Consider the following 57,671-nt stretch of genomic DNA (forward strand, 5'->3'; position numbering starts at 1 on the left):
CAGCTCAATGCGGTATCCCGGCGGCAGGGGCAGTGCCGCCACCTGCGGCGCCAACCGTTCGACGATGGACGTCGCCGTCAACGACGGGTTGTGACCGACCACGGTGATGGCGCGTTCCTGATTGCGCCGCATCAGGGTGGAGGGTTCGCTCGACGCAACGATGCGGACAACGGCCGCCAACGGCAAGGGGGGCGAGCCGTCGGCCGGGTAAAGCAGGATGCCGCGCAGATCGGGGGAGGCATCGGTTGTCGTCGAAGGCTCGCGCACCACCAGCGGGACCCGGGTCTGGTTGTCCTGCAATGACGACACCTGGAGGCCGCCGAAGTGCAGTTGCAGGGCCTGGGCAATGGCTTGGGTGTCGACACCGGCGCGCCGCGCACTGTGCTGATTGACCTCGACGGTATAACGCGTCAGGTGGTTGCCCCAGTCATCGCGCACATCCAGGGTGCCCGGCAAGGCACGCAGGGCTTTTTCGATCTGGCCGGCCAGGCTACGCAATACCTGTTCGTCCGGGCCCAGCACGCGATAGATCGCGACACCGGCCTCGGTGGTACCCAGGGAAAAACGCTTGGGTTCGGCGCGCAGTTCCGGATGTTGCTTGAGCAAATAGCTGCGCGTGTTGGCAATGACGGCATCGATATCCGTACCGGCCTTGACGCTGACGGTGAAGTACGCAGTTTCCGGTGCCGGCAAAGGCGGGTTGAGGCCCAGCACGATACGCGGCCCGCCATCGCCCACGTAGCCGATGCTGTCGGCCACCTGGGGGTCCTTGCTCAGCCACAGGCTGATGTCACGCACGCTTTGCAAGGTCTTGCGCGAACCGCTGCCAGGCTCCAGGGTGATGGGTACCTGGAACTGCAAGCGGTCGGACTGAGGCAGAAAATCATAAGGCACGCGCATCAGTTCGAAGATCGCGGCGGCGAGTAGCACCAGCATGGCCATCACAAACAGCGCTTTGTGCTGCAGCACCCGACGGATAACGGCCCGATAGCCACGGTAAAAACCGCTGTCATAACCGTCCTCTGGCGCGTCCTGGGGGGCAGCCTTGGCGAAATACAGGCACAGCAGCGGCGTAACGGTGATGCTCAGCAACCACGAGCCGAGCAGGGTCAGGGCCAGCACGACGGCCAATGATCGCAGGTATTCATTGGTGCTGGTCTGCCCCAGGAAGAACGGCGAGAAGGCCAGCACGATCACGAGTGACGAGGTCAATAGTGGAACCGCCAGGGTGCGCCCGGCGTCTTCGCAGGCCTGGCGCCGATCCTCACCGGCATGCAGTCGGCGCTCGATGTCCTCGGCAATCACAATGCCGTTGTCCACCAGCAGGCCCAGGGCGAGGATAATCGCGGCGATGGACACGGTTTGCAGCTCGACCCCCAGCATGCGCATGGCGATCAACGTGCCTAGGATGGTCAGCGGCACAATGGCGCCGACCACCAGCCCGGTTCGCCAGCCGAGGAATAGCATGACCACGGCCATGACGATGACCACCGTCTCGATCATTACGTGCTTCATCTTGGCCATCTGCTGATCGACCACATCGGCTTGGAACGTCACCACATGGGCGGTAAAGCCCAGCGGAAGTTGCTGTTCCAACTGTGCCAAACGAGCGCGCAGGGCTGTGCCGAACTGATGGATGTTCTGTCCCGCAGCCATGGACACAGCCAGCACCACCGCGTCCTGGCCTTGATACACCGCAGCGGTCTGGGGAGGGTCGGCAGCCATCACCGAGATCTGCGCGATGGCGCCGAGTGCTACCGATTGCGTGGTGCCGTCTACACCGGGCAGTTGGATCGGCAGCTGGCGCAGTTGCTCCACGCTGAGCACTTCACCGGTTACGGTCAGGGTGGTGATCTGCCCGCCAATGTTGGCGATACCGCCGGGGGCCAACACATTCTGTTGCTGCAATTGCTGGAACAGTTGCTGGGGAGATAAGCCCAGCCCCGCCAGGCGCTGCGGGTTGAAGTCGATCGACAACTGCTGGTCCTGCATGCCGTGCAGCGTCACTTGCCCGATGCCGGGTAGCCCGCCCAACTGGTCGCGCAGGCGCTTCAGCGGCCCGCGCATCTCGCTCATGCTGTAGCCGGGCGCGGTAATCGCGATGGATGCGACGGCGACGCGCCCGAAATTATCGTCGACAAACGGCCCTTGGGTGCCCGGTGGAAAGCCGGCGCCGGCTTCGGCGACCTTGTTGCGCACTTGTTGCCACAGCACCCCCAGGTCCTTGATTTCGTCGCGCGCCGTCACCTGGATAACCACGCTGCCGGGGTGAACGGTGGTCACGATATTTTTGATCTGCGACAGCTCGCGAAGTTTTTCTTCCGTTGGTCGCGCCAGCAGCTCTTCGGCACGTTCGCTGGGCAGACCGGGGAACTGGATGCTCACCAGCGCATCGCGGATGGTCACCGAGGGTTCTTCCTGGGTCGGGAAACTCAGGAACGTTGCCACGCCTGCGATCAGGATCAACAGCGCGGTGAATAGCGTCAGGCGGCTTGCGCCCAAGGCGTGTCGGGTCAGGTTGATCATTCGGTTGTGCTCAAGCGACTGGAAGGCGCTAGCAGGTTGACGGGCTGACCGTCACTGAGAAACGCGACGCCGGTGACGACCACTTGCTCGCCGTCCTTGAGGCCGTTGTCGATGGCGACACGGCCCTGGTCGATCAGGCCGATCGTAATGTCACGCAGGGCTACCTTGCCCTGGGTCGGGTCATAGACAAATACCTGCACCTGGCTGGCGTCGCCGCCCATGCGAAGGGCCTGGGTTGGAATCGACAACGCGGGCGCGGCAGGGGCCGCCAATCGCACGTTGAGGTTTACGCCGCTGGGGAGTGCGAGGTCGCGGGCGTTCAGGCGGAAACGCGCGCTTTGCAACAGGCCGTTCTGCGCCCGCGCCGACAAGCCTTCGAGCACCAACGGCAGGGTTGAGCCGGGTGCTGCCGGGTCGGCTGCGACGGCGTGGTCCCCAGGCTTGAGGCCCGCGGCCTGTTCCACCGGGATTTGCACGATGACCTGCAACGCGCCGCCGGCCTCCAGCTCCATCACCACTTGGCCGGGCGACAACTCGCTGTACAACTGCGCGGGTCTTGCCACGACGCGGCCGTCAAACGGCGCAATCAGTTGGCCCTGGCGCTGATCGCGCCGTACCAGGTCCAGCGCCGCTTCATCGGCGGTCTGCTGCGCGACGGCCGCTTGCCACGCCGCTTCAGCTTGCTCCACAGCGCTGGCCGCGACACTGCCCTGGGTAAACAGCTGTTGCTGGCGGACCTTGTTGCGCTTGCGCTCGCCGGTTTGCGCCACGCTGGCGAACAAGGCCGCCTGCGCTTGTTTCAGACGCAACCGCACGGCTGCAGTGTCCAGGCTTGCCAGCACCTGGCCTTTTTTTACGGTATCGCCGACGTCGACGTTCAACGTCACCAATCGGCCCGCGCCTTCGAAGGCCAGGGCTGCGCGTTGGCGTTGGCGTACCACACCGGTCAACGGCGCAGCGTCAACCTCTGTGGCGTGCACGGTGGTGACTTTGACGGACCTGATTGCAGGCTCCGGCACCGGTTCCTCGCGCGAACAGGCGGCCACCATGAGGCAGGCTATGCCGAGCATCAGGGGACGCGCCCAGGGACGAAACAACTGAGGAAAACCATGCATGCCCAGGATCTCGTTATCAGAAGGTGTAGTTGATGGCGAACATGCCCAGGCCGGCGCATTCACGTCGGACCAGCGGGCTGTTACGGGCCTGGTCGGCGTACTGGGTCAGCGTCAGGCTGACCAGCGTCGACCAGTGCGCGTCCAGGCCGTGCTGCCAGTTCAAGGCGGCGGAGTAGGCATAGATCCCGGCATCGGCGCTGTATTTTCCATAGAGCGAACGCTGGCTTTGCGCCTGGGTGACGCCGAAGAAGGTCTGGTTGTAGCGGCCATCACCGGCATGGGCGTCGATGTCCAGAGCCAGGGTGTCGCTGTCGGAGTGGAACAGGATGCCTTCCAGGCCGAATCGGTAGCGGTTACCGCGATGCTCGCCGGCCATGCGCAGTTCGGCTTCGCCACTGACCGACAGCCAGTCAAGCAGTTGCTGGCTGAGGGTGAAGTCGGCGACGGTGGCACCGCTGACATCACCCATGCCGTTCAGCTCGCGGTCGCCGGGGCGGCTGGTGCTGTCCTTTTCCTTACGGCCCAGGTCGTAGTTGATCGCCGCGCTGGCACCCAAGCCGCTGTCGGATTGAAATTGCAGGCCGACACCGCGGGTGGTGTCGGCGAACAGCACGCCGCGCTGGATGCTGAACATCGGCAGCACGAGCGCGCGGTAGCGGTTGGCACCCATGTAGCGCGGCGTGACACCCATGCCAAGGCCCAAGGTGGCGGTGGCTTTGTCGGCTGCGGGGTTGGCGTCTGCCGCCTGTGCTGGGGTCGCGAGCGTGCAGGCCACCAAGGCGGCGCCCCACAGCACGGTGCGGGTAGGGGGAGTGGTCAAGTTCATGGTGAAACCCTTTCAGCGGAGGAAAATAGCGGTGCGCCGGACAGCGCGCGATACAGCGCCAGGCGGTTGAACAGCAACTGGTAGGTGGCCTTGCGTAATTCGATGGCGGATTCAGCCAGACGAATTGAGGCGGCCGGGTGTTCTGAGCGTGCAGCCGCACCGGAGGCAATCTGTTGGTCCAGACGCTTGGCCTTCAATGCGGTCAATGCCGCCAGATCAATTTGCGTGGTGGCGTTGGCCAACGCTTGCTGACGTTGAGTCAACAGGTCGGCGATTTCGCGGAAGGCGTCCTGCACGGTCTTTTCGTATTGGGCGACGGCTGATTGTTGGCGAGCGGTCGCGAGATCCAGGTCGGCCTGGTTGCGGCCACCGTCGAACAGCGGAAGGTTCAGTTGCGGGGTGAACAGCCAGGCGCCGCTGCCGGATGAAAACAAGTTGCTCAAGCGCGGGCTGGCGATGCCCGCGCCGGTGCTCAAGGTGATCGAGGGGAAGAACGCTGCTCGCGCGGCGCCGATGTTGGCGTTCGCGGCGCGCAGGGTTTCCTCGCATTGGCGCACATCGAAGCGCTGCAAAAGCCGCTGTGACGGCAGATCGACCAGCCATGACGGTGGGTTGAGATCGATGACTGGGCTTTGTGCCGCCGCTGCCAGAGGGGCGACTTGATACCCTGTGACCCACGACAACGCCTGTTGCGCACGCGCATGTTCAGCGCTCGCATCCTCAAGTTGCAGCGCGGAACGACGGACCTGCATGCGCTGAGTGTCAACCGTGTCCTGCGCCACTAGACCTGCTTTTTGCTGACCGTCGAGCACGCTCAGCAGCTGGTTCTGGTTGTCGAGAATGGACTGGGTTTCGGCCCTAACGTCGGCCTGCAAGCGTTCCTGCAAATATAGCCGCGCCACTTCGACGATCAGCGCCTTACGAGCGGCCTGGGTACCGTAGCGCGTGGCCAGGTAATCATGTCGCGCCGCTTCGGACAGGCTGCGCACGCGTCCGAAAAAATCCAGCTCAAAGTCCGAAATACCCACGGACGCCACCGCGATGTCCTGCCCATAGCGTTCGTCGGCGGCCTTGTCGTGCAAGTGCTGGCGGTTGCGTTGCAGCCCTAAGGCCACGGTGGGCAGGCGATCGGCGCGGGAAATACCGAACTGGGCGCGGGCTTGCTCGACACGCAGCAACGCCAGGCGCAGATCACGGTTGTAGTCCAGGGCCTGTTCAACCAGGTGCGGCAACTGCGCCGATGAGTCCAAGCTGCCCAGCAGCTGTTTCTCTTCTTCGCTGAGCGCTTCTACATCGTTGATCATGGAGGAGGGGGCATCCGCTACCCGTGTGCCTTGCAGGTTGTCCGGTACCGGCAACGCAGGCGTGTGATAGGTCGGCGCCAGTGAACAGCCGGCCAGCATGCCGACCAGCAGCAAAGCCGCGCCGAGGCGTTCAGGCAGCTTGATAGGCTTGGACAGCGGTGCAGTGGTCGGCATAGGATCGGTTCGCGAAAGTCGGGCGTAGGGCAATACTGGCAGCGGACTTTCAATAAACCGTTCGTGAATTATCAAGGTTTCATCAAGAGGCTTCTTTGTGTCAGGAAAACGTATCCTCATTGTCGAAGACGATGCCGACAGCGCCAATATTCTCGAAGCCTATCTGCGCCGGGATGGCTTTGAGGTGGCCTTGGCCGAAGACGGTCAGCGTGGTCTGGACCTGCACAAAAGCTGGCAGCCCGACCTGATCCTGCTGGACGTGATGCTGCCCCGCTTGAGTGGCACTGAAGTGTTGTCCGCCGTGCGCCGCAGCAGTGATACGCCGGTGATCATGGTCACGGCCATGGGCGATGAGCCGGAAAAACTCGGCGCCTTGCGTTATGGCGCGGATGACTACGTGGTCAAACCCTACAGCTCGCGGGAAGTGGTGGCGCGGGTGCATGCGGTATTGCGACGTACCCTGGGCAGCCAACCGGTTGAGCAACTGCTGCGCCATGAAAACCTGCGCGTTGACCTCACTGCCTTCACGGCGGCCATTGAGCACCGCGGTGCGCCAACGCAGTTGCTGGACCTGACGCCGACGGAGTTCAAGCTGCTGGTCACGTTGCTCAAGACACCGTCCAAGGCGTTCACCCGTGATGAGTTACTGGAAATCTGCCTACCGGAGAGCGAAGCCCTGGCCCGGGTCGTTGACGCCCATATTCACAACCTGCGACGCAAGTTGGAAACCCATGGCATCGCCGGGGTACTGGTGACCGTACGCTCCATTGGCTATCGGTTCAGGTAACCCGCATGTTTGAGAAATCTCGGGTCAACGACAAACCGCTGTGGCGCTGGGTCGGTATGCGCATGAGCCTATTGGCGATCGGCGCCGTGGTGGTGATTGCCCTGTGCATGTGGGTCAACTTCAAGCTTTCGGACTGGTATTTCTTGCAGCGCCTGCCGCCGCAAGCGCGTGAGGAATTGCTGCACCTGCGCGCCGAGCCGCAACTCAACGAGACACGCTTGCGCCAACTGGTAGCCGAATACTACCCAGTGGAATTTTTCCAGCCGGATATCGCCAATCGCGACTGGCTGATCCTGGCATGCCTGGTGTTGGCGGCCATCCCGATTATCATCGTCTGTGGCTTGTGGTTTTCGCGCCCCTTGTCCAGCCAGTTCTCGGCGATAGCCCAAGGGGCACGGCAGGTTGCCGGTGGAGACTTCTTCACGCGCCTGCCGATTCACCGACACACGCCCGACGAACTGCAACGCCTGATCAGCGACTTCAACAGCATGACCACGCAACTGGAGCGTTACGAGCGGGATGTGCGCGAGTCAAGCGCGGTCATCGCCCATGAACTGCGCACGCCCCTGAATGCCGCCATGGGACGCGTGCAGGGCATGCTCGATGAGGTGTTTCCCAGCGATGTAGCACAATTGGGCATGGTCAAGCGTCAGCTCGATCAACTCAGAAAGTTGGTGGATGACTTGCACCTGTTGTCGATGGCCAGGGCGGGTCGGTTGGTGCTGGAACGCAGCGACTTTTCCCTCGCGGCCCTGGTGAGCGAACGATTGGCCTGGTTCCAGCCGCAATTGGGTGACGCCTGTGTGCGTACGCACGTGAGTATTGCCGATGGGTTTCGTATCCACGCTGATCGCGATCGCTTGGGCCAGGTGCTGAATATCCTGATTGATAACCTGCTGCGCTACGCGGCAGGAGGCGGCGAGCTGAGCATCATGGCGCGGCAGGTCGAAGATCGTGTGGTGATTGAGATCGGGGACCGCGGCCCCGGTATCGAGGCGCAGCACTTGGACAGCGTATTTGATCGCTTCTGGCGTGCGGAGCGTTCCAGGGCGCGTTACTCGGGCGGCAGCGGATTAGGTCTCTCCATCGCCCGTGCGATTTGCCAGGCCCATGGTGGCGCTATTACCGCCAGCAATCGTGGCCAGGGTGGCACCATGATCAGCGCGGTATTTCCGTTTTAACCGTGGACCCATATACCTATACAGATAGCTATGTAAATCATGCCCTCAAATATGCCCCCAATGTAGCAATCCACTGGAAGTGAATGGAGCTCCATGGTTTGTGGAAAGGCAGAAATGATCAGCCGAACAGCCTATCCGGCGGCGCCTAGAGACTCTCAGGGTCGCCAAAAAACATTTTTACAAGGCTCTAGAACGTGAGTTTCGTGCCATTAAAAATTAATAATGCCCCCATTTTTGCCCCCAACGACACTGGATGCACCCGCGATCGTGAACAGCGTTATCCCGTAAGCTACGAGAGCCTTCACGTTATGTAGAGGCACGTGTTCACTAGCTGATCAATCTGGCATTGCGGCAGTACTCAAATAGCTCGGCATCAGACGTGATCCCCAACTTGCCTTTAGCTGAAATTTTGGTCCAACTGATGGTTTTTATACTACGTGATAGTTTGTCCGCAATTTCGCTGGGGGTATAGCCCGCGGCTAGCAGACGGATGACTTCGATTTCTTTAGGGGCCAGCTTTATGGTGGTTTTTTCCGGGCTAATAATGCATTCATCAGCCAGTGCTTTGCGGAAAAAGTCGCTCAGGAATATTTTGTTATTCATGACGTGTTTTATAGCGAGCGACAGCTCTGCCGGGTCTGCGTTTTTTTCAATCACCCCGTTCACGTTTAAATTCAAGATGCTCAACACCAAGCTGGAATTTTGCAGCGAGGTGAGAACGATGATTTTCAACGTCGGGTGAAGCTGTCTCAGGCGTCTGAGCATTGCAAGCCCATCCCGCTGGCTACCCGGCATGGCGAAATCCGTCACCAACAGATCACAAGGTGTCTTGCTCAACACGACTTCGAGTTCTTCAGGGCTTTTGGCTTGGCCGCTAACGATGCCGCAACCATTTTTTTCCAACAACAGTTGTGTGCCTAGCAGGACGATCGGGTGATCATCGGCGATGACAATGCGAAGGTTCACGGTGATCTCCCTGGTGTTGTCAGACTTTTCAGTTAATGAAGGGTGGAGCCTGCGTTTTTGGCGTATGCCCAACAGGTACCTGCGGCACTGCGCGCAACGTCATGTAAATACGTAGACATCGCAAGACGCAGAGGGTTACGGACTATCAACGTTTTGTCCTGCCAACGGTCAGTGCAGCGTTGCGCGCCCTGAACGAATACGGCCCGTGTCGTCGATCAAATCATAGTTCAATTGCACCGTTTCCTGGCTTTTTAGCAGGCTTTGGTCAACGTGGTAGCGACGTTCACTGTAAGGGCTACTAAGCAGATCGGTGTCAGTCACGCGGGCAACGCCATGCCCATCCCGGATTAAACCCAGCGACGCAAATGAAGCATGATAGGGGCTGTCGTTGCGACAGACCAAAGTAACGCCCTGGGTGGTTTTTTCGAGGCGAAAATGCAGTGAATCCGTGAGCTGCTCTGGCGAGGAGGGCAGACCTCTAGGACGATAGAAAATTTTCAATTGTGTGTTCATGGCTAGGGTCACGCGAGTCGCATCCGTCGCGCTCGCATCGTTACGGGGTGGAATCTCGTACAGGTTGAGCCAGAACAGCGACTCTCGGTCTTTGGGTAACGCTGGATCGGTTAAGATTATCTGAAGATTTTGCAGTGCAGAAGGTTGCAGGCGGAACACCGCTGGCATAGCAATAAAGGCTGACACGATATTCTGCGGCAGTTTGTCGCCCTGGCCTTTGTCTATCCAGGTCTGCACTACCACCGGGTAGCCATTGGTATTCGCGAGCGTGAGCGTTTGTCGTGCTTGCCCTTCCTGAAAAATCAGGCGAGTGCGGTCCGCCATTACCCCCGCCGAACAGGATGTACTGATTAATCCCAGCAGTGCGGCCAAGAGCCATAGAGCAAGTTGCTGACTGACACGGTTCATTGGATTTTTACCAGCACATAAGCAGTCGCATCGACTCGACCTGCAGTGGGTTGCAGCCGTGGCAGCTTTTCCAGAACGGCAGTGATTACCTTTGTGTATCGAGTATAGCCAGCTGCACTTTCGCCCTGAGACGTGGCTTGATCCAATACCGGGTACCAGCCGGCCAGCTTGCCGGTAGGGTTGTTCGCACCCGTATTGCCAGGCCAACCAACGAAGTTCATCGGGTTGCCGGCGGCGCTGTCGCGCAGGCTGATCCCAACCCCGGTGGCCACGCCAGGGTCGATGCCATAGCCATTGGAAAGCAGATAATCGACGCCACCATAGCTGTTGACGAAGCCCAGTTCCTGAGCTTTGGCGAAGGCGGGTTGCGAGACCTGAATACCGAGCGCGGTCTGACTCGATTGAACCCCGGAAGTTGCGCTGTTGCTGCACTCAAGTTCGACCGTGAATTGAGCCTCGCGACTTTCTCCGCTGCTCAGTTGCTGAACGCTGATGGTCGGAAAGGTTACGACGGGAGTGACATTGCGCGCCACACAAGTCGACGTCGCGCTCAAGGTCGAGGCATTACGTAAACCGTAGGCGATGCCGTTGCCGGGCCCCCAAAATCGATAGTTGGTGTTGCTGTCAGATCCCACCGGATCGTAAGCAAGCCCGGGCGCCTTGAACGTTACATAGGCGTTAGGCTGCGTGCAGGAGTAATTATAGCTGGCTTGCGAGTTGACGACTTGTGCCTGCGCGCCACAATAGTTGCTCCCGCTGCCGCCTTCGGGCGGGGTAGCGGAAACCTTGATCAATTCTGCCTTTAGTGCGCTCAAATGCTTGGGTTTGACTTGCAGCTTGTTGCCGACCACGTCATAACGGGTGATCTTGCTTTCCTGCCAGTAGCGCGAAAAAACCTTACCTGAATCCAGGTGCGTTATCTTTATACCCACATAGGGGAAGTACGTGGCATAGACACCCGGCAGCCCATCGTTGATAGCGGTGCCTGCGCCGTTGCCAATTTCCCAGTATCCGCCCAGGCGGTCGTCGCCATTGGTCGCGAACAATTCGTAGAGACTATCCTTATCGGCCAAGTCGCATTCAAACAACACCGTATCCGCTCCCAACCAATCGTTAGGCGAGGTAATGGTGGTGGCCAGGGGAGTACCCGCCGGCTGCAGGTAGCTTGAGCTGAGGTTGATGCGTCCGGCCTTGATTTGTACAGAGTTGCCATCCCAATTGGCCCAGCCGTTGTATTTTTGTTGGCAGTTGGCATGCGCAGAAGTACTCACAAATAGCCCGAGGCTAAACACAAGAGCAAGACGTAGTCGGGTTGATTCAAACATGAAATGTCTCAATAAGGACTGTGGCGGAGTCATTGGTTCACGGGCAAGCGGCATTCGCTGTCCAGTTGGATCAAGGGTGACGAGGCGGCTTGTGCATTGACTGCGTAGTCCAGCACACAACGCTCGCCTGGGCCTTCACCCCAACGCAGGGTCAAGCGGCCTTCCCGGGTTTCGCTGCGTACATAAGCCTGGCCGCCTTGCCCAACCATACCGATAACACGATCTTGTGCATCGAGCACGTCGGCACCCAGCGGTACTTGCTTACCATTGTCCAGATGCGTGCGAATGAGCAGGGCATCACCGTGTCGAGTCTTGAAGGTGACCTTTAACGTTGCCCCGGCGTAGGGCGCTACACGGCGCTGGGCATCCTCCAACTCGGTTTTATCGTTCATGCCCTCCGGGCTCAGACCAATGTTGTTGTAACGGTAAGGCAATAGTGAGGGCAGCAGGGCGTAGCCACGCCCGTCGATACTCGCCCCCTGAGCGTTCATCAATGCTGCACCGCGCGCGCCTTGGGCTTCGACCAAGGCAAAGCTGTCGCCCAGATAAGGCCCCAACGTCAGGCCACCACTGTGCAGTGCTGCCGCACCGCGCGCGTTGGCCGACATCTGCCAATAATCCTCGCCTTGGGAAACGCTGCCGCCGATGCTGGCATAGGCGGTTTGCTGTTGCAGGCCTGCACCCAGTGTAGTCGTGCGTGCAGCGCTGTCACGCGAGGTATCCACGCTGTAGCTCAGTGGGCGCTGCTCGCCGAGCGTACCGGATAATGAGGCCTGGGTAAGGGTGGTCTGAGCGCTTTGGCTGATGGAAGTGCTCACGTAGGGCGTGCTGGATTTCCCCGACGAACCCAACGGGAAGGATACTGAGAGCAGGCTCAAGGTTTGGCGGGTGCCGTCAATGGTAAGCCCTGCGGTATCGCCCTGACGGCTCAGATCGTCGGGCTCGATGTATGGGTTGCCGCGATCACTAAGGTAGCTGCCGACACGTTGGCGGCCCACCGACAGGCTCACGCTGAGGCCGTTGCCGAAGGTTTTCGAATAGCCGAATTGCAGTTGTGTGTCGCTTTCGCGCTGCCCGCGATAGTCCTGTCTAGCACCGGATAGAAACAGGTTGCCCCATTTATCCAGACTCTGATTGACCGATACTTCCAGGCGCGACCGTTGCTGGTAGGTGTTCGAGCGCCACGTCTTGCCCTGTGCATCAGCAGCGCGCAGGCCCAATACGTCATTCAGGTCGCGGTAGCCTGTCGTTGAGTACTGGTAGGCGGTTAGTGCAAAGCTGGTGCGGGTCGGCTCGAATGTTCGGCTGTAGCCTAAGCGCAGCATCCAGCCTTCTTGGGTGCCTTCACCGGGCAGTTCGGCTCTGGAAAATGTGCTGTCCAGGCCGAATGCTCCGAGCCAGTTGCCGTAGACGCCGCCAATGGCCAGTGCCTGGTAGCCCTGGGCGATACGCAGGCCGGTGTTGGCGGTGAGGCTGTTGTCCAGGCCACGCTGATAGGTAAATTCGCTGAACGGCGCGGCGCTGCCGGTATCGCGACTTTTACCTAAAGCAAAGCTGTAGCGTGAGTCGCCAGGACGCAAACTCTCGGGCATCGCCGAATTGGGTACGCTGAAGCTGCTGACGGTACCGTCGGCTTCTTTAACGATGACTTCCAGATCGCCGCTGTAGCCGCTGGTGGTCAGGTCGTTGATTTCAAACGGGCCAGGGGCGACGGAGGTCTGGTATAGCTCGCTGCCGTTCTGGCGGATCACTACTTGGGCGTGGGTTTTGGCGATTCCTCGGACTGTCGGCGCATAGCCGCGTAGCGAGTCCGGACGCATGCGCGGATCGCTGGTCAGTTCCATGCCGAGGTAGTTCATGCTGGAAAAAAAACGCCCGGAAGTGAAGCCCTCGCCCGCGGTCAGTTCACTGTCCAGCGCAGGCAATGCGCGCTGAAGGTAGGTGCGGGTGATGTCCCAGCGGCCACCTTGCAGATTGTCATAGTGGAGTTGGGATTGTTGGCGCAGGCGCCATAGACCGAAGTTGATGCCTTCGTTGAGCGCCAGATAGCTTGAGTCGGTTCGATTGGCGTAAGTGCCCGAGTAGCTGGCGTGATATTGGCTTGCGCTGTAGTTGACGAAACCAATGGTCGTGCCGGAGTCAAGATTTTCGGTTGCTACGAAACCGCGTGGGCGCTGTTTGGTCATGATCTGCGGTACGCTCAAGTCCAAGCGCAGTTGTGCCGGATCGAAGCTGCTCGAAGCGCCATCAACAAGATGCTCCAAGGTATCGCAGCCGCCTTTGTCTGGGGTGCGAATGGCGCTGTCGAGTACTTCCAGGCGCAAGAGTAAATCGCGCTGCAGGCACGCTTTCACACCACCATCGGGTTGCGCAGTGAAGTTAATGCTCACGCGATCAATAAAGCGCTTGTTCATGTACAGCTCGACTTGATATTCACCTGGATCAATAGCATCGACACGATTGAAGCGTGCCAGCGAACCCATTCCCGGTATGCCGCCAGGCAGTAGGCTGTCGTCGAATCGGTAGCCGTCACTTGACTCCGGCTCTGCGCCGTAGCCTGCGAGCGTGTAGCAGCCTGTGCACAGCGCAGCTAGTACCCATTGGCGCCAGCAGGCAGCTCGAAGGCGACGCAACACGGCAAGTGGTCTGTCACGGTTCAAGCGTCAACTCGTGGGTGACATCTGCACCGTAATCATTCACTAGCGTCAGCGTGATGTGACTGCCAACCGACAGCTTTTGCGCCTGCGCAGGAAGTGGCCATGACTGGACGGAGTACGGGGCAAGTATTACCGCCTCGGCCAGTGCTGCAGTGTGCGCATCCTGGCTAAGGCGTGCCTCGCGGATAACCGCAAAATAGCCCGTGGGATTCTCGACGCGCAGTTGGTTTTTGCCGTCCTTGAGTTCACGTTTGAACGTTAAGTGCTCGCCAACTTTTTCGGGACTTCCTTGCAGGTTTTCGGGGCGATAAAACACCTTCAGTCGACTTACCGTTGTTATGAGTAATCGGTTGGCCTGCTCTGAGCTCGCCTGCAGTGCAGGAATTTGCAAAAAATTAAGATAGAACAGCGACTCTCGGTCGGTCGGCAAATCTGCGGCGGTTTTGATCAGTCGCACAGACTGGCCGCCGTTGGCGTTAATCCGGAACACGGGTGGAGTCGCCACAAACGGGGCGTCGGCAGTAGCGGCGGTGGAGTTCGCATTGCCTTTGTCCAGCCAGACCTGCACGGCGTAAGGCACTTGCCCCTCGTTGCTGAACTGCAGGGTTTTTTCGTTGGCTGAGGCAGGGAAAATAACCCGAGTTCCGTTCAGCACTACACTGGCGCTGGCGGAGCTGGCTACTGTCATGGCCATGACGAAGGTAATTGAAAGTGCTTCGCGCCAATGTCTGAACATTCTGGTATGCCTGGGGGGTGAAGTGCGCTGAACGCAGAAAAGGAAAGCCTGCCGCAGACGCAGCGGCAGGCGACTGGACGCTTACAGGTAGCTGAATGAGTACTGCACTTGAGCGCCGACCGAGCCGGTGGTCGCCGAACCTGCTTCGCTGATGTAGCGAACCGCGTAGTCATGACTAGTCGACGTCTGGTTCAGTGCCAACGTCAGCCCATCAACGGTCGTAGTACCGGTGCTGCTCAGGACGACAGGAGTGGCGCTGCCTGGAGCGGGGAGCAACTGCAACGCAACGTTCTTGGCGTCACCGGAGGTATTGGCCAGGTTGCCAGCAGAAGTGACGTTGTTCGTGCCAAACATGACGTTGATCTTTTGCGCATCTGTGGTGGGTGCTGTGCAGTCTCTCAGCGCAATAGTGAACGTGGTTTCGCCAGCAGTACTGCCTTTGGCAGACAGTGCCGAAGACGACACAGTTGGCAGCAGAATCAAAGGGTTGGCCTGGTCGCCGTTAACCGACACTTTGCAGGTCTGGCTGGAAACTTGACCTTTAAAGGTGATGGTGTTGGTGCCGGCGGCAAAGCTGAGGCTTGGCAACGCGCTGATGGCCAGTAATAGTGCGGTACGCTTCATGGATACTTCCTTACATAACATGTCATTGATCTGGGCAATGACACCCTTAGGGAGGTCGTTCCCCCTGCATTAAGGCCGTGGTGCTTCGGATGACTCAGCGGCTGTGGTGTAATTATTCCGAGGGGTGGCGTTGGATAAACCCGGAATATTCTGGTAATTGCCAAAAGTGGACGGGAGAACTCAAAATACGTGTGAACTTGTTGGCTCATTGATCCATTGCTATGACGATTCAACGCTTCACGGTAATCTCACCTATCCTTACCCGGTGACTGAGTTTATGAGACCTGAACCAAGACGCTTCGGAACACGTGCGTTGTTATCCGCCTGCTCGCTCATCACGTTATGTTCTGTATTTTTTACATCGCCTGCTGTTGCCAATGAGCCGGGCTACAGCACGCTTGAGCAAGCGTTTCTTCAGCGCAGTCCGGAATGGATCGTGGGGATGGTTGACAGCAGTCAGGCTAAAGAGCAGTCGATGTATTCCCCCAACTATGGGGCTGAATTTTTGACGATGATTGCTCACCAGTTGAACGTGTCTCTGGTCTTCAGAAGGTACCCGTCTGTTACCGAGTTGGACGCTGCACTGTGTCAAAAAAGTATTGATATTGCAGTTGATGTTCCTATGAGTAGTGATCGTTCGTCATGTGCGACTTTTTCAGCACCTTACTTCAAGACGCCCGCTATGTTGATTGCACCGGAAAGCCTCACCAACGGTGCATCGATAGACAGTTTGCTGGCATTGAGAGTGGTTATTGTTGACGGCGATTCGACAGCGGACTGGATTAACATACTGCATCCCAATACTCGACTCCTCAGCGTAAACAACCTGTCTCAAGCGCTGAAACAGCTGGAACTGGGCAAGGCTGACGTGTTGATAAATGACGGTGCGGATACCTATCCTAATATGGGCGAACTTGTAGATCGCCAACTCGGTGCTCTTCCGCTGCCTGACGTTCAAACCTCCTTGCGTTTCGCGGTACCCAAGGACGACCCGTTGCGCAGTTCGCTGATCGCGAAGGCGATGAATCAAATTACTGATTTACAGTATTCGCAGTTGCAATCGCGCTGGCTGAATCGAGAGCACGCTTCATCAGCGCTGTTTCTCAGCGATGATGAACGCCATTATTTGAACAGCCTTCCTGCGTTGAGAGTTGCCTATGACCCGGGTTGGTACCCCGTGTCGTTTATTAACGCTCAGGGCCAGATGGACGGGCTAACCAATGAGTATTTTAAAAATATTGTTGATCGGCTTGGACTAAAAACAGTAACGGTTACTTCCAAAAAATGGAAGCAAACCTTGTTCAGTATGGCGTCGGGTAACGCAGACATTATCCTGCCGGTTACCTACGCTGAAAGCAGTCACGGGACAGTGCTTTATACTCGCCCGCTGGTGTTTTTCAGTAATGTTATTGTGACTTCAGGTCTGCGTGTTTCGCGCCTCGCCGAGCTGAATGGAAAGCCTATTGTGGTCAGTGACCCCTTGTACCTGCGTGATCAGTTACATGCCATGCTGCCCTACAGTCGCATTGAAGTGGCTGATTCGCCCGAAGAGGGCATGCAGCAAGTCTTGGACGGTAAGGCGCTGGCCTATATCGGTAATTTGACGGTTATCAATGACCTGATGCATAAACGATTCTCCGGAATCTTGCAGATTGTTGCACCGGTGGATATTTCCGGTGACCTTTCAATTGGAGTGATCTCGGAGTACGCGCCTCTATTGCCGCTGATCAATCGCGCGTTGCGCACTATAACCAAAGAAGAGCGAGAGGCAATAAATAAGAAATGGTTGCATGCCACGCCCCAGGACAGCGTGTCATGGGCCTCTATCAGGCAGTGGCTATGGCTTTCTTTAGCTGTCGTTTTGATCGCCAGTGTGTTGATAACCTTTTTCTACCGTCGTCTACGCCGTGAAGTAAACCAGCGGCGTGCGGCTGAATCCCTGGTGGGCGATCAATTACAATTACGCGAATCTTTAATTGAAACCTTTCCTTATCCGGTCATCGTGAAAGATGTGCGCAAACGGTATTTTTTGATAAATCATGCCTATGAATTGGCGTTCAATGTGGATAAGCAAGACTTGCTGGGTAAGACTACGCTGGAAACCTTGCATTATCCTGGGGACTGGTCATTCACCATCGATGAGCTTGCGACGCGTGTCATGAAGACGCAAGACAGTTATCACTCGGAACTCTCCATGCTTGATGAGCAGGGAGAAACGCATGTTTGGCTTTATTGGATGAAACCTTTCTACCAAGCAGACAAGGCGCTGGCGGGCGTTATGGTGTCACTGGTGGATATTACTCAAATTCGCCACACCGACCAGCGCGCCAAGTCACTGGAGGCGCGCCTTAATCGAATCACCAGCAATTTATTGGTCGGCGTTTTCGAGGCAAGTCAAGAACCAGGACAATTGCCGGTATTCAGTTATTTGGCGGGGCCGATCGAGGAGTTGCTAGGGATCACCATTGAGGAGGTTCTCGGCAATTCGAAGTTGCTCTTCGATTCGATTCACCAAGAGGATTTCCAGCAGTTGATGGAAGACCTCGAGGAAAGTGCGGCAAACCAGCTAGCGCTGCGAGCATTTTTCCGTTGTCGGGCGCGTGGCCGCGAAATGCATGTGCGCATTGATGCGGTACCGCAGACTACGGACTCTGCTGCGATTATATGGAACGGCGTTTGGGTCGATGTCACAGAGTCGAGGGAGAAATCTTTAAAACTCTCGCAGGCGAAAGAGGCGGCAGAAGAAGCCGCTCATGCTAAATCGCAGTTTTTAGCGACGATGAGTCATGAGATCCGCACCCCCATGAATGGCATTCTCGGTCTTCTGGAATTACTACACTCCAAAACCATGAGTCCAGTTCAACAGCAAATCATGCAGATGATTGACGACTCAGCCAAATCACTGATGACGGTACTCAATGATGTACTCGATCTATCGAAAATCGAGTTCAACCAAATGGAGCTTAATTTCCAGCCGTGCGACGTGCGTGCATTGATAAGCAGTGTAATGGGAATCATGGCGCATCAAGCGCATGTCAAAGGTTTACGAGTGAGGGTGTGCGTCGCCCCGACATTGGCAAGGGTCCTCGATGTTGATGATATGCGCTTACGTCAGGTATTACTGAACCTGCTCAGCAACGCGATTAAATTCACCTCCGATGGCACGGTTACGCTCAATGTGACGGTGACTCATTCCACGGCAAATACCCAAAATATACTGATCACCGTAAGCGACACCGGGCCTGGCATGAACGAAAGCCAGTTAGAACGTGTATTCAAACCCTTTACCCAAGGCGATGCCTCTATTACACGTCGTTACGGTGGCACCGGGCTTGGGTTGGTGATAAGCCAGCACCTGGCTCGCTTAATGGGGGGCAATCTAAGTCTCGAAAGTGAAGAGGGGAAGGGGGCACAGGTTTCTATAGCATTACCTGTGGTTATTCCGAATTCCGACAGCCAGCCTTTGGAGCTTACCGGACGCGTCGCCCGGGTTGATCTTGCCGATAAACAAGACAACGAGGAGCTGACTTATCTGTTGCTCGCACTCGGCGCTACAGTGGCTTCGTTGGAGGATATAGAGGCAGGCGTCGCCTGCGATCTGTATTTTTTCGACAGTGCCGATAAAGTTCAGCATGTGCCCGATGCTCGCTTGGTTCAGGTGACGGAGTTACCGATTCTTTCTGGCTGGAAGGATACGGAGCGTGGTTACCCGTCGTTGAGCAGCAACCCGTTCATGTGGGGAAGCCTGGTCTACGTGTGCAATGAGCTATTAGGAGGGCGCGCAGTAAGTTCCAAGGCTCACTTGCGCAGTGGCGGACCTGGACGGCCACTGATTCTCGTAGCAGAGGATCACCCTACCAACCAGGCGTTGATAAAGTGGCAGCTCGACCGCCTGGGTTTCGATTGTGAGATAGCAGGGAATGGCAGCGAGGCGTTGCATCAGTTTAACGAGAACATTCACTGTATGTTGATTACAGACTGTTATATGCCGGTGATGGATGGTTATACATTAGCGCAAAAAATTCGCGCAAAAATTGACAGCAATTCAGGTTTCCCCATTTTAGCGATGACCGCCAGTGTGCTTGTCGAAGAACAAAAGCGCTGTGAGGCCGCGGGCATCAATGCGTGCCTGCTGAAGCCGCTTAACCTCGATACCTTGCGTGAAGCCCTAAATAAATGGATGCCTCGCGCTACTGCTTCCGACGATTCTGGCTTCCGCGAGGAAGACAATGACTGGCAGTGCTTGCTGGAGTTACTGGATACAAATCCTGAACTCAAAGGGCTAATCAGCGGGTTTATCGAGACCAGTGAAGTTGATATTGCCTATATGGAAAGATTGCCATTGAATAGGCAACTGCTGATTGAGCAATTACATCGTTTACGAGGTGCGTTGCGACTGTTTAACCTTTACGAGTTGGCCGCCCAATCAGTGAATTTGGAACAGGCGCTTGGTGATACCGATCAGCCGGTGGAGCGCGCAGACCTACTTGAGTATTTGCAGAGCGTTCGAGCCGTGCTGGCCAGAATGAAGCTGCTGGTCTAGATGTCGTCATCAGAGCAGAGCTGCTCCACTCCAGCGCACACACCAAGCCTTGATTTTTTCCGATGAAAGCGGGGCACTGAACAAATAGCCCTGGCCATGTTCGCATCCTATATTTTGCAGTTGAATGAGTTGCTGAGGTGTTTCAACCCCTTCAGCAACTGATTTCAAGCCCATGTCGCGGGCTAGGGCTACCATATACTTGATCGCCTTGCTGTAGTTATCGTCGATCATCATGTTACGGACGAATGATTGATCAATCTTTAATTCCGAGCATTTGAGCTGACAGATGCGCTCGAAAGATGAGTAGCCTGTTCCAAAGTCATCGATCGCCACGCTCCATCCGACGTCTTTAATTGCCGCTATGTTTTTTGAATACTTGGGGGATTGCAAGTTTTCATCTCGGTTTTCTGTAATTTCGATAGTCAGCGTGCGACGATTGGCGGCCCCTTGATGGACTTGCGCAATCAGCGTATTGATAAAGCAGGTGTCGCCCAGTTGACTGGGTTCAAGATTAATTGAAATAGGCAAGTCAAAGCCTTGGCTGAACAACGTATTTTGTGTATCCAGTGCTTGCCTGGTCAGTGAATAGCTCAGCTCATTGAAGAGTCCCGATGTCATCATCGAGGGAAGGAATTTATCCGGCGCCATTAATCCTAAGTGCGGGTGGTGCCAGCGCGCCAGTACCTCTAGTCCCGAGATCTCATAACTGGAGAGTTCAACTTGAGGCTGGTAATACGCTCTGAATTCATTTCGCTGTATCGCTGATTGAATTTCTTGGCTTGTAAATATATCGAGTCGGTTTATATGGGCTGGAAACATTTCGTGAAACCTTTGCAATTATCTTGGTAAATATTTTTTGGTCGGCGCGGTCGGCCACGTGATTCAGAAATCCCAGCGGCGGGATTTCATATCCATGTCATGCGTCTGGTAATTAACAATAATGCATTTCACTGGAAGAATTGACGTTGGAACCGCTAACGAAGAACCAGGAAAAACGCTTGTGCCGATGTATGTTTTTTTGCAGTGGTCTTCGGAGTGGTCGGAACAAGTGGCGATGTCTTTTATCCAGACATGAATGTTTCCGGTGTTTTCTACTCGGGCACTTTTTAGGTCTAGGGTTAAATTACTGGTGGGGTCTTCAGGAAGACTGTAAACCAACACGCCCCTCGTCAAGCTCGTGACTGACGCAGTCTGCTCCTCTTCGTTCGCCGAATAGTCGGCAGGTGCAGGTTTTACGAAAACACGATACAGCGCCTCTTTTTCGGGAGTGGAAATCGTTCGGAGCGTTATGGTTTGCTCGCCGCCTGCCGGCAATATGACGTTTTGCGGGGATGCGATCAGAGATTGTGTATCGGTAGCGGGCGCCGGAATTTCGTCTTCATCTGCGGTGGCCGGATTGATGATTTTCCTCACGTACACGGTCACGCGCTGTAACTTGTCTGACTTCGAATAGATTTTAAATTTGTTTTTGCTTGTCATATTTGGTGTTATTTTAAGTGACATTGGATAAATCGTGATGTTTGCGCTTGAGGTTGCGGGAAGTAATATTCCCAGCAGCAAACTTGAGATTTTGGGGTTGAACTTCATAAGTTAACTGCCTGTTGGTAGTTACTGTTAACGGGTGCTATTGCGCACGGTCGAATAGATACTATGATTAGTATGGCGTCGGCCTGACAGAGATGAACCCGGAAAAATCTGGGTTTATTCAGACTGTGAACCTTGGTATCCAGTCAACGTATTTATCCGCTAAGCGCACAGCTAATACACCTAGGCTCGGTTGGGAATCCGATAGGCATCCAGGCAGATCACGTTAAATCACCGTTACAATCGCAAGTGGCTAACATTAACTCGCCAGTGTGTTGTAATTACTTCACAACTGAAGCCAGTGCGGGCGATAAATTACGCTCTTGAGTCGGGATGAACGCCAGTATCCATGCAATTTAAAATTGGACAGGAGATATCAGTCGATTGCACACGCACGTGGGCGGAGTAGAGCGCCTCGTCGGTCTACCTTCACTCGTCGGTTTTGGTGAGAACAACGGGTATTTTTTGCGGAGGGGACTGTTGATCCCATGCTGAGGGCATGCTTTCAATCCGTTGAAAACACACCATTTGCTATGCCCCCAGGCGTGGCGATCTTCTGGAGGTATATGGGCCTCTGTGGTCCATAAACAGGTAGAAGGGATCAGGCCGAATAGCCCCTGACGACGTCTAAAGACTCTCAGGGTCGCCATCTCACTCAGGGGCAGCTCGTTAATTAGCACGACTACTTCGTCACCGCTGTTGCAGCCAGCCATTGCGACATCAACCGTGCCAGCGTTTCGGGTTGCTCCAGCGGGACCATATGCCCCGATCCTTCAATCACCTCCAGCCGTGCTCCTGGGATCTGCACACACAACTCCTGTGCCTCTTCTACGTGCCTCAGCTCGTCCTGTACAGCTGCAACGATAAGCGTCGGGCACTGGATTTGGCCCGATGGCACATCCGCTCTATCCAGCAAGGATTGAGTGGCAAATGCCGCATACCCCATCCTGGCGCCCATATCTCGAATTCTTCCAATCAGGGCCGTGTCATTAGCTCGTTGCAAGCAATGGATGGGCGCCACACATTTCCTAACCCGAAAGTTGGCCGGGGTAAGTGCGGAGATGAGCTTGAACGTCCTCGCCTACAACTTTAAGCGAGTCATGAAAATTCTCGGTACCAGCGGGTTTATGAAGGCGCTGTCGGCCTGAAGAGGTCTGTATTTTGGCCACCCAGCGGCGCTACGGGCTCCCAGGTCGTCCTGATGGTCCGTAGGACTTGTTCTGACCAATTACTCTGCTAACAACCGTCAGCGCTGCGCGCCGACAGTGCATTAGCGCGTTTTTACACACTCTGGGCCGGTCACGCCCGACGCAGTCGATCAAAATCATCTGCTCATTCACGGTTTGAGGGGGCGGGAAAAATTCAGACGTCTTGAAGGTCGATGACTCAGCTCTTGTAGAGTAACGCCTCAACTACAACGCCAAACGCTGACGAATGTTCACGGCGATTGGGGTAGTAGAGATGGTAACCGGCAAAGGGTTGGCACCAATCTTCTAACACCCGCACAAGGCTACCGTCGGCAAGCTCCTTCGCCACCATGTCCTCTGGCAGGAAAGCCAAGCCACATCCCGCCACGGCCGCACGCAGAATTGGCACGCTGCTGTTGAATGTCCATTGGCCTTCGACACGGGCCTTGAGTTCGTGGCCATCCTTTTCGAAATCCCATTGCATCAGGCTGCCGTGAGTCGGCAGGCGCAGGTTGATGCAGTTGTGCGCCGCCAGATCTCTCGGTTCCATCGGGTAAGGCCGATGCTGGAAATACTGCGGTGAGCCGACAACGGCGATGCGTAACGACGGCCCGATCGGCACGGCGATCATGTCCCTGGCTACCTGATCACCCAGTCGAACACCAGCGTCATAGCGCTGCGCGACGATGTCGGCGAGGGCGTAATCGACGGTGATTTCGACCTTGATGTCCGGGTAGTCGGGCAGCACCTTCAGCAGCTTCGGCCAGAGAATATTGTTCGCCGCATGCTCGGACGCCTGAATCCGCACGTTGCCGGCGGGGGTGTCGCGAAACTCGCTGACTGCAGCCAGTTCCAGTTCAATTTCTTCAAAGCGCGGCGCCATCGCTTGATACAGGCGTTGGCCCGCCTCCGTTGGTGAAACACTGCGCGTAGTCCGCGTCAGCAAGCGCACGCCCAGCCGGGTTTCCAGTGCCCGCAGAGTGTGACTCAGCGCTGACTGCGAAACGCCCAGTTGCGCGGCAGCACGGGTAAAACTGCCTTCGCGGGTGATGACTACGAAGGCTTGCAGGTCGTTGAGATTGGGGCGGGACATTGATGAGAACCTCTCATGAGGAGCGCGTGATTATTCCATGAAAGCAGGTCGCGCACGGATGCGCGACCCTTGGCGCGCTGATCACAAGGTGCGTGCGTAAAAATCCGTCAGTTTGCCGATCGCCGCATCGACATAACGCGGCACCCAGTAGGTTTCAATGTGGGTGGCGCCATCGAGGATGAACACTTCCTTGTCGGTGGTGCCGGTGGCTTTGGGGAACGCATCCTGAGTCATGTACAGGCTGTCGGCCTTGCTACCGGCGATCATCAGCAACGGTTGATTGATCAACTCGATATGGTCGGTGGCGTCGAAACGCATCAGGTCAATAAGGCTGCTGCTGGTGTATTTGAAGGTCGAGTTCGGGTGCGCGTGGGTTTTCCAGTAGTACTCGTAACCTTGGCGATACAGTTCGAAAGGCAGTTTGGCAATCTGCTCGTCGGTGAGGTTGGCATCCCCCGAATACAGCACCGCGCCTCCCGCTGCTTCTTGCGCGCGGGCAGCTGATGCCTGCTGCAAACGTTGCTGGATGCTGTCCATTTGCGAGTCGTTGTAGCCGTTGCGGCGTACTCGACCCGAGTTGAACATGCTCACCGTCGCCAGGGATTTGAAGCGTTTGTCGGTTTGCGCCGCCGCCAACGAATAACCACCGCCGCCACAAATGCCGAGCAGGCCCAGACGATTGTCATCCACGCCAGCGAACTGGCTGATGAAATCGGCCATGCCGTGAATGTCTTCGATGCGATACGCCGGTTTATCGATGCTGCGCGGCTGGCCACCGCTGGCTCCCTGATAGGCCGCATCGGCCGTGATGGTGATGTAGCCCTGTTCGGCGAGCCGCTGGGCATAGAGACCGGCGACTTGCTCTTTTACGCCGCCATTGGGATGCGCAACCACCACGGTCGGGTAGTTCTTCTTCGCGTCGTAGTTGGCAGGAGTGTAGACGTTGGCGGCGATGTCCAGCCCGTTGAGCTTATAGCTGACCGGGTGGATGTTGACCTTGCCCGGCTCGTTCTTGCTGATCGCGCCGTCATAGGCGAGTGTGAACGGGTTCTTCTTGTAGTCAGCGGCTAACGCTTCGCCCGCCGAGAGACCGACCAATGCCGACATGAGCGTGGCTTTGAGAGTGTTTTTCACGTGAAGCTCCTGAGCAAAAAAAGGGCGGCAGTAGCAAAAGTATTTGGGTCAGTCCAGCTGTTTTTCTTTGAGGAACTGCGCGACCAGATCAGCGATCTGCACGTTGTTCAGATCCGACATGGGGAAATGGGTATTGCCGTGAATGCCAATCTCCGGCAGGTGTATCAGTCGCACATCACCGCTATGGCGATTGACCGCGTCACGCCAGAGCCGGGCCATTTTCAGGCGTGCGCGCCAACTGTCCTGAGCGGGCAGATCGACTGTCTGTTCCGGAATGTTGTCTCCGTACAGGATCAGGATCGGAATGCGCGTCAGTGCCATGAATTGCTCCATCGGCACCGCTGCGCCTTGCACCGTGTCGAACGCGCTGGGAATCGGCGCCGGCACTTCACCGTCAGCAAACACGAAACTGCTGCCCGGTTCGAACGCCACGATGGCTTTGACCTTGTCGTTCTTGATCGCCGTCAACCAGCCCGGCCCGCCACCCTGAGAATGCGTAAACAGGATGCCGGGGCCGATTTTGTCGAACAGCGCCGACACACCATCGGAGACCACGCCCATGTCAAACGGCCCGGTGTTCGGCGTCATTGCCCTGAAAAACTGCTCGCGGGTCTGGGCGTCCTGTGCCACTTGCACGCCGTTGAAGTAGCGGGGCCAAAGGCCGATGCGGAACTGGTTGAACCACAGTTGTTCGTCCGGCACAGGCTTGATGGTGGTCTCAACCATGCTGCGCCCGGCATCACCACGCCGGGGCTGATCGATCAGATAGACGCCGTAGTGGCGGCGCAGAAAGATGTTCTGAAAACCCTCGCGACCATCGGCGGTGGTTTCCCAGGTCTTGGAAAACTGACCCGCGCCGTGCCACATGACGATGGGCAGTTTTCGCGCGTCCGCCGGGATTTGATAGAAGGCGTAGGCGTGGTCACCGTGGTAGGTCTGGCCGTTGGGTGTCATCGGTTGGCGCGGGTTGAAGGTGCCCGGTGCCGTGGTCATCGTTCCGCCGGCGGCGAAGCTGCCTTGTTTCTGGATCAGCAGCGGGCCTTCGGAGTGGTTCGCGCAGGCCGCCAACAGGCTCAGCAGCGTGACGCTCAGTAAATGCTTTGCAGATTTCATGTCATTTCCCCGCTGTTGCGAGCGCTTGGGTCAGCGCTGCGCTTGCCCGCTTGGCAGTCTGTGTATCGCCATGCTTTTCAAGCAGCTCGGTGACCTGGCGCAACTGTGCCGCACTCAGCCCGACGCGCAGGCTCGCCGCCATGTGCGAACGCAGTTGTGATTCCACGCCCGGGGACGCTGCCAGCGCCCCGACTGTCGCCAGTTCGCGGCTTTGCCAGTCGAGGTTATCGCGCTCGAAGATGTCGCCGAACAGGTGAGTTTGCAGGAACTGGTTGATCACTGGGGCGAACTCGAACACCGGGCCTATGACCGGGGCGCCGGAGATTTTCGTTTGATTCGCCGTACCCGCTGCCAATAGCTCATCCCCGACCGGAATCGCCCGGCTCGGCTCATGCCCCGTCGCATCGTCAAGGCCGCGTTGTTTGCGCGCCTGCACCACTGTCATCAATTCATTCAAGGCGTTGAGGCTGCGCGGGAAGCCGACGTAGGCGTAGAGCTGCACGAGAACTTCGCGGATTTCGCTAATGGTCAGGCCGGCATCGAGCCCTTGGTTGAGCGCCGTGTTGAGGTTGGGCATGTCGCTGGTTGCCATGAACGCCGCGATCAGTGGAATGGTTTGTTGCTGGCTCGACAAGCTGGCTACGCTGGCGGGTGTGCTGGTCATGGTGGGCGAAGCCTCGGCTGCTTGAGTGGTGACGCTGAGCATCGCCCCGACGCTCAGGCAGAGCGCCATGAGCGTGGGGAGGGCAGTGCTGTTGCGGGTGTCAGTGATCATCGTGAAGGGCTCCATCCATTGCGTGGCGCTGCGGTGTCGCTGGATCGTAAGGAGGATGGTTGTGGCGATTAACCCCGAAATTGCGCATGGACTCCTGAGCAGAGCTCATGAGTCGACGTTGCAATAACCGCTGGAATCCCGGTGCGGGCCTGTTGTTACGGGGCCTTGAGGTTGCGTGGAGGTTTGCCTCGAAGGTGCCGGTCGAGCAGCTTTGACACATTCCGTAACTTTATTGGCCGGCGTATTGCGCCTCCGAGACCTGCTCCGCCCAGGTGACGGTCTTGCCGTCCTCGGCTTCAGCGATGGCGATGTGGGTCATGCCGTTGCTGGCCGTGGCGCCGTGCCAGTGACGGGTGTTCGGTGGAATCCAGACACTGTCGCCCGGACGGATCTCCTGACGCGCGCCACCCTCTTGCTGCACATAGCCGACGCCGGCAGTGACGATCAGCGTTTGCCCCAGCGGATGGGTGTGCCACGCCGTGCGTGCGCCCGGATCGAAAGTCACAATGCCGCCGCCGATGCGCGCCGGCGGTTCACCTTTGAAAAGGCCATCAACGCGCACCGTGCCGGTAAAGTTTTGCGCCGCGCCCTTGACCGAGGGCTGCGAGCCGTTTGGCGTAATGCGGATTTCGCTGGCGGCCTGGCACTCTGCCGCCATCAGTGACAAAGCAACGAGTGGCGCAATCAATCTGTTCATCGGATTAGTTCTCCGGTCAGACAGGGAAAGCGACGCCGCACATGGCGCCGCGTTGGGCAGACTCAGAGTCCGGTCATTTTCAGTGCCGACTCCGGCAGACGTTCCCCGTGCACCTGAATCTGCGCCATCTGTTCGTTGATCACGCGCAGATCGTCGCCGGTCAATTGCAGCTCGACCGCGCCCAGGTTTTCTTCCAAGCGATGCTGTTTGGTCGTGCCCGGTATCGGCACAATCCACGGTTTCTGTGCGAGCAACCAGGCCAGTGCCACTTGCGCCGGCGTGGCGTGTTTGCGTTGCGCGACGGCTTTCACCACATCGACCAACGCCAGATTGGCCCTGCGCGCTTCAGGTGAAAAGCGCGGCACGACATTGCGGAAATCGCTCGCGTCGAACTCCGTGTGCTCGTCGATCTGACCGGTGAGGAAACCGGCGCCCAGCGGGCTGAACGGTACGAAGCCGATCCCCAGTTCTTCCAGCACTGCCAGCAGTTCCAGCTCCGGGCCACGCCAGAACAGCGAATATTCGCTTTGCACCGCCGTGACCGGTTGCACCGCGTGGGCCCGGCGAATGGTTTCCACACCCGCTTCAGAAAGGCCGAAATGCTTGACCTTGCCCTCGGCGATCAGATCCTTGACGGTGCCGGCCACGTCTTCGATGGGCACCTGGGGATCAACGCGGTGCTGATAAAACAGGTCGATGCGATCGGTACGCAGGCGCTTCAACGACGCCTCGGCCACGGCGCGGATATGTTCCGGGCGGCTGTTGGTGCCGCCGGCGCGTTCGCCGGTTATCAAGTCGATATCGAAGCCGAACTTGGTGGCGATGACGACCTGCTCGCGGATCGGCTGCAAGGCCTCACCCAGCAGCTCTTCATTGGCGAACGGGCCATACGCTTCGGCGGTGTCGAACAAGGTAATGCCTTGCTCGTGGGCCGAACGAATCAGTTTGATCATGCTGGCCTTGTCAGCAGCCGGCCCGTAGGCCGAGGTCATGCTCATGCAGCCAAGGCCCAGTGCGGACACTTCCAGGCCATTGCCCAACGTGCGGACTTTCATGATGTCACTCCTTACAAAATTCGATTAGCGCGTGAGGGGGTGATCGTTCAACCAGCCGTTCACGCGTTCCATGGTCTTGCGCTCCTGCTCACCCTCCATCACAAAACCTTCCAGCACTTTGGCCTTCGGCGCGTGCTTGACCAGCACGCTGCGGCTGTTACCCACGCCATACCCGCCGTGGGTGTTGAAGGGGATGAGGGTTTTGCCGGTCAGGTCGTGGGCGCTGAGGAATGCGCGCACGATCGGCGGGGCGGTTTCACCCCAGATCGGAAAACCGAGATAGATCGTGTCGTAGTCGCTAAGGGCGTGAACCGTGTTTTGCAGCTCGGGTTCGAAGCCGCTGTCACGTTCCTGGCGCGCCTGTTCCACGGTTTGCAGGTAGTCCTCAGGGTAGGCCTGGGCCGGGCGAATCTCGAACAGATCGGCACCCAGTCCACGCTGGATCAGCCCGGCAACCACACGGGTATTGCCCGAGCGAGAGAAATACGCGACCAGAATCCGCGAACCTGAACGCGGGGTTTCACTGGCGCCCTGCGTGTCGGCGAGCGACAGCAGCGGAGCGCTGGCCAGTGCGGCGATCACCGTGCGCCGCAGCGGATCGTGATCGTTGCTCATCGACCGACCCGTGCCTTGAGCGCCTCGGGATAGCGCTCGCCTTCGATGCGGATTTGCGCCAGCGCTGTATCAATGGCCTTCAACTCGGCGGCATCCAGCGTGATGTCCGCGCCGCCGAGGTTTTCTTCTAGGCGATGCAGTTTGGTCGTACCCGGAATCGGCACAATCCACGGTGCCTGTGCGAGTAGCCAGGCGAGCGCGATCTGGGCCGGTGTCGCTTGTTTCTGCGCAGCAATCTGACGGATCAACACTACCAGACCCTGATTGGCCTGCAGCGCCGACTGACTGAAACGAGGGACGATACTGCGGAAGTCGTCACTGCCATAAGTGGCCTCGGCTGACACCGTGCCGGTGAGAAAGCCTTTACCCAATGGACTGAACGGTACGAAGCCGATGCCCAACTCCCAAAGGGTCGGCAGGATTTCCAGCTCAGGCTCACGCCACCACAGCGAGTATTCGCTTTGCAGTGCTGTGACCGGCTGCACCGCGTGCGCACGGCGAATGGTCTGCTCACCGGCCTCCGACAGGCCGAAGTGCTTGACCTTGCCTTCGCTAATCAAGTCCTTCACTACGCCGGCGACGTCTTCGATCGGCACGTCCGGATCAACGCGGTGTTGGTAGAGCAAATCGATGTAATCAGTCTTGAGTCGACGCAACGAACCTTCGACGGCTATTCGAATACGTTCGGGCCGGCTGTCCAGAGTCTGCTTTGTATTGTCGGCGCCGACGGCGAAGCCGAATTTTGTAGCGATCACGACCTGGTCGCGAACTGGCGCCAGCGCCTCGCCGACTACTTGCTCATTGATATAGGGGCCGTAGAATTCGGCGGTATCGAAGAACGTGACGCCTCGTTCAACGGCTGAGCGGATCAGTGCGATGGCTTGTTCGGTATCCGTGGCCGGGCCATAGCCATGGCTCAGACCCATGCAGCCGAGGCCGAGGGCGGATACTTCAAGTGAACTGTTGCCGAGTGTGCGTTTGTGCATATTGATCTCCCGTTGGGCGTGGGGAGAACAGTAAGCGCGCTAAAGACTGAGGACTAGACGGGTAAATCGGCAAGGCTTCATGAGGTTTGCTCATCAGTCCCGGAAAAGGGGAGGTGGCGACTGTCGAATAAAGGCCTGCCCCATGGTAGACCATCACCGCTCGCACACAAAAAATCTGACACTCTCTTGGTCGTCCGCATTTGGCCGAGAGCTGTCAGTCATAGCTGCTCCATGTTGACAGAGCTTCCAAAAAACATTTTGACTGGGCTCTAGGACAGTACTTTCAGCTTGAAAAAATCTATTTATGCCCCCAGTCATGCCCCCAGTTGCGCTGAGTGTGCAAGCGATCGCGATTTGCGATTTCTGGCGCGGACCTCGGTGGCCATGGCTGGCATTCAGTGCCCCCCCGTATACCGGATGACCAATCCGAATCCGGCAAATCCTTGGTGGTTCGATGAGTCGAAATCCTTATTCGAAGTTGCCCGGGCTATCTTTCAGCACCTGTCCTGAAATAAGTTGGCTGGCAGAGTGGGGGGGGCTAGAGGGAGCGTCTCACCTTCGTTGTTCTTGGCCAGTCATGTCTGTGTCTTGGATCGCTGATCAGTCATCAGGCAATTGCAACTGCACGTCCATGGCGTCATGAAGGAGTCGGACGACCTCGATCACTTCGTCATTTGCTACACGATAAAATACGACGTGGCGTGGGCTTTTGACCGCCCCGTGGGGATGTTTGGCCTGCTGGCGTGAATAGGAGAGATGATAACTGCGAAGGCCCGGTGCAACCTCACCGCGCTCGTGGCTGCCAATGCGATAAGGCGTGTCGGCAAGCGCTTGCAGCGCCGCGAGGATTAGCGCCTGGTAGCGCTGGAGTGCTTGATCGCCGAACTGCGTCTGGGAAAGCCTGAGGATGTCGACAATGTCGGCGCGCGCCGCGTTGGAAATCCGATACTGCGGCATGCTCAGTGTTTCTCTCTCGCGGGGAGGGTTGCCTCCAGGCTCAAGCCCTCGAGGTAGTGCTCCAGATCCCCTTCGTTCACCTGAGTAAAGCGCCCGTGTTCAAGATCCATGATGCCAATCGAGGTCGCCTGACGCAGGGCTTCAATTTTGGCAGTGTCTTCGGCGACGCGCTGCTCCAGTAAACGCAAACCTTCTCGCATCACTTCGCTGGCATTCTGATAACGGCCAGACTGAACTAAGTCATGAATAACCTGTTCCTGGTGAGGGGTTAGCACAACGTTTCTAGTTGCCATAATGAGCTCCAGCTTTCGGTAAACAGTTTCTTCCGGCCGTTGGCATATTATGCCATTTTGCTTACGAGCACATTCTTTGGGATTTTAATCTGACGGACTGCGTCATACGGGGCATTCTTTGCGTTGAACCGCGTAAATGCGTGGCCAACCAGGCAATGGCGATAGCCAGGCATTATGGGAAGGGACTGATTAACGTAGCGAGGTGCAGAAGGTACGGATCGCCTCGCACGCTCGGCGCAATGAAGCGTCATCAAGGGCGTAGGCGATGCGAATGTAAGGGCCAAGACCAAAGGCGCTACCATGCACTACGGCCACATCCGCTTCGTCGAGCAGTGCATGCGCGACATCTTCGTCGGTGTGCAGTACCCGTCCACCCGCTGAGGTACGCCCGATCAATCCGGCACAGGACGCAAACGCGTAGAACGCCCCGGCTGGACTGACGCATTCAAGGCCTGGGGTGTCGTTCAGCAGCGCCACCATCAAATCGCGACGACTCTGGAATGCTACCCGGCTTTCACGGATGAAATCCTTGGGACCTTCAAGTGCTGCGAGCGCAGCCTGTTGCGACACAGCGCTGGCGCCAGAGGTTTGCTGACCTTGCAGTTTTTCCATGGCTTCCAGCAACCAGCGCGGCCCTGTGGCGAAACCGATGCGCCAGCCGGTCATGGCATAGGCCTTGGACACACCGTTCATGGTCAGGGTGCGAGGTGCCAGTCGTGGTTCAACCTGGGCCAGGGTGTAGAACGCTTGATCATCAAAAATCAGATGCTCGTAGATGTCATCGGCCAGAATCAGCACGTGAGGGTGTGCCAACAATACCTCAGCCAAGGCGTGCAGTTCTTCCCGGCTATACACCGCGCCGGTCGGGTTGGACGGCGAATTGAGGATCAACCAGCGGGTCTGTGGTGTGATCGCCGCGGCTAGCGCCGAGGGCGTCAGTTTGAAGCCAGTGTTGGCCTCGCAGGTAACGATTCGGGCTTCACCACCACACAATTGAACCATCTCCGGGTAACTGACCCAGTACGGCGCCGGCACGATGACTTCGTCACCTTCATTGAGGGTCGCGGCCAAGGCGTTGTAGATCACCTGCTTGCCACCGTTGCAGACAAGGGTGTCTTGCCAGGCAACGTCCAGGCCGTTTTCACGGCGGAACTTGGCCGCCACCGCTTCTCGCAGCGAACGTACACCGGCGACCTGAGTGTAGCGGGTGTGCCCGTGTTCAATGGCAATAATGGCCGCTTCTCGCACATGCTTGGGCGTATCGAAATCGGGCTCGCCGGCGCACAGCGAAATAATTTTCGCGCCTTGCGCCCGGCGCTCTGCCACCCGATCCATGATTCGGTAAGTCGCGGACGGCTGCGCATTGGCTAGACGCTGATTCAGACGCTGGATATCGTCGCTCATGCGCGAGTTCTCCACTCAGTCAGGTTCATCAGTTCCAGGGTCGAACGGCCCTCGGTCAACGCCTGCATCATCTGCGCTTCCTTGTCTGCCCGCGCTTCACCTTCTGCCAGGGTCCGTGCGGCATCCGCTTTGGGAATGATGATCACACCATCATCGTCGGCCACCACCCAGTCGCCCTGTGTCACGAACGCACCATTGAAATTGAACGGCTGCCCCACCGAAGGCGCACTGGCCTTGACTGTTCCTTTAAGCGAGATGCCGCGGGCGAACACCGGGAACTGGCGTTTCCTCAGGGCCGCAATATCGCGTACGCCACCATCGATCACCAGCCCGACGACGCCAGCCGCTTCGGCCGCCACGGTCAGCACTTCGCCCCAATAACCGGCGATGAAGCTGCCCGTGCCCACGACCAGCACGCTGCCACGAGGCACACGTTCCATCGCAAGGTGCAGGGCGAGGTTGTCGCCGGGTGAGCATTCCAGAGGGTAAGCGGGGGCGGAGATAAAGGCACCGTCCCAGATCGGGCGGATCGCGCTGTCGACCGCGCAAGACAGATGAGATGCTTCATACAGCGTCGAACTGCCAAGCACTTTTGCCCGTGCGTAAGCATCCAGGGGGAGGGGGAGCATAGTCATCAGACTTTCCTCTGCAGGTTGTGGTAACCCAGTGCGGCCCGGGCTTCTTTAAGGGTTTTGCCTTGGCTGATCAGGGCGCGAATCTCGGCTTCGACCGATTCGATCTGGCGGGCACATGCCGCCACTTCAGCCGCATAGGCGCGGGGGACGATCACCACGCCGTTGGCGTCAGCGACCACGATGTCGCGGGCACAGACCCGGGCGGTGCCGATGGACACCGGCTGGTTGACCGACTGAACCTGTACGCGGTCTTTGCCGGTGCGCATGAAGCGGCCCTTGCTGAAGATCGGGTAGCCATCGCCCAGTGCTTTGTTCACGTCACGGCAAACACCGTCGATGACCGTGGCAGTGATCTGCCGAGTACCGGCGTACTGGGTCATGATGTCACCCCAGACGGTGCAGTCGGTGCGACCGCCGTTGTCGATGACCACCACGTCGCCGGGCGCGACGTCGTCGATGAAATCACCCACGGTGCCGGGTGGTACGCTGGCCGTTACGTACTGCACAGTGAAAGCGGGACCGACGATGACTTTGCTGTAGTTGTCCAGTGGCGCCACATCGAGGCATTGGCCGGGCAGGCCGAGTTTGTCCAGCGCATCGGAGACGCCCGGGGTGTCCAGGCCTTCAAACAAGGCGACCAGTTCTTTGTCTTCGATATTCATCAGGCGTGCTCCGTGTGGATCGCTTCGAATTGGGTGTCATGCATCACTTCGGCGACCGAGCGACCGCTGCGGACAGCCTCGACCATACCGTCCTGGCGGCGGGCGATGCGCTCGCCAAGGTCGAGCACTTTCTCGATATAGAATGAGGGCACGAACACGGTGCCGCAGGTATCGGCGATGACATAGTCGTTCTCGCTGACGTCGACGCCGGCGACGTTGATGGTTACGGCGGCATCGATCTGCACCACCCGATTGCGGGCACTGATCATGGTCACCCCGCGGCCATAAACCGGGTAGCCAATCGACTCGCTGCCGTCGATGTCGCGGCTGAAACCGTCGATTACCGTGCCGCGCACTTTCTTGCTGGCCGCTGCATTGGCGAGGATATCGCCCCAGCAGGAGATGCCTTCGATTCCACCTGCGATCACCAGCACACGATCATCGCTGTCGATCTGTTCCACCACGGGGGTAATCAGGTGCACAGTGGGGACGTTGTCGGATTTAGGAGCCAGCAGCACGGTGCTGGCGCGGCCGACAATCTTTGGGCAGTTCCACAGTGGGCGCAGCCCAACAGTGGCACCCGGCAGGCCGAGGAAGTCGAGCGCATCGGAGACCGTGTTGGTATCCAGCGCCGCCAAGCGATCCAGCAAACTCTTATTGATCATGGGAAAGCCCCAGTGGTGACGGAGGCGCCCAGTGTCAGTGAGACAATTTGATAGGTATATTACTAATCACAGATGCGTTAGATACGTTAAACCTATGGATTAATCATGATCAATTTTCGACTGATTCGTCATCTCTGGTTGTTCCTGGCGGTGGCCGAAGAACAGAACTTCGGCCGTGCGGCCAAGCGTTTGGGCATGTCCCAGCCACCGCTGAGCGAGCAGATCCAAGTGTTGGAGCAGGCGCTCAAGGTCAAGCTGTTTGATCGCTCGCGGCGCGGTGCGAAGCTGACCCCGGTAGGAGCGGCGATTCTGCCGGCCGTGCGCAAGTTCGCCGACCAATTGGAACGGCTGGAGCTCGCCGTGGAGGAGGCGGTGGCGGGGCAGTCGGGGATGTTGACCATCGGCGCGATTTCTACGGCCATGTTTGATGTCTTGCCGGGTTTGATCGAGCAACTGAAGAGCGATTACCCGCACCTCACCGTGTCTGTACGGGAAATCGACAGCGTCGAAGCGGTGCCGGCGCTGGAAGCCGGGGATATCGACCTGGCTTTCGCCCGGCTGGACGGTGATCTGGGGGCCTCGATCAAATCACTGCCGCTGACTCAGGACCGCCTGGTTGTGGCCCTGCCCAGCGATCACCCCTTGGCTGCGCGCACGCGAATCAGCCTGTCCAGCCTGGCCACTGAACCCTTGGTGATGTTTTCCCGAAAGGTTAGTCCGGTCTACTTCGACAATCTGATCGCGACTTGCCGCGCCAGCGGTTTTTCCCCGCGCGTGCTGCATGAAGTGCGCTCGGTCGCCTCACAAATTGCCTTTGTCAGCTGCGGCCAGGGTATCGCACTGGTACCAGCGTCGCTGAAAAAACTGGCGCCGGACAATGTGGTATTTCGAGCACTGATCCAGAAGCTCAATGTCGTGACCACAGCGGTGGCCTGGAATGCAGATCGGCCCAACACGCTGGTGGAGGAGTTGGTCACCCGGCTCCAGTCCCGGGCGTGAGTCGACCAAGGTCCTGTGCGTGAACAAGAATGATAGGTTTGGCGTATGAAAGCCTTCCCGTATTAGGAATTTACAGAAGGCTCGATTCCCTTGAAATTGCGAGCCTGGCTGCCGGCAACCCAGGTTCGGCGCTACCTTTTCGTTCAAGGAGTCAACAACGTGTCTTCTCCAGAAACGTTCACTCATGTGCAACTCCCTCTGACGGTGGAGGGTGTCCAACTGAACGTGGCCGCCATCCATCGCGACGGCGTCCTTGCGCCGATCGTGTTCCTGCATGGTTTTGGTTCGACCAAGGAGGACTATGCCGACATCGTGCAGCAGCCCGCGTTTGCCGGTCACCCTTTCGTGGCTTACGACGCACCGGGTTGTGGTGAAAGCCAGTGCGATGATCTTTCCAGGATTTCCATTCCCTTTCTGCTGCAGACAGCGCTGCAGGTGCTGGCACATTTCGGCATCGAACGCTTCCATCTGGTCGGCCATTCCATGGGCGGTCTGACCGCATTGATGCTGGCGCATCAGTTCCCGGACCGGGTGCTCAGCTTCGTCGATATCGAGGGGAATATCGCCCCGGAAGACTGCTTTCTCAGCCGGCAGATCATCGACTATCCGAGCAACGATCCCGAGGTGTTTTTCGCCGCCTTCATCGAACGTGCCCGACACGCCCCTGCCTATGCCAGTGCACTCTATTCCGCGAGCTTGCGGCACAAGGTGCGTGCCGGTGCGGTGCGGGGGATATTCCAGTCGATGGTAGATCTTTCCGATAATGCCGATCTGATGAGCAAATTCCTCGGCTTGAAATGCCCACGAATGTTCATGTACGGCGAGCAGAACGCGTCACTGTCCTATCTGCCGCATATCCAGGCCGAAGGTGTCCGGCTGGCCCCCATTCCTTATTGCGGGCATTTCCCGATGTATTCCAACCCCATCGCGATGTGGCAACAGATCGCCAATTTCCAGGCGAGCAGCCTTGCCGGGTGAACAAGGCTGTCCATCTTGGGGCTAAAATCTCGGATGCACATGCGCTTGAGATCTTGACCATCAGCAGCGAAATCGGTATCCCGGTCTACAAGGTTACGCTCGCGCCTAATGACTTCCGGATGATCTCGCTGCCCACTAGCCTAGATGATTGATGTTCCATGAATGGACGGCAGCAGGGCAACATGCCTCGGGAGTGGATGATGCAGGAGTAGCCATTTCGGAGCGATCTGCCACCAGAAGATATCGACACGGCCTAAGTGCATAGTTGGTTACTGGTTTGAGGTGGCAGGCATGGCGAGAACTTCACGAGCCGCAGCGGTAGGCGACTCGTGAAAGCAGATCGGAATCTACGATTCGAGCCCCAGCGCTTGTCTCATTCGCATGATCGCCATATCCGCCTCTCCGTTGGGCAGCGTCTCTGCTCGGTAAAGCACATCAACACTTGAGCCTGGAAGTGAATGTGGGTGTCGAGAGCGACTGATTTAAGTACATAATATTTATGTTCTCGACGTTCGGATTATAAGCTCTCAGGCAAGCCAAAAAACATCTGAATCCGCGACCGCAACCACCGCTCTCCCGGATCATTATCCTGCGAACCACGCCACGCCATGTGCAGCTCAAAGCTGCGTACCGGTAACGGCGGATCTTCCGCCCGCAACCCGCCCGCCGAGGTCAATGCTTCGGCCGCGTAGTCCGGCACTGTCGCCAGGATGTCCGTGCCCGCCAGCAACGTGCCGAGGCCGTTGAACTGTGGCACGGCCAAGACCACATGGCGTTTACGGTCGAGTTTTTCCAGCTCCTCATCAATGAAGCCGCTCAGGTCGCCGGCAAAGGACACGAGCGCGTGAGGGCGAGCGCAGAAGTCGTCCAGGCTCAGAGGGCCCGGCACGCTGTCGGCGCGCAGCAGTTTCGGCAGGCTGCGACGCAGGACTTTGCGTTTGGCGTTGGCCGGCAGGTCGGCGGTGTAGCTGACGCCGATGGAGATTTCGCCGGAGGCCAGCAGGCCGGGCATCAGGATGTAGTTCACGCGGCGTACCACCAACACGATGCCGGGTGCCTCGGCGCGCAGGCGCTTGAGCAGTTGCGGCAGCAGGGCGAATTCGACGTCGTCAGACAGGCCGATGCGGAATACCGCGGTGCTGGTGGCGGGGTCGAATTCGGCGGCGCGACTCACGGCGGTGGAAATTGAGTCCAGGGCCGGGGAGAGCAGGGCGAAGATTTCTACCGCTCGGGCTGAAGGCTCCATGCTGCGCCCCGTGCGCACGAACAGGGGGTCATCAAACAGCCCGCGCAGGCGTGACAAGGCCGCGCTGATCGCCGGCTGGCCGAGGAACAACTTCTCGGCAGCACGGGTCACACTGCGCTCGTGCATCAAGGTTTCGAATACGATCAAGAGGTTAAGGTCGACACGACGCAGGTCGTTACGGTTCATCTTGTGTCCTGGAAGAGTCAGCAAACTTGACGAGAGCGGCCGTATAGGAAGAATGACCGGCATGAATCTTACGGGCAAAGGCTGTTACTCTGCACAAGAAAATTGAGTTTTCTTACAAGAGCTGAGGTCTATTCCTCAGTTGCGGAATCAATGACAAGCATGTCGACTATTAATGGCGACCGGTGGTCTTACCCGGAAAGCCCAGATAGAGTTCATGGCATTAGAGGTTACTTTGACGAGGTTTGCGATGTCCCGCACGATCCGTTTTCACAAGTTTGGTCCGGCCGAGGTGCTCAAATGCGAAGAGCATGCAGCCGCGCAGCCCGCACCGGGCGAAGTGCAGGTGCGTGTCGAAGCGATTGGCATCAGCTGGTATGACATTCTGTGGCGCCAGAACCTGGCGTCTTCCCATGCACGCTTGCCGTCCGGCCTTGGCCATGAGATGGCCGGGGTTGTGGTCGCCTTAGGCGATGGCGTGGATGACTTGGCGGTGGGCGATAAGGTGGCCAGTTTTCCGGCCGAGAGCCCTAATGATTATCCGGTGTATGGCGAACAAATCGTCCTGCCCCGTTCGGCCCTGACCCGTTATCCGGATGTCCTGAGCCCTATCGAAGCCAGCGTGCATTACACGCCGCTGTTGATCGCCTACTTTGCCTATGTGGATCTGGCACGCGTCAAACCGGGGCAATTTGCGCTGGTAACTGACGCCAGCCACTGCGCCGGCCCGTCCTTTGTGCAACTGGGTAAAGCCTTGGGGGTACGGGTAATTGCCGCCACCAAGGACAGCGCGGAGCGTGAGTACCTGCTGTCCCTCGGTGCCGAAAAGGTCATTGTTACCGAAGAGCAGGACCTGCTGATGCAAATCAACAAGTTCACCGATAACCGCGGCGTAGACGTGGTGTTCGATGGTTTGGGCGGCCCGCAAATGTCGTTGCTCGGCGACGTATTGGCACCCCGTGGCAGCCTGGTACTTTATGGCCTGCAGGGCGGTAACCAGACACCGTTCCCGGCGTGTGCGGCGTTCCAGAAGAACATTCAGTTCTTTGTGCACTGCATCGGTAACTTCACCGGCAAACCTGAACTGGGCATTATCCAGGACCAGGTGGCCTTGCAGCGAGCCCTGCGGGATATCAATCAACTGACCGCCGACCGCGTGCTGGTGCCACTGAAAACCACGGTGTTTCCTTTCAATCAGTTCGTCGAAGCGCACCGGTACATGGATGAATGCCCGTGCCGCGAACGTGTCGCGTTGCAGGTCGAAGCTGTTTAGTGCGTAGGAATGTTCTCTAACAAACACTGCTTGCCCCTGGCACATGGGGCAAATGCGCCATTTGGCAGGGCTGAACCTGCATAGCCCATCAGGTGCCTGCCCGGCACGCTAACCCCTGAATCGTGACTTTTTAGCTGACGCCGCCCTGAATTCCAGCGCGGCGTCTTCGTGTGCGCGTAGTTAATGTGTGGCCCGTTATTCATCTGCACTGCTTTTCGCCCAACTTCTGTATCTATTAATCATTATTCCAACACTGATAATTGCGCCTTCACTTTCATCTCAAGGACTGAGCAATGATTGATTATTTGACACTACTGTCGCGAGTACCTGTAACTAATTGCGCGTCAGGCGCGCGGCCACAAGGAAACAGGTGGGCGCCTGAAAAGTATCAATCCAATAAGTGGGAAAGTTGGTTGAGTTACAGGTCGGACGTTTCTTTTAATAATTGGTTAACGGTGTGTAAGCGCTTGTCGGAAAGCTCCTAGGAGTGCAAGCGAATCCATTTGACCCCAGTAAATCCGGTGGCTTACGCGCTTGCAGGCCTTGGGTGCTGCCCGAGGATACCTGTGTCGCTTTGTTGCGCAGTGCTAGTGTCTAGTCATCGGCGTACAAGGTTGTGCGCAAATTTCTTACACACGCAATAGGTCGAGCAAACACGCTCAGCGGTTGCTTGAAACCAATATTTCAACTCAGGTAGTCAGCAATGAGCACTATTCACGAGCAGGCCATGAATTATGTTTACCAACAAGTGCTGCAGCGTTTGATCGGGCACTTCGCTCGCGTAGAACGAACGGCACTCCAGTTGTTGGTCCAACGTATCGTTGTGGCAGCGGGAGGCATGGAGCAAGTGGGGGACTACAAGGTGTTGATTGCCCATGGTGGCGGCGCCGTCAGCAGCTATACGTTGGCGCTGTTACGTGCTGCACAGTTGACCATTGCTGGCCGAGCACCCCGGACCTTTCAGTTGCGCGTTGCAACATTGCGACACGCAGGCATGACCGAGGGGACGCTCAACGGCCTCAATCAGGGATATGGCCGCCTGTTTCTCCACGATGATCCAAGGGTTGAGCTACTCATGGTGGAAAACCAGGAGGTATTGCCCTTCAACCCTCTGCGACCCGCGTCTACGGTTGGGCGCGAAACCAGCCAACGCAATAGGCTGATGGTCGGCCACATGAGCTCAGGTGACTGTCGCACGACCCTGTGCAGTGATACTTACCTTGCCCTGGGGGATTTCTACCAGCGCGTCACCACGTGGAGCGGCGGCGTGCACGCGGTGGTCAGCGGTGACTCGCCGCGCAAGCAAGGTCAGTATCTTGCCTGGCTCAAGGGCATGGCAGCCGGCGCGGGTGTCGCCATGCCGGAGACCTGGCCATCGTCGCTCACAGGTTTGTTTGCACGCATGGACGAGTTGAGCGTCGGTTACTACCGCGATGTGTATGGCGAGCACTATGCGGCAAGTGACAACCCCAGCAAGTCCGGTCACCGTCACTTGGCCTATATTGGCATTGCGGATTTGCTCAGCGACGCAGACCTCTCATCCTCGTCCATGCTCTCCGAGTTCATGGCCTTTACCCCTGATCCGCTGGGGTTTCATTTCAGCCATCCGAACTATTCCAACCCCCTGTTGATGGCCCATTTGCGTGGGTTGCAGGCCCAATCCCTGCGAGACCTGGATTATGAGGCCGGCGTTCAGGGCTTTATCCAGCAGGCGACCCACTACCTGCGCCGCATGCACGTGCCCGAAACGTTGCTCATCGAAGCGGGCAGCCGTGAAGGGCGCACCCTAGCGAGCACGTACGCCCAGCAGTTCTTTGGCCTGGACGAAACTCAATTGATTTGCCTGCTGTTCTCGCCGTTTATTCATCATGGAGAGCGGCTGGAAGGCTACTTGCGCCAATGCCATCCGGGCATGCTGGTGGCCCTGCCTGAACTGCACAAGGTCCTGCAGGGCAAGCCATCCGCCGATATGCTGCAACAGTGGGTCACCGACACCAGCGGCTTACCAATGCCATTGCTGCAGCAGCTTTACCGCAAGCGTCCATCGGTTACCGCGAGTGGCAAACTGCACGATGCTGGCGCTCTGTCCGGCGACAGCGCGCAGGCCTGTCAATTGTCCGGGCGATGACACTGCACGGCGAACGGCAGGCGGATTTCGCGTATCAGGCGGTTTACCGCTACCTGATCACCTTGATCAACGAAGTCAGCACCGATACTCGGGTAAAACTGCCATCCCTGCGGCAATTGGCCGGGCGCCTGAACGTATCGATCTCGACGATCCAGTACGCGTACGCATTGCTTGAGAAGGAGGGCAGGGTGTATTCGGTAGCCAAGTCGGGTTACTACGCCTGGCCTCTCTCGGCAAACTCGCTGACGTGGGCCGGCGGCGATCTGCTTGACCGGCTCTATGCCGCGGCGCGGCGGCCGGGCATGGCGGTGCTCAGCGGGGATGAGCCCGCGCTGCTGGCCTCTTTGGATGGAACCCTGTTGCGCCTGGAGCGGGAGTTGGTGCGCCACTACCCGGCCCAGGCGCAACCCTGGTCCCAGCCGTGTGGCGTATGGGAGCTGCGTGCGGCACTGGCGGCACGCTACACCTCGTCACCCACGCGCTGCTGGCATGCCGATGACGTCTACCTGGGGGCCGATCTGCGCGGTGTCCTGGACATCCTTATCGACGTACTGGGCCTGAGGGGGACTGCGGTGATTGTGGAATCCCCCTGCGACTGGCTGATCCTGCGCCTGCTCCAGGATGCCGGGGTGCGCATTATCGAATTGCCCTGGACGCCGGAAGGGTGCCTGGATCTGGCGACCCTTGAGCAACTGCTGTGCGATGAGTCGGTGCATCTGGTATTGCTATCGTCCGTGGTCAGCCTGCCCTCTGGGGTCGCCCTCTCTGACCGCGACCGCGTGGCCGTCGCGCAACTGCTCGATCAGTACGGTTGCTGGCTACTGGAAAACGATACCTTTGGCGAGCTGGGTTTCAAGGAGCCGCAGGCGGCGTTACGCGAGCTGGTGAACCCTGAGCGACTGGTGGTGTTTTCCTCTTTCGAGAAAATACTCGGCTCGGAAGCCCCCTATGGCTACCTGCTGTCCCGGCGCATGAGCAGCGAACTGCAGCGCCAGTTCCTGTTGCGTTCCTTTCGCTTATCGTCGATCCGCCAGCGCGCGATAGCGCGACTTTATCAAAGCGGACGAGTCGACCAGCACCTGCGCGAACTGCGCTTGCAATTACGCGAGCAGGCGGAGGAAATGAGCCAGCGCCTCGACCGGCACCTGGGGGATCAAGTGGCGTACCGCGTGCCGGCCGCCGGGGCGGTGTTCTGGTTGGCTTCCACACGGACGGTAGACATGCGCCATGTGTTCCAGCAATTGCTCGCCCAGCAGGTGGTGATTGCCCCCGGCGAGCTGTTCAGCGTCAGCGGCCTGCACCAGCAGAATTTGCGCTTGAGCAACACCTTTCATGGGCAACCCAACTTGGATATCGCTCTGACCGCCATCAGTGAGGCACTGCGTCAGGCCCAGATTGGATGATTGTGCGAAGTTTCTCTGCCTGCTATAGGATCGATACCGTCGCGCAGCAGTCCAACTCTCAGTAAACTGCCATTTTTTTCCGAATCCTTCTTTCCGAGGTTTATGCATGACAATCAGTCCTTTTGCGGGCAAACCGGCGCCAGCCCAGTTGCTGGTGGATATCCCGCGACTGGTTACGGCCTACTACACCGGCCAGCCTGATGCAGCAATCTCCACCCAGCGCGTGGCGTTCGGTACGTCCGGCCACCGTGGCAGCTCGTTCGAGCTGAGCTTCAACGAGTGGCACGTGCTGGCTATCAGCCAAGCCATCTGCCTGTATCGCGAAGCCCAGGGCATCAACGGCCCGCTGTTTGTTGGCCTGGACACCCACGCACTGTCGACACCTGCCGGCGCCAGCTCCCTGGAAGTGTTGGCCGCCAATGGCGTGCACGTGATGCTGGCGGAGGGCGATGAGTACACACCGACCCCGGCGATTTCCCACGCCATCATCTGTTACAACCGTGGCCGCACCAGCGGCCTGGCCGACGGCATCGTCATCACGCCGTCGCACAACCCGCCGCAGAGTGGCGGCTACAAGTACAACCCGCCCAATGGCGGCCCGGCCGACACCCATGTCACTAAGTGGATCGAAGCCAAGGCCAATGAACTGCTGGCCAACAAACTGGCCGGGGTCAAACGCATGACCCACGCCCAGGCACTCAAGGCCGACACCACCCATCGCCATGACTACCTCAACAGCTACGTGGCTGACTTGGTCAATGTGATCGACATGGACGCCATCCGCAGCGCAGACCTGCGCCTGGGCGTGGATCCGCTGGGCGGAGCAGGGGTGCGCTACTGGTCGGCGATTGCCGAGCACTACCGCCTGAACCTGGAGGTCGTGAACACCGAAGTCGACGCCACGTTCCGCTTCATGAGCGTCGACTGGGACGGCCAGATCCGCATGGACCCGTCTTCCAGCTACGCCATGCAAGGTCTGATCGGCCTCAAGGAACGTTTCGACGTGGCATTCGCCTGCGACCCGGACCACGATCGTCACGGCATCGTTACCCCGTCCGGCGGCCTGTTGGCACCGAACAACTACCTGGCCGTGTCCATCGACTACCTGTTCCAGAACCGTCCTGACTGGCGCGCTGACGCAGCCGTGGGCAAGACCGTGGTCAGCAGCGGCCTGATCGATCGGGTGGCAGCGCGTATTGGCCGTCGCCTGTACGAAGTGCCGGTCGGCTTCAAGTGGTTTGCCGATGGCCTGTTTGAAGGTTCGCTGGGCTTTGGCGGCGAAGAAAGCGCCGGCGCGTCGTTCCTGCGCAAGGACGGCACGGTCTGGAGCACTGACAAGGACGGCCTGATCCCGGCGCTGCTGGCCGCGGAAATGACCTCGCGCAAAGGCCAGGACCCCAGCCAGATCTACCGTGGCCTGACCGATGCCCTGGGCGAACCGTTCGCGATCCGTGTCGATGCCAAGGCCACCCCGGCGCAGAAAGCTTTGCTGGGCAAGCTGTCACCGGACCAAGTGACCTCCACCCAGTTGGCCGGGGAAAGCATCCAGCAGATACTCAGCCACGCGCCGGGCAACAACCAGGCAATCGGCGGGTTGAAGGTGATGACCGAAAACGGCTGGTTTGCCGCACGGCCGTCGGGGACCGAGGATATCTACAAGATCTACGCCGAGAGCTTCATTGGCGAAGATCACCTCAAGCAGTTGGTGGAAGAGGCGCAGGTGCTGGTAGACGGCGCTATCAGCGCTAACTGAAACCCGCTGTATACAATGGCGGGGGGCGGTTTTTTGTGGCGAGGGAGCTTGCTCCCGCTCGACAGCGCAACTGGAGTCGGCTTTTGGGGGCGCTTCGCACCCCAGCGGGAGCAAGCTCCCTCGCCACAAAAGCCGGCCCCTACAAGGTCAGGCCAAGTCGACTAGGACAATCTCGCTGTCTTCAATCGCCGTCACCCGCAACACCTGCTCATCCTCCACCGCAACACCGTCTCGAGCTTGTGCACGCAAGCCATTGACTTCAATCACACCGGTCGCCGGCACCAGGTACGCACGGCGCCCGCTGTCCAGCCGGTATTCGGCACTTTCCCCCGCTTTCAGGTTCGCTGCCACCAAGCGTGCATCCGCACGAATGCGCAAGCTCTCGCTGTCACCGGCCTTGCCGCTGGCCAGGGTCACAAAACCTTCGCGATCGCCTTTCGGAAACGGCTTGGCGCCCCAGGCGGGCGGGAGCCCGGCTTCGTTTGGAATGATCCAGATCTGGAAGATCTTGGTCGGGGCCGCTTCCAGGTTGTACTCGCTGTGGGCGATCCCCGTGCCTGCGCTCATCACCTGCACATCACCGGCCTCGGTGCGGCCTTTATTGCCGAGGTTGTCGGCGTGGCTGATAGCACCTTCACGTACGTAGGTGATGATCTCCATATCGCGGTGAGCGTGCTGCGGGAAACCGGTGCCGGGGGCGATGATGTCGTCGTTCCAGACCCGCAGGTTGCCCCAGTGCATGCGCTTGGGGTCGTGGTATTCGGCGAATGAGAAATGGTGATGGGCGTCAAGCCAGCCATGATGGGCGCCGCCCAAGGATGTGAAAGGTCGAAGTTCAAGCATGATCGTCTCCTGTTGATGGCGCCTATGATCCGGCAGGTCATGATCGATAAAAAGCGTAAAAAATGCCTAATTCCTATCAGTGGATTAGATTGGTTGATGGCGTTTTGACTTTCAGTTCATCGCCTAACTGCATGACAGCAAAGCAATTGGCTGGAACTGAGCGTCGATTCCGGCGACCATGGCGCACTTGCAAAAACCCAACTCATCGCAGGAGTCCGTGTGTCGCAACAAAAGCCTGATCTTCCTCCCGAACTGCGCCCCCTGGCCGAGATGCCTCTGTTCAAACGCCTAGCCGCGCGCCTGTTCGGCCATGGCCTGACCCGTTTGCGCGCCCAGCACCGGTTTTCCTGGTTGCACGGGCAGGCTGACGGTTTTCGCAGCGGGCACGAGGCGGGCGTAGAGTACGGCTATCGCGAAGGTAAGGCCGACGGCCTCGAGGAGGGCCGGCAGGTTCTGCTGATCCGTGACTTCCGCCCGGAGGAGCACCGTGCGCCGGGGGTGGATGACAGCCTGTTCGATGATTGGCGCCTGCCCCTCACCGCCGAGCTGAAAAAGCGCATCAAGGCTGACGTCGCGCGATTGCTACCGGCCCACGCCCAGCCGAGCACGGCGCAATGGAAGATGATTTTCAGCGATACGCCCTCTACATCCGTGATTGCCGGAGCCGGTGCGGGTAAATCAACGTCGTTGGTGCTGCGTATTTTGCTGCTGACCCATTACCTGGGCTTTGAGCTGAGCTCGATGACGGTGGTGACCTTTACCCGTGAGTCACGCAAAGACTTCATCAGCAAGCTCATGCAGATTTTCAGTGTGTGGGGCCAACCCATTGATATGAAAGAAGCGCAGGGCGTGGTGCGTACCTTTCACTCGCGCATCCTGCCCATGGTGCGTAGCCTGCCGGGCTTTGAGCGTCTGCAAGCGTTCGAGAACCTGAACACCGGTTTTGAAGACGCTGACAGCAACCCGTTCGACCTGCGCATCAACAAAGCCCAGCGCCAACAAATGAATGCCTGCTATCACCGGCTGCACGGGCAGCACACGCGCTTTCGTGAACTGATTGCGCCGCTGGCGCGCCATGGCCTGCAGCTCAAGGAGCTGGAGCGCGATCACCCCGATGTGCAAAAACGGGTGGCGGTGACCGAGCTGGCGGCCAAGCGCGACGAAGAGCTCTGCGATGTGATCGAAGACTTGTGGTTTCGTGCGGGCGCCTGGCCGATCAAGGGCATTGAGCCCAACCGCCGGACCCTGGAGATCAATGGCGCGCAGTTTCACTGCCATGGCTATATTCCCGAACTGGACGCCTGGGTCGTGCTGGGCTTCGATTCACGGGAAAACGCCCAGATCAACCGGCCCAACTCAAAACTGTCTGTACGGGCAGAATGGGCGGTTAAGCGCACATTGTTTCAAGCTTTCTGTCGTAAGCCATTGATATGGCTTGATAGTTACGAATCTTCGAAGCGGCTTTTGAGCAGCCTGGCTGGGGATGCCACTGCCGGGCCAGGCTTTGATTACAAGGTCAAAGGCGAGTTGGCCTCGGCGCCGTTGCTGGACAGTTTTGTGACGGCGGCCGGGTTTATCGAGAACCTGGGGCTGGATGTGCCCACGGCAGTTGGGCAGATGAGCTTCGCCAAGGATGACCCGGACCGCTATTTCTTCGAAGCCCTGAGCATCTTCTGGAAAGCCTTGGAAGATCACCTGCTGGACCAATCGCCGCCGATCATGACGTATAACCGCATGTTTTCACTGTTCGGCGAAAATACCCCGGAAAATCTCAAGCTGCTCAGCGATCCACTGTTGCGGCCGCTGTCGCACCTGATGATCGATGAATTCCAGGACGTTTCGCCGCAGATCGTCTCATGGCTACGCGCCAGCCTGCGTGAGATCCGCAGCCGTGGCCCGGCCATGCACGTCGGTCGCGGCGCCCAGCGGTCGTCGCTGCTGTGCGTGGGGGATGACTGGCAGTCGATCTACGGTTGGCGCGGGAGTTCGCCCAAATACTTCATGGCGTTCAATCAGGAATTTCCGTCACCCGCCACCACCCGCGTGATGCTGGGTGAGAACTACCGCAGCCATCAGCACATCATCGATGCCGCCGAGCATATCGTGCGGGCCGCACCGGCTATTCCTGGCAAGAAGGCCAAGGCCAGCGGGGCGCCCAAGGCACTGGTGCCGGTCAAGGTACTGGAGCGGGACGATGCGGCATTGGGACGGCAGTTGGCGGAGCATTACCAGCGCGGCGAATCGGTATTAATGCTTTATCGAAAAAGCAGCGATAAGCTACTGATTCAAGAGCATATTCAGTCTGTTGTTAATCTGGATTCTAGCTTGCCGCCACCGGCGCGCAGGCTCAAGCAACTGACCTATCACAGTGCCAAGGGCCTGCAGGCTGACGCGGTGTTTTTGCTTGGGGATTGCCAGCACGTGACCAGCTCGCCCTACAAGAACCAGGTGTACCGCATGGCTGGCCTGGGCAAGGACGGCGACAGCGAGCCGTATGACACGGCGCAAAAAGACGAAGTGCTGCGCCTGGCCTACGTGGGCATTACCCGCGCGGTGAGCCATTGCTATTGGTATGTGGAGAAGCCCGAAGGCCAGGCGGTGAACGTGCCCAAGGCGTCGGAGCGGGTGGATGGCAGGAAAGCGTTCTTTGATGATCAACGCGGCTAGCGAGTGAATGGCATTCAACGGTGGGAGGGGGCTGGCCCCCTCCCAGAGCAGATATGTGTTGTTTGAACGATTGAATTCAGGCCCGCAATGACAGCGGCGGTACAAACGACTCCAACTCATCCTCCACCGCTTCGATAATCCGCTCTACGTCAGCCGCGTTCATCACCGTGGCGCAGGGGATGCCCGCGATGGCAATCAGTGTCTCGCCACTGGCGCGGTCGAACAGGCGGGCGATCATACTGCCGGGCGCGTCCATGCTGGCTTCAAAACCCATCGGATGAAAATGCCAGCGCATCAGCTGGCAGGCGTTGGGGAACGTCACTTTGTTCATGTTGCCCACCTTGTTCATTGAGCGCTTCCTTTAGCTCGCGGCAGGGGGCCATGACCTTCACTGGTCGTGGCATCGAAGAACTTAAAAATAGCATTCGTTCGAGACCGGAACGTGAATTTTTTGACCCCGTTCAGCGGTTGTTTCCACTTGGGTTGATGTGGGTCATGACCTGCGTACATTTTAGCAAAAGGCCATCATCCTTGAGGGGCCAATAAGCCGTTGAAGGCTCCGGCAAAATTCGGCAATCTCCACGGTTGTTTAACCGCCTTCGAGCCTTCCATGCCACACATCGCCCCAGACGATGACTCCCAGCAATCCCAAGCCACGCGTGAGTTGGTGCTGCGCCACCACCTGTGTTGGCGCCATCGGGACTTGGAAGGCGTGATGTCCTACTACCACCCGGACATCCAGTACCACGACTTTTTCCAGAACCGTGTCGTCGGTTCCGCCGAATTGCGCGACTACCTGCAAGCCAGCATGCCCCGCGAGGCCGATGAGGCGATCGAGCACACCGACCGCATCCGCGCCGACGGCGATACCGCGTTCATCCAGTACCGCATTACCTTGCGCGGCGGCCAGGGCCTGGTGTCGTTCCGTACCAGCGAGGCCATCACCGTGCGCGACGGGTTGATCTGGCGGGTCAACGAATACGCCTCCCTGGTGCATGAGCAGCCGGCCCAGGCTGCGCGGCCTTCGGTCAGCCGCCTGGGCCTGTCGCCCCAGCAATTGGGGCATATGGCCAATGACCTGCAGCAGTATTTCGAACACAAGCAACCCTACCTGGACCCTGAATTGGATCTGCAGCGGGTTGCCAAGGAGTGTGGCTACAGCCGCAATCAGATTTCCTACCTGCTGAACCAAGTGCTGGGACAAAGCTTCTATCGCTATGTGAACCAGGCGAGGCTCCAGCATTTGCTGGCCGCATTGGACAGGGCCACTGCGCCGATCAAGGTTGACGACCTGGCGTTTGCCGCCGGCTTCAACTCGCTGTCGGCGTTCTACAGCGCCTTCCGCCAGCACACAGGCCAATCGCCCAAGGCCTACGTCAAACAAATTTCCCTGCGTGCACGCGCGCAAGACAGTCCTTAACGCCGCGCTCTAGGATCGCCCCTATCGAAACGAGGTAGGGGAACCTGGCATGCCGGCATGGCGCACTATCAGTTTATGGATGGACCAACTGGACGACCCGCTGCACGCGCGGCCCGCCCTGGAGCATGACCTGGACGTCGACGTGGCCATTATCGGCGCCGGTTACACCGGGCTGTGGACCGCTTACTACCTGAAACGCCAGGCCCCTGAGCTGAAAATCGCCATCGTCGAAGCGCAGACTGCCGGTTTCGGCGCCTCCGGCCGCAACGGTGGCTGGCTGATGGGCAACCTGCTGGGTGAGGACCGCTTGCTCGCCGGCTTGAACCCTGAACAACGGCGCGCCTCGTTTGACCTGTTGCACGCCATCCCTGACGAAGTCGCCCAAGTGCTGGCGCGTGAAGACATCGACTGCGATTACCGCAAGGGCGGCGCCCTATACTGCGCGGCGCGTTACCCCGAGCAGGAAGGCAGCCTGCGCCGCTATCTGGACACACTCTACGCTCAGGGCCTGACCGAAACCGACTACCGCTGGCTCGGCCCGCAGCAACTGGCCGAACAGGTCCGCATCGCCAAGCCCTACGGCGGCATTTATGCGCCCCACGTCGCGACCATCAACCCGGCCAAGCTGGTGCGCGGCCTGGCGCGGGTGGTTGAGCGCATGGGCGTGACCCTTTACGAAAACAGCCCGGTCACCCACTGGCAGTCCGGCAGCCTGCGCACCGCCAAGGCCAGTGTCCGGGCCGCCTGGGTGGTGCCGGCGGTGGAGGGCTACGCCAACACCTTGCCACTGCTGGGTCGCTACCAACTGCCGGTGCAAAGCCTGATCGTCGCCACGGAGCCCTTGCCGGCCAGTACCTGGGATGAGATCGGCCTGAGCCACGGCCAGGCCTTTGGCGAAAGCAGTCGCCAGGTCACCTACGGCCAGCGCACGGCGGACAACCGCCTGGTGTTCGGTGCGCGCGGCGGCTACCAGTTCGCCGGGAAACTGCGCCACAACTTCGACTTGACCGACAGCGAGGTGGAACTGCGTCGCTACCTGTTCGGTGAGCTTTTCCCCCAGCTCAAGAACGTGCGGATTACCCATTCCTGGGGCGGCAACCTCGGCATGTCGCGCCAGTTCCGCCCGCACATGCTTTGCGATCACAAGACCGGCATTGCGCTGTCCGGGGGGTATGGCGGGGAGGGCGTCGGCGCCTCCCACCTGGGCGGCCGCACCCTGGCCGACCTGATCCTGGGCCACGACACCCCGCGGGTTCACCAGCCCTGGGTGATTCGCGAACGCGGCCTGGAAGCGCTCAAACCCTGGGAGCCCGAGCCCTGCCGCTGGCTGGGCTACAACGCGATCATTCGCAGTTTTGTCCACGAAGACCAGGTGTTGGCCGACCCCACTACCGCCCCTTGGCGCCGCAAGCTGGCGACCGGCGTGGCCGGGTTCATGGAAGGCTTCATGCACTAAGACGTTTCACTCACACGGGAAAACCCATGAGCATCACTCAATTCAAAGACACGCTGAACGCCCACCTGCCGGACTCGTCGCCCGTCGCGGTGCCCCTGGGTGAGCCCATCGCCGTGGCCTCGACCCTGAGTGTCGAGCGCAGCGACGGCGTCGAGACCGGCATCTGGGAATGCACCCCAGGGCGCTGGCGTCGGCAGATCAACTCCCAGGAGTTTTGCCACTTTATCCAGGGCCGCTGCACCTTCACCCCGGACAACGGTGAAATTGTCCACATACAAGCCGGCGATGCACTGATGTTGCCGGCCAACAGCACCGGCATCTGGGACATCCAGGAGACCGTGCGCAAGACCTACGTATTGATTCTGTAACGCTTTGATCCTTGATCGCCTGCCATAAAAACAGCCCTAAAACCGCCAGGAAATCGAACCATGAAAGCCATTGCCCTGTTGCCCTTGATGTTGGTGGCCTCTGTCAGCCAGGCCGCCGAGACGGTGAAAATCTACAACTGGTCGGACTACATTGCACCGGACACCACCCAGAACTTCCAGAAAGAAACCGGCATCGGTTTCACCTACGACGTGTACGACAGCAATGAAACCCTCGATGGCAAGTTGATGACCGGTAAATCCGGCTACGACGTGGTCTTCCCGTCGAACCATTTCATGGCCCGGCAGATCCAGGGCGGCGCATTGAAGAAGCTCGACAAGCGCCAGTTACCCAACTGGAAGAACCTCAACCCGGTGCTGCTCAACGCCCTGGAGAACAATGATCCTGGCAATGCCCATGGCTTCCCGTACCTGTGGGGCAGCACCGGCATTGGCTACAACATCGACAAGGTCAAGGCGGTACTGGGCGACAACGCGCCTGTCGATTCCTGGGACTTGATCTTCAAGCCCGAGAACATGGCCAAGCTGCAGAAGTGCGGGGTGGCGATTCTGGATAACGGCCCCGAACTGTTACCGGCCGCACTCAACTACCTGGGTTTGCCGCACCACAGCAAAAAGGCTGAGGATTATAAGAAGGCGCAAGACCTGTTGATGAACGTGCGACCCTACGTGGCGTACTTCCACTCCTCGAAATACACCGCAGACCTGGCCAACGGCGACATCTGCGTGGCGGTCGGCTTCTCCGGCGACATCCTGCAGGCTGAAAGCCGTGCCAAGGAAGCCAAGAATGGCGTGAACATCGGCTACAACATTCCCAAGGAAGGCGCCGCGATCTGGTTCGACATGGTGGCCATGCCTGCCGACGCGCCTAATGAGAAAGCCGGCTATGCGTTCATGAACTACCTGCTACGCCCGGAAGTGATGGCCGACATCACCAACTACGTGCACTACGCCAACGGCAACCAGGCCGCCGACAGCCTGGTAGACCCGGCGATCAAGGCCGACACCAAGATCTACCCAAGCCCCGAGATGATGGGCAAGCTGTTCGCACTGGAAGCCATGCCACTGAATATCGACCGCGTGCGCACGCGGGTGTGGAACACCATTCGCACCGGCCGCTGAGGCCTGATATAAACGGACCGCTGTTGGGGTGAGCCCGCTTGTTGTGGTTAGCCGGCTTGGTGTGGTGAACCCGTTTGTTGTGGTGAGCGGGCTTGCCCCGCGCTGGGGCGCGAAGCGGCCCCAATAAGGTCGCCGCGGTTATCCAGATAAACCGCGGTGCTTGGCCTTGGGGCTGCTTCGCAGCCCAGCGCGGGGCAAGCCCGCTCACCACACGAAGCCCATTCACCACACCAAGCCGGATCACTACACCAAGCCGGATCACTACACCAAGCCGGATCACCACACCAAACCCACTCACCACACCAAGCCTACTCACCACACCAAGCCCGTTCGACCTACCGGCCCACAAACGGGTCAGGGATTCTCCAGATCATGCCCCAACGACTGGATAAACAACGAAAACAGCTCCGGCTGTGACGAGATATCCAGCTTCGCGTACAAGTGCCTACGGTGCACTTTCACGGTGTCCGGCGAGATATTCAGGCGTTCGGCCATGGCCTTGGACGAGAACCCGCGCAGCACCAGGCGGGCGATTTCCAGTTCGCGGTCCGAGAGCACGCCACAGCCGAACTGGCTCAATGCATCCCTGATCTGGCTGTCCATCGCCGGTGCTCGCTGGGTGCTTTGCTGCCAGTGCTGTTGCATCAGCGGTAATACCCAGGCGGCCATGGTTGTCATCAGCCCGGTCTCTTCAACACTGAAGCGCCGCTGCCTGCCCAATGACAGCGACAACGTCCCCGCGCCGGGCAATTGCAGAATCAATTGCACCTCGTCCTCCAGCACGTTGTCGTGGAAGTAATTGAGGAAGTACTCACTCTGGCGGAAATGATCCGGCGCCACTTCCTCCAGGCGGTACACGCCGCTGGCGTAACCCTCGCGACACGCCTGGAAAAACGGGTCGAGCAAATACAAGCCATTGAGGTACACCAGCATCGACGCCGGTTTGCTGCTGGGTTGGGCGTCGTATTCTTCCAGGGCCTGGGGCGGTCCCTCCAAGGGGTAGAAGATCGCCAGGGCGTTATCGAAAGGCAGGCACTGGTGCAACAGCAGCACCAGCTGTTTCCAGAAACGCTCGGTGCCGATGTGCGCGACGGTGCGGCCCAGGCCGGCATGCATCCCAACCTCCCGAAACAGGCTCATGTGACAGGCTCCCGCCAGCAAAAGATCGGGCAAGGGTTCGACTTTTGCCGGGTGGCGTCAAGGGGAGTACGCCAATAGGGGAATTGGCGGGCATAGGCCCAATGTTTATCTTCGCCATCATTGAGCGGGAAACATATCCCGTGACTCTCAGACTTTTCGTATCTGCCTCACACCAAGAACAACGAAAGAGGATAACGATATGAGCACTTCCCCCACGCCCAACAGCGTGCTGAAACCCACCTTGAGTGTCTTCGATGTAGTGGCCATCACCGTGTCGGCGGTGACGCCGGCCAGTTCCGTATTCGTGATCGCGCCCTTTGCCATCCAGCAGGCCGGCAGCGGCGTGTTCCTGGCGTTTGTGATGGCCGGGTTGCTCGCACTGATGTTTGCCTTTTGTTACGCCGAACTCGGCCGCGCCCACAACAGCGCAGGGGGTGAGTATGTGTACGCCAAGCGGGTGTTCGGTGGCATGGCGGGCTATGCGACGTTTCTGACGGTGCTGGTGATGTTGCTGTTTATCCCACCGGTACTGGCCACCGGCGCGGCGACCTACCTGAATAACGCCCTAGGCACCCGGTTCGACTCGCAGACCGTCGCCTTGGTGATCGTCGTGTGCAGTTACGCCCTGGGCATCCTCAATATCAAACTCAATGCCTGGATCACCGGTACCTGCCTGTTGCTGGAAATCGCCGCGTTGCTGGTGATCGTGGTGATCGGCTTCGGCAACCCGGTGCAACCGGCCAGCGTGCTGTTCCAACCGCAGATCGTCGAAAACGGCGTGCTGCACCTGGCGCCGTGGGCCCTGGTGATCGGCGCGGTGGGTATCGGCCTGTTTTCCTATAACGGCTATGGCCCGGCGGTGTTGCTGGCCGAAGACATGAAATGCGGCGGCAAAGGCGTGCACAAGGCGGTGCTGTGGTCACTGGGGTTGGTGGTGATCATCGAGCTGGTGCCAATCACCGCACTGTTGATCGGCGCACCGTCCCTGAGCGCGATGATCAGCAGCCCGGACCCCATCGGCTACCTGTTGAGCAGCCATGGCAATGAAACCTTATCACGGCTAGTCAGCGCCGGAATCTTCCTGTCGGTGTTCAACGCGATTGTGGCGATCGTGATCCAGATCGGCCGCGTGGTGTTCAGCAGTGGGCGCGATGCGCTGTGGACGCCGAGCATCAACACGCTGTTCACACGCATTCACCCACGCTGGGATTCGCCCTGGTTGGCTACGCTGTTCCTGGCGATTCCTTCGGCGCTGCTGAGTTTCAGCTCCAACCTGGCCGACCTGACCTCGTTCAGCGTGCTGCTGATCATGTTGGTGTACCTGATGGTGGCGTTGAGCGCCTTGATGAGCCGGGTATTGCTGCGTGATCGCGAGCATCCCTATCACATGCCGCTGTGGCCGTTGCCGGCGGTGCTCGCGGTACTCGGCGCCGGTTACCTGTTGGTCACCCTGGTGGCCGCCGCTTCGGTGCGGGACATCATGATCATCATCGGCCTGCTGGCGCTGTCGGTGATCCTGTATTGCATCAGTGGCCGGTCGAGTCCGGTCTTCCAGAAATTGTAAGGAGTGGTTATGCGCGCACGTCAATTGGGGGTTACGTTAGGGCTGGGCACGCCTGGAGAATGGAACGCCATCACCGATGTGCCCGGTGTGCGGGTTGGCCACAGCACGCTGAACACACGTATCGATGGCAAGCACGTGCGCACCGGCGTCAGCGTGATCCAGCCGCGTGCAGGGGAGGCACGCCAGCAACCGTGCTTTGCCGGGTACCACGTGCTCAATGGCAACGGTGATGCCACCGGCCTTGAATGGGTCAGCGAGGCGGGGTTGCTGACCACGCCGCTGGCCATCACCAATACCCACAGCATCGGCATGGTGCGCGACAGCCTGATCGCCCTGGAGCGCGAGCGCCTGGCGGACCCGGCGGTGTACTGGTGCATGCCGGTGGTGATGGAGACCTATGACGGCCTGCTCAACGATATCTGGGGTCAGCACGTGGGGCCCGAGCATGTGCGCGAAGCGGTGGACAACGCCGCCACCGGTCCGGTGCAGGAAGGCGCGGTCGGGGGCGGCACCGGCATGATCTGCCATGAGTTCAAGGGCGGCATCGGCACCGCATCGCGGCGCTTGTCGGCGGAGCAGGGCGGTTGGACCGTCGGCGTGCTGGTGCAGGCCAACCATGGCAAGCGCCAGGAACTGCGGGTGGATGGCTACCCGGTGGGGCGTCGGTTGATGGACATTCCGTCGCCCTTCGCCGAGCAAGGCACGCCGGGCATGGGCTCGATCGTGGTGATCCTCGCCACTGATGCGCCGCTGTTGCCGCACCAATGCCAGCGCCTGGCGCAACGCGCGTCGATCGGTATTGCGCGTACCGGCGGCGGTACCGAGGATTCCAGCGGCGACCTGTTCCTGGCCTTTGCCACCGGCAACCAGGATTTGCCACCGGCGGATTACGGACGTAAGGGCCGGCCTTTCAGCAGCGCGTTGCAGATGGTCAACAACGACCATATTTCGCCGCTGTTCAGCGCCGCGGCCGAGGCTGTGGAAGAGGCAATCATCAATGCGATCCTGGCCGGGGAGGACATGCTCACCGATCAAGGTGTGCTGGTACCCGGCCTGAGCGGTGACACGCTGTTGTCGGTATTACACACAACAGGCTGGAGGGTGTCCCGGTAATAGGGGGCACGCGAAGTTATTAATACAAGTAATGGCCGTTTAATGTTGCTAATGACACCCTGGCAATATAATGGATCCAATTATTAACAGCGCCGGACAACTTAGGCCGCGTTAGCGCTATTTAATATTTAAATAACCCAAGGTTGTTTTTGTCGGACAAAGTCAACCCCGCCCAACAAACACGGCGCGCAAATTACTTAAGTTGTTTGCGCGCCCGAATCTAATGCTGGAAAAGATGTAGACGAAAGATTTCAAGTTGTGTCAGTTTTCTTACGCCTTCAAAAGAGGCGAGTGATAGGACGATCTCGCCCGCGGGGTGCCTATCGATCAAAGACTGAAGCACTTGCAAACAAGGAAGTACGTTTATGTCAAAAGTAAAAGACAAGGCTATCGTGTCGGCGGCGCAAGCCAGCACCGCTTACTCGCAAATCGATAGCTTCAGCCATCTGTATGACCGTGGCGGCAACCTCACGATCAATGGCAAACCCTCCTACACCGTTGACCAGGCAGCCACCCAGCTGCTGCGCGACGGCGCCGCGTACCGGGACTTTGACGGCAACGGCAAGATCGACCTGACCTACACGTTCCTGACCTCGGCCTCTTCGAGCACCATGAACAAACATGGCATCTCGGGTTTCAGCCAGTTCAACGCACAGCAGAAAGCACAGGCCGTACTGGCCATGCAGTCCTGGGCGGACGTGGCCAACATCACCTTCACCGAGAAAGCCAGTGGCGGTGACGCCCACATGACGTTCGGCAACTACAGCGGCGGCCAGGACGGCGCGGCGGCCTTCGCCTACCTGCCCGGCACCGGTGCAGGCTACGACGGCACGTCGTGGTACCTGACCAACAACAGCTACACGCCGAACAAAACCCCGGACCTGAACAACTACGGCCGGCAGACCCTGACCCACGAAATCGGTCATACCTTGGGCCTGGCCCACCCGGGCGACTACAACGCCGGGAATGGCAACCCAACCTACAACGACGCGACCTATGGACAGGACACGCGCGGCTACAGCCTCATGAGCTACTGGAGCGAAAGCAACACCAACCAGAACTTCAGCAAAGGCGGGGTCGAGGCCTACGCGTCCGGCCCGCTGATCGACGACATCGCGGCGATCCAGAAGCTCTACGGCGCCAACTACAACACCCGCGCCGGTGACACCACCTACGGCTTCAACTCCAACACCGGGCGTGATTTCCTCAGCGCCACGTCGAATGCCGACAAGCTGGTATTCTCGGTGTGGGACGGTGGTGGCAACGACACCCTGGACTTCTCCGGCTTCACCCAGAACCAGAAGATCAACCTCAATGAAGCCTCGTTCTCCGACGTTGGTGGCCTGGTGGGCAACGTGTCCATCGCCAAGGGCGTGACCATCGAGAACGCCTTCGGTGGTGCGGGCAATGACCTGATCATCGGGAACAACGCGGCCAACATCATCAAAGGTGGCGCC

At 58.6% G+C, this 57,671-nt stretch carries 47 protein-coding genes and 1 pseudogene (2 of these 48 cut by a window edge); 18 read left to right on the top strand and 30 right to left on the bottom strand.

Going from position 1 to position 57,671, the window contains the following annotated elements:
- The 4 genes in view from AC3ZU9_RS15250 to AC3ZU9_RS15265 are tightly spaced (at most 16 nt apart) and all read right to left on the bottom strand, a layout consistent with a single transcriptional unit that may run on beyond the window.
- Nucleotides 1-2,526: the 5' portion of an efflux RND transporter permease subunit gene (locus tag AC3ZU9_RS15250; RefSeq protein WP_490090931.1), read on the bottom strand. Its footprint begins 534 nt before the window's first position; only the first 2,526 of its 3,060 coding nucleotides appear in the window; it begins with the start codon at nt 2,524-2,526; its stop codon lies off the left edge, out of view.
- A complete protein-coding gene (locus tag AC3ZU9_RS15255; RefSeq protein ID WP_490090932.1) occupies nt 2,523-3,641 on the bottom strand; it encodes an efflux RND transporter periplasmic adaptor subunit in 1,119 nt (372 codons plus the stop codon). The genes AC3ZU9_RS15250 and AC3ZU9_RS15255 overlap by 4 nt, the downstream gene beginning before the upstream one ends.
- A 16-nt stretch (nt 3,642-3,657) precedes the next feature.
- On the bottom strand, nt 3,658-4,467 hold the full coding sequence (locus AC3ZU9_RS15260) for a MipA/OmpV family protein (protein WP_490090933.1): 810 nt from the start codon (nt 4,465-4,467) through the stop codon (nt 3,658-3,660).
- Nucleotides 4,464-5,945, bottom strand: a complete 1,482-nt coding sequence (locus tag AC3ZU9_RS15265) for an efflux transporter outer membrane subunit (RefSeq protein ID WP_490090934.1) — start codon at nt 5,943-5,945, stop codon at nt 4,464-4,466. Before AC3ZU9_RS15265 ends, AC3ZU9_RS15260 begins: the two co-directional genes overlap by 4 nt.
- A 97-nt stretch (nt 5,946-6,042) precedes the next feature.
- Here AC3ZU9_RS15265 and AC3ZU9_RS15270 point away from each other — a divergent pair, with 97 nt between their 5' ends.
- The gene (locus AC3ZU9_RS15270) at nt 6,043-6,732 is read left to right on the top strand and encodes a response regulator (protein WP_330211909.1); all 690 of its coding nucleotides are present in this window, start codon (nt 6,043-6,045) and stop codon (nt 6,730-6,732) included.
- Between the two features lie 5 nt (nt 6,733-6,737).
- Nucleotides 6,738-7,913 (top strand): sensor histidine kinase, encoded by a 1,176-nt coding sequence (locus tag AC3ZU9_RS15275; protein WP_490090935.1) that lies wholly within the window; start codon nt 6,738-6,740, stop codon nt 7,911-7,913.
- A gap of 327 nt (nt 7,914-8,240) precedes the next feature.
- On the opposite strand, the gene AC3ZU9_RS15280 is transcribed toward AC3ZU9_RS15275, so the two are convergent.
- From AC3ZU9_RS15280 to AC3ZU9_RS15305, 6 genes are all read right to left on the bottom strand, one after another.
- Nucleotides 8,241-8,879: a response regulator gene (locus AC3ZU9_RS15280; protein WP_490090936.1), complete on the bottom strand. Its 639-nt coding sequence runs from the start codon at nt 8,877-8,879 to the stop codon at nt 8,241-8,243.
- Between the two features lie 168 nt (nt 8,880-9,047).
- Nucleotides 9,048-9,800 carry a fimbrial biogenesis chaperone gene (locus tag AC3ZU9_RS15285; RefSeq protein WP_490090937.1) on the bottom strand — a complete coding sequence of 251 codons (753 nt, stop codon included), beginning with the start codon at nt 9,798-9,800 and terminating at the stop codon, nt 9,048-9,050.
- Nucleotides 9,797-11,125 (bottom strand): fimbrial protein, encoded by a 1,329-nt coding sequence (locus AC3ZU9_RS15290; RefSeq protein WP_490090938.1) that lies wholly within the window; start codon nt 11,123-11,125, stop codon nt 9,797-9,799. The genes AC3ZU9_RS15285 and AC3ZU9_RS15290 overlap by 4 nt, the downstream gene beginning before the upstream one ends.
- 29 nt (nt 11,126-11,154) lie before the next feature.
- Nucleotides 11,155-13,785 (bottom strand): fimbria/pilus outer membrane usher protein, encoded by a 2,631-nt coding sequence (locus tag AC3ZU9_RS15295; protein WP_490090939.1) that lies wholly within the window; start codon nt 13,783-13,785, stop codon nt 11,155-11,157.
- On the bottom strand, nt 13,775-14,518 hold the full coding sequence (locus tag AC3ZU9_RS15300) for a fimbrial biogenesis chaperone (RefSeq protein ID WP_490090940.1): 744 nt from the start codon (nt 14,516-14,518) through the stop codon (nt 13,775-13,777). Before AC3ZU9_RS15300 ends, AC3ZU9_RS15295 begins: the two co-directional genes overlap by 11 nt.
- 81 nt (nt 14,519-14,599) lie before the next feature.
- A complete protein-coding gene (locus AC3ZU9_RS15305; protein WP_304631681.1) occupies nt 14,600-15,142 on the bottom strand; it encodes a fimbrial protein in 543 nt (180 codons plus the stop codon).
- A gap of 277 nt (nt 15,143-15,419) precedes the next feature.
- Here AC3ZU9_RS15305 and AC3ZU9_RS15310 point away from each other — a divergent pair, with 277 nt between their 5' ends.
- Nucleotides 15,420-19,685 (top strand): ATP-binding protein, encoded by a 4,266-nt coding sequence (locus AC3ZU9_RS15310; RefSeq protein WP_490090941.1) that lies wholly within the window; start codon nt 15,420-15,422, stop codon nt 19,683-19,685.
- A gap of 9 nt (nt 19,686-19,694) precedes the next feature.
- Here AC3ZU9_RS15310 and AC3ZU9_RS15315 read toward each other — a convergent pair whose 3' ends face one another.
- The gene (locus AC3ZU9_RS15315; protein WP_490090942.1) at nt 19,695-20,504 is read right to left on the bottom strand and encodes an EAL domain-containing protein; all 810 of its coding nucleotides are present in this window, start codon (nt 20,502-20,504) and stop codon (nt 19,695-19,697) included.
- Between the two features lie 63 nt (nt 20,505-20,567).
- The gene (locus tag AC3ZU9_RS15320) at nt 20,568-21,272 is read right to left on the bottom strand and encodes a hypothetical protein (protein WP_490090943.1); all 705 of its coding nucleotides are present in this window, start codon (nt 21,270-21,272) and stop codon (nt 20,568-20,570) included.
- Nucleotides 21,273-22,270: 998 nt separating this feature from the next.
- On the opposite strand from AC3ZU9_RS15320, the pseudogene AC3ZU9_RS15325 reads away from it, so the two are divergent.
- Nucleotides 22,271-22,417 (top strand): annotated as a pseudogene (locus AC3ZU9_RS15325) (IS5/IS1182 family transposase); the annotation flags it as partial.
- A gap of 238 nt (nt 22,418-22,655) precedes the next feature.
- Here AC3ZU9_RS15325 and AC3ZU9_RS15330 read toward each other — a convergent pair.
- From AC3ZU9_RS15330 to AC3ZU9_RS15395, 14 genes are all read right to left on the bottom strand, one after another.
- Complete coding sequence (locus AC3ZU9_RS15330) at nt 22,656-23,549, bottom strand: LysR family transcriptional regulator (RefSeq protein WP_065950682.1); 894 nt, start codon at nt 23,547-23,549, stop codon at nt 22,656-22,658.
- An 81-nt stretch (nt 23,550-23,630) separates the two neighbouring features.
- Nucleotides 23,631-24,683, bottom strand: coding sequence for an alpha/beta hydrolase (locus AC3ZU9_RS15335; protein WP_065950683.1), 1,053 nt, complete (start codon nt 24,681-24,683; stop codon nt 23,631-23,633).
- A gap of 48 nt (nt 24,684-24,731) precedes the next feature.
- Nucleotides 24,732-25,676 carry an alpha/beta hydrolase gene (locus AC3ZU9_RS15340; RefSeq protein ID WP_175413272.1) on the bottom strand — a complete coding sequence of 315 codons (945 nt, stop codon included), beginning with the start codon at nt 25,674-25,676 and terminating at the stop codon, nt 24,732-24,734.
- Between the two features lie 121 nt (nt 25,677-25,797).
- Complete coding sequence (locus AC3ZU9_RS15345; protein WP_065950685.1) at nt 25,798-26,571, bottom strand: carboxymuconolactone decarboxylase family protein; 774 nt, start codon at nt 26,569-26,571, stop codon at nt 25,798-25,800.
- A gap of 229 nt (nt 26,572-26,800) precedes the next feature.
- The gene (locus AC3ZU9_RS15350) at nt 26,801-27,268 is read right to left on the bottom strand and encodes a (R)-mandelonitrile lyase (RefSeq protein ID WP_065950686.1); all 468 of its coding nucleotides are present in this window, start codon (nt 27,266-27,268) and stop codon (nt 26,801-26,803) included.
- A 62-nt stretch (nt 27,269-27,330) separates the two neighbouring features.
- A complete protein-coding gene (locus tag AC3ZU9_RS15355) occupies nt 27,331-28,323 on the bottom strand; it encodes an aldo/keto reductase (protein WP_065950687.1) in 993 nt (330 codons plus the stop codon).
- 24 nt (nt 28,324-28,347) lie between these two features.
- Nucleotides 28,348-28,938, bottom strand: a complete 591-nt coding sequence (locus tag AC3ZU9_RS15360; RefSeq protein WP_490090944.1) for a flavodoxin — start codon at nt 28,936-28,938, stop codon at nt 28,348-28,350.
- The gene (locus AC3ZU9_RS15365) at nt 28,935-29,924 is read right to left on the bottom strand and encodes an aldo/keto reductase (RefSeq protein ID WP_490090945.1); all 990 of its coding nucleotides are present in this window, start codon (nt 29,922-29,924) and stop codon (nt 28,935-28,937) included. Before AC3ZU9_RS15365 ends, AC3ZU9_RS15360 begins: the two co-directional genes overlap by 4 nt.
- A gap of 600 nt (nt 29,925-30,524) precedes the next feature.
- Nucleotides 30,525-30,881 (bottom strand): type II toxin-antitoxin system RelE/ParE family toxin, encoded by a 357-nt coding sequence (locus tag AC3ZU9_RS15370; protein ID WP_490090946.1) that lies wholly within the window; start codon nt 30,879-30,881, stop codon nt 30,525-30,527.
- Nucleotides 30,882-30,883: 2 nt separating this feature from the next.
- Entirely contained in the window at nt 30,884-31,174 is a 291-nt protein-coding gene (locus AC3ZU9_RS15375; RefSeq protein ID WP_032698686.1) for a type II toxin-antitoxin system ParD family antitoxin, read from the bottom strand.
- Nucleotides 31,175-31,363: 189 nt separating this feature from the next.
- Nucleotides 31,364-32,578, bottom strand: coding sequence for a pyridoxal phosphate-dependent aminotransferase (locus AC3ZU9_RS15380; protein WP_490090947.1), 1,215 nt, complete (start codon nt 32,576-32,578; stop codon nt 31,364-31,366).
- Nucleotides 32,575-33,213 carry an RraA family protein gene (locus AC3ZU9_RS15385; protein ID WP_490090948.1) on the bottom strand — a complete coding sequence of 213 codons (639 nt, stop codon included), beginning with the start codon at nt 33,211-33,213 and terminating at the stop codon, nt 32,575-32,577. Before AC3ZU9_RS15385 ends, AC3ZU9_RS15380 begins: the two co-directional genes overlap by 4 nt.
- Nucleotides 33,213-33,875, bottom strand: a complete 663-nt coding sequence (locus AC3ZU9_RS15390; protein WP_490090949.1) for an RraA family protein — start codon at nt 33,873-33,875, stop codon at nt 33,213-33,215. Before AC3ZU9_RS15390 ends, AC3ZU9_RS15385 begins: the two co-directional genes overlap by 1 nt.
- Entirely contained in the window at nt 33,875-34,540 is a 666-nt protein-coding gene (locus AC3ZU9_RS15395) for an RraA family protein (RefSeq protein WP_490090950.1), read from the bottom strand. The genes AC3ZU9_RS15390 and AC3ZU9_RS15395 overlap by 1 nt, the downstream gene beginning before the upstream one ends.
- Before the next feature lie 105 nt (nt 34,541-34,645).
- Here AC3ZU9_RS15395 and AC3ZU9_RS15400 point away from each other — a divergent pair, with 105 nt between their 5' ends.
- Both AC3ZU9_RS15400 and AC3ZU9_RS15405 read left to right on the top strand, forming a co-directional pair.
- Entirely contained in the window at nt 34,646-35,539 is an 894-nt protein-coding gene (locus AC3ZU9_RS15400) for a LysR family transcriptional regulator (protein ID WP_490090951.1), read from the top strand.
- A 159-nt stretch (nt 35,540-35,698) separates the two neighbouring features.
- Nucleotides 35,699-36,517 carry an alpha/beta fold hydrolase gene (locus AC3ZU9_RS15405; protein WP_490090952.1) on the top strand — a complete coding sequence of 273 codons (819 nt, stop codon included), beginning with the start codon at nt 35,699-35,701 and terminating at the stop codon, nt 36,515-36,517.
- A 517-nt stretch (nt 36,518-37,034) separates the two neighbouring features.
- Here AC3ZU9_RS15405 and AC3ZU9_RS15410 read toward each other — a convergent pair.
- Nucleotides 37,035-37,949, bottom strand: a complete 915-nt coding sequence (locus AC3ZU9_RS15410) for a LysR family transcriptional regulator (protein WP_046036300.1) — start codon at nt 37,947-37,949, stop codon at nt 37,035-37,037.
- Between the two features lie 247 nt (nt 37,950-38,196).
- Here AC3ZU9_RS15410 and AC3ZU9_RS15415 point away from each other — a divergent pair, with 247 nt between their 5' ends.
- From AC3ZU9_RS15415 to pgm, 4 genes are all read left to right on the top strand, one after another.
- Nucleotides 38,197-39,219, top strand: coding sequence for a zinc-dependent alcohol dehydrogenase family protein (locus AC3ZU9_RS15415; protein WP_012724334.1), 1,023 nt, complete (start codon nt 38,197-38,199; stop codon nt 39,217-39,219).
- 703 nt (nt 39,220-39,922) lie between these two features.
- Nucleotides 39,923-41,347, top strand: a complete 1,425-nt coding sequence (locus AC3ZU9_RS15420) for a hypothetical protein (protein ID WP_012724333.1) — start codon at nt 39,923-39,925, stop codon at nt 41,345-41,347.
- Nucleotides 41,344-42,750: an aminotransferase-like domain-containing protein gene (locus tag AC3ZU9_RS15425; RefSeq protein ID WP_490090953.1), complete on the top strand. Its 1,407-nt coding sequence runs from the start codon at nt 41,344-41,346 to the stop codon at nt 42,748-42,750. Before AC3ZU9_RS15420 ends, AC3ZU9_RS15425 begins: the two co-directional genes overlap by 4 nt.
- 106 nt (nt 42,751-42,856) lie before the next feature.
- Nucleotides 42,857-44,503 carry a phosphoglucomutase (alpha-D-glucose-1,6-bisphosphate-dependent) gene (gene pgm, locus AC3ZU9_RS15430; RefSeq protein WP_490090954.1) on the top strand — a complete coding sequence of 549 codons (1,647 nt, stop codon included), beginning with the start codon at nt 42,857-42,859 and terminating at the stop codon, nt 44,501-44,503.
- A gap of 147 nt (nt 44,504-44,650) precedes the next feature.
- On the opposite strand, the gene AC3ZU9_RS15435 is transcribed toward pgm, so the two are convergent.
- Nucleotides 44,651-45,346 carry a pirin family protein gene (locus AC3ZU9_RS15435; RefSeq protein WP_046036303.1) on the bottom strand — a complete coding sequence of 232 codons (696 nt, stop codon included), beginning with the start codon at nt 45,344-45,346 and terminating at the stop codon, nt 44,651-44,653.
- Between the two features lie 219 nt (nt 45,347-45,565).
- Between AC3ZU9_RS15435 and AC3ZU9_RS15440 the strand changes: the two genes are divergently transcribed.
- Nucleotides 45,566-48,013 carry a UvrD-helicase domain-containing protein gene (locus tag AC3ZU9_RS15440; RefSeq protein ID WP_490090955.1) on the top strand — a complete coding sequence of 816 codons (2,448 nt, stop codon included), beginning with the start codon at nt 45,566-45,568 and terminating at the stop codon, nt 48,011-48,013.
- A gap of 76 nt (nt 48,014-48,089) precedes the next feature.
- Here AC3ZU9_RS15440 and AC3ZU9_RS15445 read toward each other — a convergent pair whose 3' ends face one another.
- Complete coding sequence (locus AC3ZU9_RS15445; protein ID WP_003217129.1) at nt 48,090-48,362, bottom strand: DUF1652 domain-containing protein; 273 nt, start codon at nt 48,360-48,362, stop codon at nt 48,090-48,092.
- Between the two features lie 261 nt (nt 48,363-48,623).
- Between AC3ZU9_RS15445 and AC3ZU9_RS15450 the strand changes: the two genes are divergently transcribed.
- The 4 genes from AC3ZU9_RS15450 to AC3ZU9_RS15465 are packed head-to-tail and all read left to right on the top strand — an operon-like array spanning nt 48,624 to nt 52,397.
- Nucleotides 48,624-49,433 (top strand): helix-turn-helix transcriptional regulator, encoded by an 810-nt coding sequence (locus tag AC3ZU9_RS15450; RefSeq protein WP_093544398.1) that lies wholly within the window; start codon nt 48,624-48,626, stop codon nt 49,431-49,433.
- 49 nt (nt 49,434-49,482) lie between these two features.
- Nucleotides 49,483-50,889 (top strand): NAD(P)/FAD-dependent oxidoreductase, encoded by a 1,407-nt coding sequence (locus AC3ZU9_RS15455; protein ID WP_490090956.1) that lies wholly within the window; start codon nt 49,483-49,485, stop codon nt 50,887-50,889.
- 26 nt (nt 50,890-50,915) lie between these two features.
- Nucleotides 50,916-51,257, top strand: a complete 342-nt coding sequence (locus AC3ZU9_RS15460; protein ID WP_046036307.1) for a cupin domain-containing protein — start codon at nt 50,916-50,918, stop codon at nt 51,255-51,257.
- Nucleotides 51,258-51,317: 60 nt separating this feature from the next.
- Entirely contained in the window at nt 51,318-52,397 is a 1,080-nt protein-coding gene (locus tag AC3ZU9_RS15465) for a polyamine ABC transporter substrate-binding protein (protein ID WP_102061475.1), read from the top strand.
- Nucleotides 52,398-52,751: 354 nt separating this feature from the next.
- On the opposite strand, the gene AC3ZU9_RS15470 is transcribed toward AC3ZU9_RS15465, so the two are convergent.
- The gene (locus AC3ZU9_RS15470; RefSeq protein ID WP_012724324.1) at nt 52,752-53,537 is read right to left on the bottom strand and encodes a helix-turn-helix transcriptional regulator; all 786 of its coding nucleotides are present in this window, start codon (nt 53,535-53,537) and stop codon (nt 52,752-52,754) included.
- A gap of 199 nt (nt 53,538-53,736) precedes the next feature.
- Here AC3ZU9_RS15470 and AC3ZU9_RS15475 point away from each other — a divergent pair, with 199 nt between their 5' ends.
- The 3 genes from AC3ZU9_RS15475 to AC3ZU9_RS15485 all read left to right on the top strand — a co-directional run.
- Nucleotides 53,737-55,101, top strand: a complete 1,365-nt coding sequence (locus tag AC3ZU9_RS15475; protein WP_102061477.1) for an APC family permease — start codon at nt 53,737-53,739, stop codon at nt 55,099-55,101.
- Nucleotides 55,102-55,110: 9 nt separating this feature from the next.
- Nucleotides 55,111-56,214, top strand: coding sequence for a DmpA family aminopeptidase (locus AC3ZU9_RS15480; RefSeq protein ID WP_012724322.1), 1,104 nt, complete (start codon nt 55,111-55,113; stop codon nt 56,212-56,214).
- A gap of 365 nt (nt 56,215-56,579) precedes the next feature.
- On the top strand, nt 56,580-57,671 hold the 5' portion of the coding sequence (locus tag AC3ZU9_RS15485) for a serralysin family metalloprotease (protein WP_231807639.1). It continues 342 nt past the right edge of the window; 1,092 of the gene's 1,434 nt are visible here — the first part of the coding sequence; it begins with the start codon at nt 56,580-56,582; the stop codon falls past the right edge of the window.

Source organism: Pseudomonas sp. A39 (genome assembly GCF_058145955.1).

Bases quoted from the DNA above. Each gene is read 5' to 3' on its own strand.
- AC3ZU9_RS15410 (WP_046036300.1), bottom strand. From the start codon at position 37,949: ATGAACCGTAACGACCTGCGTCGTGTCGACCTTAACCTCTTGATCGTA.
- AC3ZU9_RS15425 (WP_490090953.1), top strand. From the start codon at position 41,344: ATGACACTGCACGGCGAACGGCAGGCGGATTTCGCGTATCAGGCGGTT.
- AC3ZU9_RS15415 (WP_012724334.1), top strand. From the start codon at position 38,197: ATGTCCCGCACGATCCGTTTTCACAAGTTTGGTCCGGCCGAGGTGCTC.
- AC3ZU9_RS15390 (WP_490090949.1), bottom strand. From the start codon at position 33,875: ATGAATATCGAAGACAAAGAACTGGTCGCCTTGTTTGAAGGCCTGGAC.
- AC3ZU9_RS15465 (WP_102061475.1), top strand. From the start codon at position 51,318: ATGAAAGCCATTGCCCTGTTGCCCTTGATGTTGGTGGCCTCTGTCAGC.
- AC3ZU9_RS15370 (WP_490090946.1), bottom strand. From the start codon at position 30,881: ATGCCGCAGTATCGGATTTCCAACGCGGCGCGCGCCGACATTGTCGAC.
- AC3ZU9_RS15455 (WP_490090956.1), top strand. From the start codon at position 49,483: ATGCCGGCATGGCGCACTATCAGTTTATGGATGGACCAACTGGACGAC.
- AC3ZU9_RS15315 (WP_490090942.1), bottom strand. From the start codon at position 20,504: ATGTTTCCAGCCCATATAAACCGACTCGATATATTTACAAGCCAAGAA.
- AC3ZU9_RS15385 (WP_490090948.1), bottom strand. From the start codon at position 33,213: ATGACTATGCTCCCCCTCCCCCTGGATGCTTACGCACGGGCAAAAGTG.
- AC3ZU9_RS15330 (WP_065950682.1), bottom strand. From the start codon at position 23,549: ATGTCCCGCCCCAATCTCAACGACCTGCAAGCCTTCGTAGTCATCACC.
- AC3ZU9_RS15345 (WP_065950685.1), bottom strand. From the start codon at position 26,571: ATGATCACTGACACCCGCAACAGCACTGCCCTCCCCACGCTCATGGCG.
- AC3ZU9_RS15290 (WP_490090938.1), bottom strand. From the start codon at position 11,125: ATGTTTGAATCAACCCGACTACGTCTTGCTCTTGTGTTTAGCCTCGGG.
- AC3ZU9_RS15395 (WP_490090950.1), bottom strand. From the start codon at position 34,540: ATGATCAATAAGAGTTTGCTGGATCGCTTGGCGGCGCTGGATACCAAC.
- AC3ZU9_RS15480 (WP_012724322.1), top strand. From the start codon at position 55,111: ATGCGCGCACGTCAATTGGGGGTTACGTTAGGGCTGGGCACGCCTGGA.
- AC3ZU9_RS15435 (WP_046036303.1), bottom strand. From the start codon at position 45,346: ATGCTTGAACTTCGACCTTTCACATCCTTGGGCGGCGCCCATCATGGC.
- AC3ZU9_RS15375 (WP_032698686.1), bottom strand. From the start codon at position 31,174: ATGGCAACTAGAAACGTTGTGCTAACCCCTCACCAGGAACAGGTTATT.
- AC3ZU9_RS15450 (WP_093544398.1), top strand. From the start codon at position 48,624: ATGCCACACATCGCCCCAGACGATGACTCCCAGCAATCCCAAGCCACG.
- AC3ZU9_RS15365 (WP_490090945.1), bottom strand. From the start codon at position 29,924: ATGCACAAACGCACACTCGGCAACAGTTCACTTGAAGTATCCGCCCTC.
- AC3ZU9_RS15475 (WP_102061477.1), top strand. From the start codon at position 53,737: ATGAGCACTTCCCCCACGCCCAACAGCGTGCTGAAACCCACCTTGAGT.
- AC3ZU9_RS15305 (WP_304631681.1), bottom strand. From the start codon at position 15,142: ATGAAGCGTACCGCACTATTACTGGCCATCAGCGCGTTGCCAAGCCTC.
- AC3ZU9_RS15445 (WP_003217129.1), bottom strand. From the start codon at position 48,362: ATGAACAAGGTGGGCAACATGAACAAAGTGACGTTCCCCAACGCCTGC.
- AC3ZU9_RS15420 (WP_012724333.1), top strand. From the start codon at position 39,923: ATGAGCACTATTCACGAGCAGGCCATGAATTATGTTTACCAACAAGTG.
- AC3ZU9_RS15400 (WP_490090951.1), top strand. From the start codon at position 34,646: ATGATCAATTTTCGACTGATTCGTCATCTCTGGTTGTTCCTGGCGGTG.
- AC3ZU9_RS15285 (WP_490090937.1), bottom strand. From the start codon at position 9,800: ATGAACCGTGTCAGTCAGCAACTTGCTCTATGGCTCTTGGCCGCACTG.
- AC3ZU9_RS15355 (WP_065950687.1), bottom strand. From the start codon at position 28,323: ATGAAAGTCCGCACGTTGGGCAATGGCCTGGAAGTGTCCGCACTGGGC.
- AC3ZU9_RS15340 (WP_175413272.1), bottom strand. From the start codon at position 25,676: ATGACCACGGCACCGGGCACCTTCAACCCGCGCCAACCGATGACACCC.
- AC3ZU9_RS15265 (WP_490090934.1), bottom strand. From the start codon at position 5,945: ATGCCGACCACTGCACCGCTGTCCAAGCCTATCAAGCTGCCTGAACGC.
- AC3ZU9_RS15310 (WP_490090941.1), top strand. From the start codon at position 15,420: ATGAGACCTGAACCAAGACGCTTCGGAACACGTGCGTTGTTATCCGCC.
- AC3ZU9_RS15255 (WP_490090932.1), bottom strand. From the start codon at position 3,641: ATGCATGGTTTTCCTCAGTTGTTTCGTCCCTGGGCGCGTCCCCTGATG.
- AC3ZU9_RS15260 (WP_490090933.1), bottom strand. From the start codon at position 4,467: ATGAACTTGACCACTCCCCCTACCCGCACCGTGCTGTGGGGCGCCGCC.
- AC3ZU9_RS15470 (WP_012724324.1), bottom strand. From the start codon at position 53,537: ATGAGCCTGTTTCGGGAGGTTGGGATGCATGCCGGCCTGGGCCGCACC.
- AC3ZU9_RS15360 (WP_490090944.1), bottom strand. From the start codon at position 28,938: ATGAGCAACGATCACGATCCGCTGCGGCGCACGGTGATCGCCGCACTG.
- AC3ZU9_RS15460 (WP_046036307.1), top strand. From the start codon at position 50,916: ATGAGCATCACTCAATTCAAAGACACGCTGAACGCCCACCTGCCGGAC.
- AC3ZU9_RS15380 (WP_490090947.1), bottom strand. From the start codon at position 32,578: ATGAGCGACGATATCCAGCGTCTGAATCAGCGTCTAGCCAATGCGCAG.
- AC3ZU9_RS15300 (WP_490090940.1), bottom strand. From the start codon at position 14,518: ATGTTCAGACATTGGCGCGAAGCACTTTCAATTACCTTCGTCATGGCC.
- AC3ZU9_RS15275 (WP_490090935.1), top strand. From the start codon at position 6,738: ATGTTTGAGAAATCTCGGGTCAACGACAAACCGCTGTGGCGCTGGGTC.
- AC3ZU9_RS15320 (WP_490090943.1), bottom strand. From the start codon at position 21,272: ATGAAGTTCAACCCCAAAATCTCAAGTTTGCTGCTGGGAATATTACTT.
- pgm (WP_490090954.1), top strand. From the start codon at position 42,857: ATGACAATCAGTCCTTTTGCGGGCAAACCGGCGCCAGCCCAGTTGCTG.
- AC3ZU9_RS15350 (WP_065950686.1), bottom strand. From the start codon at position 27,268: ATGAACAGATTGATTGCGCCACTCGTTGCTTTGTCACTGATGGCGGCA.